The 57,671-nt window shown below is 61.9% G+C and carries 48 protein-coding genes, 2 tRNA genes and 1 pseudogene (2 of these 51 running past the window's edge); 29 read left to right on the forward strand and 22 right to left on the reverse strand.

From position 1 onward, the window contains the following. From CRD59_RS01035 to CRD59_RS01050, 4 genes are all read right to left on the reverse strand, one after another. Positions 1-103, reverse strand: partial view of a tyrosine-type recombinase/integrase gene (locus CRD59_RS01035; protein ID WP_113852736.1) — the beginning only. It extends 1,217 nt beyond the left edge of the window; only the first 103 of its 1,320 coding nucleotides appear in the window; it begins with the start codon at positions 101-103; its stop codon lies beyond the left edge, outside the window. Positions 104-335: 232 nt separating this feature from the next. Beyond that, complete coding sequence (locus CRD59_RS01040; RefSeq protein WP_113852737.1) at positions 336-1,025, reverse strand: LexA family protein; 690 nt, start codon at positions 1,023-1,025, stop codon at positions 336-338. A 69-nt stretch (positions 1,026-1,094) separates the two neighbouring features. Then, the gene (locus tag CRD59_RS01045; RefSeq protein ID WP_236632653.1) at positions 1,095-2,111 is read right to left on the reverse strand and encodes a sensor histidine kinase; all 1,017 of its coding nucleotides are present in this window, start codon (positions 2,109-2,111) and stop codon (positions 1,095-1,097) included. A 137-nt stretch (positions 2,112-2,248) separates the two neighbouring features. Beyond that, positions 2,249-2,989, reverse strand: a complete 741-nt coding sequence (locus tag CRD59_RS01050) for a response regulator transcription factor (protein ID WP_113852739.1) — start codon at positions 2,987-2,989, stop codon at positions 2,249-2,251. A 227-nt stretch (positions 2,990-3,216) separates the two neighbouring features. Here CRD59_RS01050 and CRD59_RS01055 point away from each other — a divergent pair, with 227 nt between their 5' ends. Further along, positions 3,217-3,849: a CarD family transcriptional regulator gene (locus CRD59_RS01055; RefSeq protein WP_113852740.1), complete on the forward strand. Its 633-nt coding sequence runs from the start codon at positions 3,217-3,219 to the stop codon at positions 3,847-3,849. A 100-nt stretch (positions 3,850-3,949) separates the two neighbouring features. On the opposite strand, the gene CRD59_RS01060 is transcribed toward CRD59_RS01055, so the two are convergent. Both CRD59_RS01060 and CRD59_RS01065 read right to left on the reverse strand, forming a co-directional pair. Next, the gene (locus CRD59_RS01060) at positions 3,950-4,792 is read right to left on the reverse strand and encodes a metal ABC transporter permease (protein WP_113852741.1); all 843 of its coding nucleotides are present in this window, start codon (positions 4,790-4,792) and stop codon (positions 3,950-3,952) included. After that, complete coding sequence (locus CRD59_RS01065; protein ID WP_113852742.1) at positions 4,789-5,661, reverse strand: metal ABC transporter ATP-binding protein; 873 nt, start codon at positions 5,659-5,661, stop codon at positions 4,789-4,791. The genes CRD59_RS01060 and CRD59_RS01065 overlap by 4 nt, the downstream gene beginning before the upstream one ends. A 190-nt stretch (positions 5,662-5,851) precedes the next feature. Between CRD59_RS01065 and CRD59_RS01070 the strand changes: the two genes are divergently transcribed. The 6 genes from CRD59_RS01070 to pyk all read left to right on the forward strand — a co-directional run bounded on the left by CRD59_RS01070 (position 5,852) and on the right by pyk (position 13,953). Then, a complete protein-coding gene (locus CRD59_RS01070) occupies positions 5,852-6,736 on the forward strand; it encodes a bifunctional methylenetetrahydrofolate dehydrogenase/methenyltetrahydrofolate cyclohydrolase (RefSeq protein WP_113852743.1) in 885 nt (294 codons plus the stop codon). Positions 6,737-6,891: 155 nt separating this feature from the next. Continuing rightward, positions 6,892-8,409, forward strand: coding sequence for a 30S ribosomal protein S1 (rpsA, locus tag CRD59_RS01075; RefSeq protein ID WP_113852744.1), 1,518 nt, complete (start codon positions 6,892-6,894; stop codon positions 8,407-8,409). Between the two features lie 110 nt (positions 8,410-8,519). Beyond that, the gene (gene coaE, locus CRD59_RS01080; RefSeq protein ID WP_236632646.1) at positions 8,520-9,146 is read left to right on the forward strand and encodes a dephospho-CoA kinase; all 627 of its coding nucleotides are present in this window, start codon (positions 8,520-8,522) and stop codon (positions 9,144-9,146) included. Between the two features lie 38 nt (positions 9,147-9,184). Further along, a complete protein-coding gene (gene uvrB, locus CRD59_RS01085; protein ID WP_113852745.1) occupies positions 9,185-11,296 on the forward strand; it encodes an excinuclease ABC subunit UvrB in 2,112 nt (703 codons plus the stop codon). Positions 11,297-11,359: 63 nt separating this feature from the next. Then, positions 11,360-12,361: a TerC family protein gene (locus CRD59_RS01090; protein ID WP_113852811.1), complete on the forward strand. Its 1,002-nt coding sequence runs from the start codon at positions 11,360-11,362 to the stop codon at positions 12,359-12,361. Between the two features lie 149 nt (positions 12,362-12,510). After that, positions 12,511-13,953: a pyruvate kinase gene (gene pyk, locus CRD59_RS01095; protein WP_113852746.1), complete on the forward strand. Its 1,443-nt coding sequence runs from the start codon at positions 12,511-12,513 to the stop codon at positions 13,951-13,953. Positions 13,954-14,052: 99 nt separating this feature from the next. Here the strand turns inward: pyk and CRD59_RS01100 are convergent, their stop codons facing one another. Beyond that, entirely contained in the window at positions 14,053-14,646 is a 594-nt protein-coding gene (locus tag CRD59_RS01100) for an NUDIX domain-containing protein (RefSeq protein ID WP_113852747.1), read from the reverse strand. Positions 14,647-14,780: 134 nt separating this feature from the next. Here CRD59_RS01100 and CRD59_RS01105 point away from each other — a divergent pair. From CRD59_RS01105 to CRD59_RS01125, 5 genes are all read left to right on the forward strand, one after another. Next, positions 14,781-14,854: transfer RNA gene (locus CRD59_RS01105), tRNA-Leu, on the forward strand. Between the two features lie 44 nt (positions 14,855-14,898). Then, positions 14,899-15,543: an ANTAR domain-containing response regulator gene (locus tag CRD59_RS01110; RefSeq protein WP_113852748.1), complete on the forward strand. Its 645-nt coding sequence runs from the start codon at positions 14,899-14,901 to the stop codon at positions 15,541-15,543. Positions 15,544-15,570: 27 nt separating this feature from the next. Then, positions 15,571-18,471 carry a DNA polymerase I gene (gene polA, locus CRD59_RS01115; RefSeq protein WP_113852749.1) on the forward strand — a complete coding sequence of 967 codons (2,901 nt, stop codon included), beginning with the start codon at positions 15,571-15,573 and terminating at the stop codon, positions 18,469-18,471. Between the two features lie 97 nt (positions 18,472-18,568). Then, positions 18,569-19,504, forward strand: coding sequence for a Nif3-like dinuclear metal center hexameric protein (locus CRD59_RS01120; protein ID WP_113852750.1), 936 nt, complete (start codon positions 18,569-18,571; stop codon positions 19,502-19,504). A gap of 120 nt (positions 19,505-19,624) precedes the next feature. After that, positions 19,625-20,260, forward strand: coding sequence for an NUDIX hydrolase (locus CRD59_RS01125; protein ID WP_113852751.1), 636 nt, complete (start codon positions 19,625-19,627; stop codon positions 20,258-20,260). 24 nt (positions 20,261-20,284) lie between these two features. On the opposite strand, the gene CRD59_RS01130 is transcribed toward CRD59_RS01125, so the two are convergent. The 6 genes from CRD59_RS01130 to CRD59_RS01155 form a co-directional block, all read right to left on the reverse strand. Then, positions 20,285-21,451 carry an MFS transporter gene (locus tag CRD59_RS01130; RefSeq protein ID WP_201736509.1) on the reverse strand — a complete coding sequence of 389 codons (1,167 nt, stop codon included), beginning with the start codon at positions 21,449-21,451 and terminating at the stop codon, positions 20,285-20,287. Between the two features lie 130 nt (positions 21,452-21,581). Beyond that, positions 21,582-21,878, reverse strand: a complete 297-nt coding sequence (locus CRD59_RS01135; RefSeq protein ID WP_113852752.1) for an ArsR/SmtB family transcription factor — start codon at positions 21,876-21,878, stop codon at positions 21,582-21,584. Positions 21,879-22,030: 152 nt separating this feature from the next. Further along, positions 22,031-22,288, reverse strand: a complete 258-nt coding sequence (locus CRD59_RS01140) for a hypothetical protein (protein WP_113852753.1) — start codon at positions 22,286-22,288, stop codon at positions 22,031-22,033. 190 nt (positions 22,289-22,478) lie between these two features. Continuing rightward, positions 22,479-23,522 (reverse strand): DUF5692 family protein, encoded by a 1,044-nt coding sequence (locus CRD59_RS01145; protein ID WP_113852754.1) that lies wholly within the window; start codon positions 23,520-23,522, stop codon positions 22,479-22,481. A gap of 5 nt (positions 23,523-23,527) precedes the next feature. After that, entirely contained in the window at positions 23,528-24,238 is a 711-nt protein-coding gene (locus CRD59_RS01150) for a TetR/AcrR family transcriptional regulator (protein WP_113852755.1), read from the reverse strand. Between the two features lie 471 nt (positions 24,239-24,709). Continuing rightward, positions 24,710-24,786 (reverse strand) — tRNA-Pro (locus CRD59_RS01155). A gap of 384 nt (positions 24,787-25,170) precedes the next feature. Between CRD59_RS01155 and CRD59_RS01160 the strand changes: the two genes are divergently transcribed. Continuing rightward, entirely contained in the window at positions 25,171-26,061 is an 891-nt protein-coding gene (locus tag CRD59_RS01160) for a hypothetical protein (protein WP_127920921.1), read from the forward strand. Positions 26,062-26,231: 170 nt separating this feature from the next. Beyond that, entirely contained in the window at positions 26,232-27,590 is a 1,359-nt protein-coding gene (gene aroA / locus CRD59_RS01165; RefSeq protein ID WP_236632647.1) for a 3-phosphoshikimate 1-carboxyvinyltransferase, read from the forward strand. A gap of 104 nt (positions 27,591-27,694) precedes the next feature. Here aroA and CRD59_RS01170 read toward each other — a convergent pair whose 3' ends face one another. From CRD59_RS01170 to CRD59_RS01180, 3 genes are all read right to left on the reverse strand, one after another. Then, positions 27,695-28,921, reverse strand: a complete 1,227-nt coding sequence (locus CRD59_RS01170; protein ID WP_113852758.1) for an acetate/propionate family kinase — start codon at positions 28,919-28,921, stop codon at positions 27,695-27,697. Between the two features lie 154 nt (positions 28,922-29,075). Then, entirely contained in the window at positions 29,076-30,764 is a 1,689-nt protein-coding gene (gene pta / locus CRD59_RS01175; RefSeq protein ID WP_201736512.1) for a phosphate acetyltransferase, read from the reverse strand. A gap of 285 nt (positions 30,765-31,049) precedes the next feature. After that, a complete protein-coding gene (locus tag CRD59_RS01180) occupies positions 31,050-33,524 on the reverse strand; it encodes a phosphoketolase (RefSeq protein ID WP_113852760.1) in 2,475 nt (824 codons plus the stop codon). A 374-nt stretch (positions 33,525-33,898) separates the two neighbouring features. Between CRD59_RS01180 and guaA the strand changes: the two genes are divergently transcribed. The 3 genes from guaA (at position 33,899) to CRD59_RS01195 (ending at position 37,415) form a co-directional block, all read left to right on the forward strand. Then, positions 33,899-35,461, forward strand: coding sequence for a glutamine-hydrolyzing GMP synthase (gene guaA / locus CRD59_RS01185; RefSeq protein WP_113852761.1), 1,563 nt, complete (start codon positions 33,899-33,901; stop codon positions 35,459-35,461). 245 nt (positions 35,462-35,706) lie between these two features. Further along, positions 35,707-36,747, forward strand: coding sequence for a zinc-binding dehydrogenase (locus CRD59_RS01190; RefSeq protein ID WP_113852762.1), 1,041 nt, complete (start codon positions 35,707-35,709; stop codon positions 36,745-36,747). A gap of 62 nt (positions 36,748-36,809) precedes the next feature. Further along, a complete protein-coding gene (locus tag CRD59_RS01195) occupies positions 36,810-37,415 on the forward strand; it encodes an NAD(P)H-binding protein (RefSeq protein WP_113852763.1) in 606 nt (201 codons plus the stop codon). Between the two features lie 407 nt (positions 37,416-37,822). Here CRD59_RS01195 and CRD59_RS01200 read toward each other — a convergent pair whose 3' ends face one another. Next, on the reverse strand, positions 37,823-38,743 hold the full coding sequence (locus CRD59_RS01200) for a N(4)-(beta-N-acetylglucosaminyl)-L-asparaginase (RefSeq protein WP_113852764.1): 921 nt from the start codon (positions 38,741-38,743) through the stop codon (positions 37,823-37,825). Between the two features lie 213 nt (positions 38,744-38,956). Between CRD59_RS01200 and CRD59_RS01205 the strand changes: the two genes are divergently transcribed. From CRD59_RS01205 to CRD59_RS08140, 5 genes and pseudogenes are all read left to right on the forward strand, one after another. After that, positions 38,957-40,189 carry an MFS transporter gene (locus tag CRD59_RS01205; protein ID WP_113852765.1) on the forward strand — a complete coding sequence of 411 codons (1,233 nt, stop codon included), beginning with the start codon at positions 38,957-38,959 and terminating at the stop codon, positions 40,187-40,189. A 53-nt stretch (positions 40,190-40,242) separates the two neighbouring features. Then, positions 40,243-41,283 (forward strand): alpha-L-fucosidase, encoded by a 1,041-nt coding sequence (locus CRD59_RS01210; RefSeq protein ID WP_113852766.1) that lies wholly within the window; start codon positions 40,243-40,245, stop codon positions 41,281-41,283. A 312-nt stretch (positions 41,284-41,595) separates the two neighbouring features. Then, positions 41,596-42,759 (forward strand): aminotransferase class I/II-fold pyridoxal phosphate-dependent enzyme, encoded by a 1,164-nt coding sequence (locus tag CRD59_RS01215; protein ID WP_113852767.1) that lies wholly within the window; start codon positions 41,596-41,598, stop codon positions 42,757-42,759. 66 nt (positions 42,760-42,825) lie between these two features. Beyond that, on the forward strand, positions 42,826-43,818 hold the full coding sequence (locus tag CRD59_RS01220) for a D-2-hydroxyacid dehydrogenase (RefSeq protein ID WP_113852768.1): 993 nt from the start codon (positions 42,826-42,828) through the stop codon (positions 43,816-43,818). 180 nt (positions 43,819-43,998) lie between these two features. Next, positions 43,999-45,015 (forward strand): annotated as a pseudogene (locus tag CRD59_RS08140) (PTS sugar transporter subunit IIC). A gap of 75 nt (positions 45,016-45,090) precedes the next feature. Here CRD59_RS08140 and CRD59_RS01230 read toward each other — a convergent pair. Then, positions 45,091-45,687 (reverse strand): xanthine phosphoribosyltransferase, encoded by a 597-nt coding sequence (locus CRD59_RS01230; RefSeq protein WP_113852769.1) that lies wholly within the window; start codon positions 45,685-45,687, stop codon positions 45,091-45,093. A gap of 238 nt (positions 45,688-45,925) precedes the next feature. Between CRD59_RS01230 and CRD59_RS01235 the strand changes: the two genes are divergently transcribed. After that, positions 45,926-46,153 (forward strand): hypothetical protein, encoded by a 228-nt coding sequence (locus tag CRD59_RS01235; RefSeq protein ID WP_113852770.1) that lies wholly within the window; start codon positions 45,926-45,928, stop codon positions 46,151-46,153. Between the two features lie 169 nt (positions 46,154-46,322). After that, complete coding sequence (locus CRD59_RS01240) at positions 46,323-48,935, forward strand: UvrD-helicase domain-containing protein (protein ID WP_113852813.1); 2,613 nt, start codon at positions 46,323-46,325, stop codon at positions 48,933-48,935. A 96-nt stretch (positions 48,936-49,031) separates the two neighbouring features. On the opposite strand, the gene CRD59_RS01245 is transcribed toward CRD59_RS01240, so the two are convergent. From CRD59_RS01245 to CRD59_RS01260, 4 genes are all read right to left on the reverse strand, one after another. After that, positions 49,032-50,270: a CAP domain-containing protein gene (locus CRD59_RS01245; protein ID WP_113852771.1), complete on the reverse strand. Its 1,239-nt coding sequence runs from the start codon at positions 50,268-50,270 to the stop codon at positions 49,032-49,034. Positions 50,271-50,421: 151 nt separating this feature from the next. Further along, the gene (locus tag CRD59_RS01250) at positions 50,422-51,720 is read right to left on the reverse strand and encodes a nucleobase:cation symporter-2 family protein (RefSeq protein ID WP_236632654.1); all 1,299 of its coding nucleotides are present in this window, start codon (positions 51,718-51,720) and stop codon (positions 50,422-50,424) included. A gap of 624 nt (positions 51,721-52,344) precedes the next feature. Then, positions 52,345-53,667, reverse strand: a complete 1,323-nt coding sequence (locus tag CRD59_RS01255; protein ID WP_113852773.1) for an MFS transporter — start codon at positions 53,665-53,667, stop codon at positions 52,345-52,347. A gap of 177 nt (positions 53,668-53,844) precedes the next feature. Next, positions 53,845-54,669: a TetR/AcrR family transcriptional regulator gene (locus CRD59_RS01260; RefSeq protein ID WP_113852774.1), complete on the reverse strand. Its 825-nt coding sequence runs from the start codon at positions 54,667-54,669 to the stop codon at positions 53,845-53,847. Positions 54,670-55,047: 378 nt separating this feature from the next. On the opposite strand from CRD59_RS01260, the gene rpsD reads away from it, so the two are divergent. The 5 genes from rpsD to alaS form a co-directional block, all read left to right on the forward strand. After that, a complete protein-coding gene (gene rpsD, locus CRD59_RS01265; protein WP_113852775.1) occupies positions 55,048-55,674 on the forward strand; it encodes a 30S ribosomal protein S4 in 627 nt (208 codons plus the stop codon). 88 nt (positions 55,675-55,762) lie between these two features. After that, a complete protein-coding gene (locus CRD59_RS01270; RefSeq protein WP_113852776.1) occupies positions 55,763-56,434 on the forward strand; it encodes a histidine phosphatase family protein in 672 nt (223 codons plus the stop codon). A 77-nt stretch (positions 56,435-56,511) separates the two neighbouring features. Beyond that, entirely contained in the window at positions 56,512-56,913 is a 402-nt protein-coding gene (locus CRD59_RS01275; protein WP_113852777.1) for a DUF948 domain-containing protein, read from the forward strand. Continuing rightward, complete coding sequence (locus tag CRD59_RS01280) at positions 56,913-57,161, forward strand: hypothetical protein (protein ID WP_113852778.1); 249 nt, start codon at positions 56,913-56,915, stop codon at positions 57,159-57,161. The genes CRD59_RS01275 and CRD59_RS01280 overlap by 1 nt, the downstream gene beginning before the upstream one ends. Before the next feature lie 114 nt (positions 57,162-57,275). Next, positions 57,276-57,671, forward strand: partial view of an alanine--tRNA ligase gene (gene alaS / locus CRD59_RS01285; protein ID WP_113852779.1) — the 5' portion only. It continues 2,283 nt past the right edge of the window; 396 of the gene's 2,679 nt are visible here — the first part of the coding sequence; its start codon is at positions 57,276-57,278; its stop codon lies off the right edge, out of view.

The raw sequence follows: 57,671 nt of genomic DNA on the forward strand, positions 1-57,671 counted from the left end.
CCTCGCTGACTCCAAGGTCGATGCTGGCCATCCAGCGTTGTTCGCCGCGGCTGGTGGTGTACCTGTATGGCTCTCTGACTCCGTTGCCTCTTTTGCGTGGCATGGTGCCTCCTTGTGTAAGCCATGTGTAAGCCAAACGACTGCCCGGTTATCGCCGGGTGATCGTTAGCAGACTACCGCAAAAACGTTGCAATTTCAACACTTTGAATGATTCTTTGTTGTCATTTCAACTATCTTGAATGGCCGTAGACGATATGAAGGAGTTGGCGTCGGCCAGCACATACTGGGGAGTCAGGCGCGTATGCCCGCGGCGGTGGCAGGAGCCGGTGATCGGTTCAGGCATGATCCTCCCAGCCGCGGGAGGGATAGGGGGAGCGTCGTTCCTGGTCGGGGTCAGCCGACTGGTGGGTTTTCCTGGTCTCCGGCCGGGTTTGGAGCGGGCGGCGTTTGCCGGTATGGGCACCTGGCTGGGGATAGGTCACCTCCGGTGCGTTCTGACGCCCGGTCTTCGTAGGGCACTCCTCCCGCTGCCGGTGATAGCTGCCGGTCACCACCCCCCAGATGACTAGGACTTCGTCCTCCTGGGGGCGAAAGTCGGGGTAGGCCGGGTTCTCGGCCTGCAACCAGGTCCGTCCGTCCCCACTGCGTAGCCGTTTGACGGTCAGCTCGTCGTTCAGGATGGCGATGACCACATCCCCGTCGCAGGGGTCCAGTGCCCTGTCCACAACCAGGAGGTCGCTGTCGAAGATGCCGGCCCCGGTCATCGAATCGCCGGCGACCTTGACCACGAACGTGGAATCGGGATGGACGAAGACGTGCTCGTCGAAGGAGAAATCACCTGAGAAGTAGTCCTGCGCCACGGAGGGAAAACCCGCATGGACCGCCTCCAGGGCGATCGGGACTTTCCGAGGCCTGGCCGCAGCCGACCGGATGGAGGCCACTGTGGAAACCCCCGCGGGGCCCTCACGTCCCCTCTGCTCCGCTGTTTGCCGTTGCTGGGGCGCCACCCCGGTTCGTCGTCCCATTGTCATCACCTCATCGGCAGATATTCGAACATATGTTCGAATTAGTATGGACCGACGGGCGGACAAGGGTCAGGGTCGCCGACGCGGCTCCTCGTCCTCTTCCTGCTCAATGTGGTACTTGGGAAGGGTGATTTCGAAATCGGCCCCGCGTGTGTCGTCGACGACGTGGATCTGTCCGCCGTGGAGCTGGGCGGCCCAGCGGGCGATGGACAGACCCAGGCCGGTGCCGCCGGACTCGGTGCCGGGCCGGGAGCGCCCCTTGACGAAGCGACGGAAGATGTCGGAACGGGCCTCGGGCGGAATCTGCGAGCCGAAGTTCACCACATTGGTCACGATCGTGCCCTCCGTCTCATCCTCATGGGCTTCGATCAGGACCGTTGATCCGTCGACCGAGTGTTTCAGGGCGTTGGAGATGACATTGGTGAACAGCTGGCGCAGACGGTTCTGGTCGCCCTCCATGGTTATACCGGCGGGCATGTCGATATGGATGTCGTGGGCGTGCCCGGCGTCCGCAATCTCGAGGGGACCGACCGTGTCGTCGATGAAGTCGGCGAAGTTGAACCGCTCGATCTCCAGGCTGGCGGCGCCGGCCTCCATGCGGGAGAGGTCCAGCAGGAAGGCGATCAGGTCGGACAGACGGTGGGTCTGGTCCAGGATTCCTTCCAGGTTGGCGCTCGTAGGTTCGGTCACCCCATCGGCCATATTCTCCACCATGGCTTGCAGTGCCGAGACCGGCGTGCGCAGCTCATGGGAGACGTTGGCCACCATGTCCCGGCGCATCTGGTCGGCGTGCTCAAGCTCTTCCGCCATCTCATTGAAGGAACGCGCCAGGAGTCCGACCTCGTCATGGGACCCTTCGGCGGACTGGACCCGGACCGTGTAATCCCCGTCGGCCATGGCTTCGGCCGCGTCCCGCATCTGACGCAGGGGGGCGGTCAGGCCCCGGGAGAAGTAGTAGGTGATGCCCAGGGCCACAACCAGGGTCAGGGGCATGGCGATCCAGCCCGACCAGCCCATCTTGAGCAGGAACCAGGCCATCACGAAGGCGATGGCGGTTGAGATCGTGATCAGGACGGACAGCTCCATCTTCAGGGAGGAGAATATGCCTATGGGTCGTCCGCCGCTGGCTTGGGAGCCTACGGCGGAGGTGAGCCCACCCACTGCGCCCTTGCCAGCCGCCTTCGGGCGGCGTGCGTTGCGTTCCTTCATTGGGCCGTTCCCGTTCAGGCCTGAACGCCGTCCTGGCCCTCCTCGGGCGGTTCGAAGGCATACCCCACCCCGTGAACGGTGCGGATGAGGTGGGCGCCCAGTTTGTGGCGCAGGGCCTTGACATGGGAGTCGACGGTACGGGTGCCGGAGGCGTCCACCCAGTCCCAGACCTCCTCCAAAAGCTTTTCGCGCGTCAGGACGGACTTGGGCTTGCGGGCCAGTGTGGCCAGCAGGTCGAACTCGGTGGGGGTCAGGTGAATCTGTTCACCCTTCTGGGTCACGATCCGCTGGGCCGGGTCGATGACCAGGGAGCCGAAGTCCAGCAGCTTCTCATTCTCGGAGTTCTTGGCGATGACCTTGGCCCGTTCTACGCGGCGCAGGAGGGCCTTGCAACGGGCGATAAGCTCGCGCATGGAGAAGGGCTTGGTCATGTAGTCGTCGGCTCCGGCTCCAAGGCCGGTCACCTTGTCGGCCTCGTCGTCGCGGGCGGTCAGGATCAGGACCGGCACCGGCCGCTCTGCCACGATGCGCTTGGTGGCCTCCAGGCCGTCCATGACCGGCAGCATGATGTCCATGATTACCAGGTCGGGTCTGAACTGGGAGGCCGCCTGGACCGCGCTGGCACCGTCCGAGGCCACCCTCGCCGACCAACCCTCGGCTGTGATTCGCTGGGCGATGGCCGTGGCCAGTGTCGGCTCGTCCTCGACCACCAGGACTGTGGCCGTCACCGATTGGCGGTTCGTGTTCTTTAACATGCTCGCTTCTGCCTTTACTGCCTGGACTGACGCGTGTGCTGACGCGATAAACGTAAACCCTCCTACCAAGAATAGTCATAGGGCCGAAGAAGTGTGCCGCCGCCCTGTCCGGCGCGATTATCGCAGGGGCGTACGTCCACGGTCAATGCGAGGATACTGGGGTATTGGTATGCGTGCTACGCGCCGGGCTGCATCATCGGTCCTGTCGGCGCGGCGATGGAGGGTACATGGGATATAAGGTCGGCGATATGGTGGTCTATCCGCGGCACGGTGCCGCCCGGGTGGATGCCTTGCGGGAGCGGACCGTTAAAGGGGTCACCCGCCAGTACCTCCAGCTCTCCGTCCTCTCCTCGGATGGTCTGGTCATCGACGTGCCGGTCGAGAACGCCAAGAAGGTCGGTGTACGGGACATCGTCGACGGCAAGGCGGTGGCCAAGGTCTTCCAGATCCTGCGCACCCCCATCGTCGAGGAGAAGGAGATGAACTGGTCCCGGCGCTACAAGCTCAACGTGGAGAAGATAGCGACCGGCGACGTCAACAAGATCGCAGAGGTGGTCAGGGATCTCTCCCAGCGCGACGTGGACGAACACGGTCTGTCGGCGGGGGAGAAGCGGATGCTGGGCAAGGCCCGCTCCATCCTGACTTCCGAGATCGCCTTGTCGGAGAAGATCGCTGAGGACGAAGCCCAGCGGCTGCTGGACGTCAACCTGGGATATCAGGGTCCCCGCCCGGGTGATGAGAAGCACCACAGTAAGGTTCCCAAGGAGCCCGCCGATCAGACCCTGGCCAGGGTGGCCGAGCAGGCCAAGTCCAAGACGGCTAAGCCGAAGGCCAAGCCCAAAGCCAAGGCCAAGAAGTAGGCGCTGGAACGGTTCGACGGTAGTGCGGGACGGATGCGGGCGGATGCCCGGCCGTCCCATTGTCGTACGGGTGGCCCCCACTCGGTCGGTTCCGCCCCGCTCAGCCTCGCGCACGCCTGGCCGACAGCTTGCTGCCGCCCATGGCCAGTCCCCACATCAGTGTGGAAAGGGTCACGATGATGAAGGAGGGCGGAGCGGGGAACATGGCTGACAGGATCAGACCTCCCCAGATCGAGACCAGGCAGTCCAGGCCCGAGACCGCCATGGCCTTGATGGGGGAAGCCACCAGGATGTTGGCGGTGGCTGCAGGGGTCACGATAAGGGCGAAGATCAGCAGGGTGCCCACCGCGGGCACTGCGATTGTGATGACTCCGGCCATCAGCGCCATATAGATCAGGTTCATCACGCCAATCGGCACGCCCTTGGCCTGGGCCACCTGTTCGTCCAGCGACGAGAAGAGCAGGGGGTGGTAGACCAGGGCCAGGGCGGCTACTAGGGCCAGGTCGAAGATAGCGAAACCGACGACCTGCCCGGAGGTGACGGTCAGGATCGATCCGAACAGGATGGCCTGCATCTGCTGGGACGCCGACGAGGACAGGCGGGCGAAGAAGAGGCCCAGACCGGTGGCGAAGGCCAGTACCGTGCCCGTTGCGATCTCCCGCTCGGATGCCTTTTTGCCCAGGGCGCCGATGACCAACGCGCCGCCTAGGGCGAACAGGCCCAGTCCGGCCGAGACCGGCAGTCCCAGCAGGACCGCGCCGGTGGCGCCGGGCAGACCGATATGTGCCAGGGCGTGCGCCGCGAAAGTGGAGTGACGGGCGATGGTGAAGTATCCCATGGCACCGGCGGCGACCGCGATCAGGGCCCCGGCGATCAGGGCTTTGAGCATGAAGGGTGATCCAAGGGTCTCGAGCCAGTGGGAATCGAAGAAAAAGACGTTCATGCCTGTGCTCCCGTCCGCCGTCCATGGCGGTGTTCGTTGACGATTTCCGAGCTGCTGTGGAGGTCGTGCCGCCCCTGGTCGGGCGCGTCTGCACTGGGTTGGATGAACATCTCACCCTGGGGGGTGGTGACCACTTCCACCTGGGTGCCGTACAGGTGGGTCAGCAGTCCCGAGTCCATCACCTCGTGGATGCCGGCGTAGTGGGGGTGTCCGTCCAGCAGGTAGACGGCCCCGTCCAGGATGGGCAGGAGCATGTTCAGGTCATGGGCGACCACTTGGATGGTCATGCCCAGCTCCCGGTTGAGTCGGGCCAGGACATGTACGATCTCCCGTTGGCTGGCCAGGTCCAGGTTGGCCAGGGGCTCGTCCAGCATCAGCAGTCTCGGGCGCCCGGCCAAAGCCTGGGCGATGGCCGCCCGCTGCCGCAGCCCGCCGGAGAGTTCGGAGAGCCGGGCCTCTGATCTGTCCCCTATCCCGGTGAAGGCCATGGCCCGTCGGGCATGGTCCCGTTCTGTCGGGCTTGTGCGTCTCGGTCCGAAGCGGGTGCCGTTGACTCCCAGAAGGACGTACTGTCCGACACTCAGGTCGGCATCGACCTCGCTGGTGTAGGACTGGGGCACGTAGCCGATCAGCCTGGTCGCCGCGCCCGCTGGCCGGTCCAGGACCCGCACGCTCCCGCCGCTCAGGGACAGCAGTCCCAGCTCGGCCTTCATCAGGGTGGTCTTGCCGGCGCCGTTGGTCCCCACGATTGCGGTCACGCTGCCTGTGGGGATGGCGAAGGTTCCCCGGGACCAGATGGTGCGCCCGCCACGCGCAATCGACGCGTCGGTCAGGACGATGGCGTCCTTCCCCCGCTTGTCCGCTGGCATGGGTCAATCCCGCCTTTCCGTGGTCATGGTCTGCAGCCGGTTCCGGAGTCATCGTACGGCTCCTGGCCGCTCCTCTTATTGATTATGATTCTCAATATAGACATATGGCCGGGAGGCTTCCGGTCGGCGGTGCCGGTGGCTAGGCTTGGTGAACATGACAACCGTCGGAATCGAGCGGGAAGGCGGCCGTATGGCTTTGAAACTGGATGGCAATGCGCAGGCCGAACGGATCAAGTGCGAGCTGAAGGCACGGGTCTCGGCGCTCGCCGACCAGGGACTGCGACCAGGTTTGGGAACCCTGCTGGTAGGGGAGGATCCTGGCTCACTCAAGTATGTGGAGGGCAAACACCGGGATTGCGCCCAGGTGGGCATTCGCTCCATCCGGCGGCAGTTGCCTGCGTCGGCGGACACCCGGGAGGTCGTCAATGCGGTGGAGGCGCTGAACGCCGACCCTGCCTGCACTGGCTTCATCGTCCAGCTCCCCCTGCCCAGAGGAGTAAATCAGAACACTGTCATCGAGGCGGTCGATCCGGCCAAGGACGCCGACGGGATGCACCCGGTCAACCTGGGCCAGCTGGTCCTGCGCACCTCGGGCCCCCTGGCGTCCCCGCTGCCCTGCACCCCCCGCGGGGTGCTGGCCCTGTTGGACGCCTACGGGATCGACCTGTCCGGCAAGGATGTCTGCGTCCTGGGCCGGGGGTTGACGGTGGGCCGTACGATCGGTCTCCTGCTCACCAGGCGGGAGGTCAACGCCACGGTCACCCTGTGTCACACAGGCACCCGGAACCTGTCCGACCATTTGCGCCGGGCCGACGTGGTCGTCGCGGCCGCCGGCAGTGCGGGGCTGGTGCGCGCCGAGGACGTCAAGCCGGGTGTGGTCCTGGTCGATGTCGGCGTCAGCCGCGTCTGGGACGGGGGCCAGGGGCGCTGGCGGATCAAGGGCGACATCGATCCGGGGGCTAGACGGTCCGCCGCCGCCTATACGCCCAACCCGGGAGGGGTGGGACCCATGACCCGTGCCATGCTCCTGGCCAATGTGGTCGAGGCCGCGGAGCGGGAGGCCCGGCACCGGTGACGACACGCCCGGAGGCCGTCGGCTGATTTGACCGCCCCGTCCCTTATGATGAAGAGGACTAGTCATATGCGGCAGCGTATGCTGGCCGATAATTCAAGATCCATAACTGAATATGGCCGGAAATCATTCACCAACTATAAGAAAACAACTCATTAATGGCAGAGAATACACAGGAAGTCCCGCAGGTCGCTATCAACGACATCGGCTCCACAGAGGACTTCATCAAGGCAGTCGATTCCACGATCAAGAACTTCGATGACGGCGATTTGGTGCAGGGCACCGTTGTCAAGATCGATCACGATGAGGTGCTGCTGGACATCGGTTATAAGACCGAGGGCGTGATCCCCTCCCGCGAGCTTTCCATCAAGAAGGACGTGGACCCGGACGAGGTTGTCCAGGTTGGCGATGAGGTCGAAGCCCTCGTCGTGACCAAGGAGGACAAGGAAGGCCGTCTGATCCTCTCCAAGAAGCGGGCCCAGTACGAGCGCGCCTGGGGCGACATCGAGAAGATCAAGGATTCCGATGGCGTGGTCGAGGGTACTGTCATCGAGGCTGTCAAGGGCGGCCTGATCGTAGACATCGGCCTGCGCGGCTTCCTGCCGGCTTCCCTGGTCGAGATGCGCCGTGTGCGCGATCTGTCCCCCTACATCGGCCAGAAGATCCAGGCTAAGATCCTGGAGCTTGACAAGAACCGCAACAATGTGGTCATCTCCCGCCGCCAGTACCTGGAGGAGACTCAGTCCGAGGTGCGCGAGACCTTCATGGCCCAGCTCAAGAAGGGCCAGATCCGCGAGGGTACGGTCTCTTCGATCGTCAACTTCGGCGCGTTCGTCGATCTGGGTGGTGTGGACGGCCTGATTCACGTCTCCGAACTCTCCTGGAAGCACATCGACCACCCCTCCGAGGTCGTCAAGGTCGGTCAGAAGGTCACGGTCGAGGTCCTGGATGTCGATATGGACCGCGAGCGTATCTCCCTGTCGCTCAAGGCCACCCAAGAGGATCCATGGCAGCGTTTCGCCCGCACCCACGTGCCCGGGCAGATCGTCAAGGGCAAGGTCACCAAGATCGTGCAGTTCGGCGTCTTCGTCTCCGTCGACGACGGTATCGAGGGTCTTGTCCACATCTCCGAACTGGCCAACCGCCACGTGGAGAACCCCGAGACCGTGGTCAAGCAGGGCGAGGAGATCTTCGTCAAGGTCATCGACGTCGATCTGGATCGTCGCCGCATCTCCCTGTCCCTCAAGCAGGCCGACGATTCGGTCGATCCGGCCTCCGAGGACTTCGATCCGGCGATTTACGGCATGCCCGCCGAATATGATGACGAAGGCAACTACAAGTACCCCGAGGGCTTCGACCCGGAGACCAACGAGTGGATCGCCGGTTACGAGAAGCAGCGCGAGGAATGGGAGGCCCAGTATGCGGCCGCTCACGACCTGTGGGAGCAGCACAAGGCCTTTGTAGTCAAGGAGTTGGAAAACGCCGAGGCCTCCGCGGCCGAGGACGCCAAGAGCGCCGAGGCGTCCACCCCCAGCCCCTCCGCCGGTAAGGGCAACCGTCAGTCCGCCGAGGGCTCCTCGACCAACTACACTTCCGAGGCTTCCTCGGAAGGCACTCTGGCCTCCGATGACCAGCTGGCCGCCCTGCGCGAGCAGCTCCTGAAGGAGAAGCACTGAACCGTCCGCCCGTCTGACGGGTGGTGGTGAGACAGGCGAGGCCCGGTTCCCCGATGGGGGCCGGGCCTCGCCTTGTACGCACTGTCGACAATGCGGATGGAGGTTTTGTTGTGTTGAGGGTCGGACTGACCGGGGGCATAGCCGCCGGCAAAAGTACTGTCTCCGGACACTTGGCCGACCTTGGGGCGCGAATCATCGACTACGATGCGATAGCCCACCGGATCATGGAGCCCGGCGGTGAGGCCGTGGGCCCAGTTCGTGAGGCTTTCGGTCCACGGGCCATAAGGGTTGACGGGTCGGTGGACCGCCCATGGTTGGCCCGCCTGGTCTTTTCGGATGACCGGAATCGCCGCAGGCTCAATGCCCTTACCCACCCTTTGATTGTGGAACTTGCCTGTCGGCAGGATGCGGCCTGGGGCCACCAAGCCGAGGTGGTGGTGCATGACATCCCCCTGTTGGCGGATGTGCGGGGGGCCATTCCTTTCACTTTCGCGCATGTGATCACCGTTGAGGCGCCCGCGGAGGTCAGGATTGCGCGCATGGTGAACGAGCGGCATATGACCCGCGACCAGGCGGTTGCAAGGGTGGAGAGCCAGGCAGTGGCCGAGGACCGGGAGCGCCTGGCTGACATTGTCATCGACTCATCCGTGCCTATCGAACAGATGTTCGAGCGGCTTGATACCATATATGAAGACCTGCGACGGCAGGCGGCGGGGGAGTCGGACCTGGCTCTGTGAACGTCAGCGTCCCGTACCGGCGGAGGAAGAGGAACAGCATGGGGTTCAATATCGAGCGCACTGACAAGCCCTTCGTGGTCAAGTCGCCTTACTGGCCTTCGGGTGATCAGCCCCAGGCCATCGACGAGCTGGCACGTCGTATCGAGAACGGCGAGAACGACGTGGTTCTTATGGGTGCCACAGGCACCGGTAAGACGGCTACGACGGCCTGGCTGATCGAGAAGCTCCAACGTCCGACGCTGATCCTGGAGCCGAACAAAACCCTCGCTGCCCAATTGTGTGCGGAGTTCCGCGAGCTCATGCCCGACAATGCGGTCTCGTATTTCGTCTCCTACTATGACTATTACCAGCCGGAAGCCTATATCCCCCAGACGGACACCTACATCGAGAAGGACTCGAACATCAACGACGACGTGGAGCGACTTCGCCATGCCGCCACAGCCAACCTGCTGACCCGCCGTGACTGTGTGGTCGTGGCCACGGTCTCCTGCATCTACGGCCTCGGCACGCCGGAGGAGTACGCCGGTCGGATGCTTTTCCTGCGCGAGGGCCAGCAGATCTCCCGCGAGGACCTTCTGCACAAGTTCGTCGATATGCAGTACAAGCGCAATGACATAGCCTTCACCAGAGGCACGTTCAGGGTGCGCGGCGATACGGTCGAGATAATACCCGTTTACGAGGAGCTTGCTGTCCGTATCGAGTTCTTCGGGGATGAGATAGACCGCATATCCACGTTGCATCCGTTGACCGGCGATGAGATTGCCCATGAGACGCAGGTGCACATCTTCCCCGCCTCCCACTATGTGGCCGGACCTGAGCGTATGCAACGCGCCCTGAAGACCATCAAGGAGGAACTGGACTGGCGCACCGGCCAGCTGCGCAAGGAAGGCAAGGAGCTGGAGGCCCAGCGCCTGACCATGCGAACCACCTATGACCTGGAGATGCTCACCCAAATCGGCACCTGCTCTGGAGTGGAGAACTACTCGCGGCATTTCGACGGGCGTGAGCCCGGCACCGCCCCCCACACACTCCTGGATTTCTTCCCGGACGACTTCCTCCTGGTCATCGATGAATCACATGTGACCGTGCCCCAGATCGGTGCCATGTACGAAGGTGATGCCTCGCGCAAACGAACCCTGGTCGACCATGGCTTCCGGCTGCCCTCGGCCATGGACAACCGCCCTCTCAAGTGGCCTGAATTTCTGGAGAAAGTCGGTCAGACCGTCTACTTGTCGGCGACCCCGGGCGACTATGAGATGGGCCTGTCTGACGGGGTTGTCGAGCAGATCATCCGCCCCACCGGGCTGCTGGACCCCAAGATCGAGGTCCGCCCGGTCAAAGGCCAGGTGGACGATCTACTGGCCGAAATCAAGGATCGCGTGGCCAGGCATGAACGGGTGCTGGTCACCACCTTGACGAAGAAGATGGCCGAGGACCTTACTGATTACCTGCTTGAGCGGGACATCAAAGTGGAGTATCTGCATTCTGACGTGGACACCCTGCGTAGGGTGGAGCTCCTGCGTGAGCTTCGCGAAGGCAAGATTGACGTGATCGTCGGCATCAACCTCCTGCGCGAGGGCCTGGATCTGCCTGAGGTCTCACTGGTCGCCATACTGGATGCCGACAAGGAAGGCTTCCTGCGTTCCTATCGCTCCCTGATCCAGACGATTGGACGAGCCGCCAGGAACGTCTCCGGGACCGTGATCATGTATGCGGACGAGCGGACGGACTCGATGACGAAGGCCATCGACGAGACGAATCGCCGACGGGCCAAGCAGATCGCCTACAACGAGGAGCATGGACTCGATCCCAAGCCCCTGATTAAAAAGATCTCCGACGTCAACGACATGCTGGCCAAAGAGGATGTGGACACCCAGACCCTGCTGGAGGGCGGATACCGTAATGCCGGCAAGGCCGGCAATTCCCACTTGGGCGTTCCCTCCTTCGACAAGGACGAAGCGGACAAACGACATCAGGAGATTCTGCAGGCGGGTCTGCCGGCCCAGGACCTGGCCGATCTGATCCGTCAGCTGAGCGACCAGATGCATACGGCCGCGGAACAGCTCCAGTTCGAACTGGCAGCCCGCTTGCGTGATGAGATCCGGGATCTGAAGAAAGAGCTGCGGCAGATGGCCGAGGCGAGCAAATGAATGCGCTAAAATCACCGCGGCAGGAGCGCAAACCTGTCGTAAACGGCCGATACAGTGGGCTGCATGTCTGAGACCCCACTTGTTTTCATGGTCGTCACACTGGCTTTCCTGGCGGTGTTCATCGTGGTCGACCTGTTCGTCATCGGACGCAGGCCTCACGTCCCCTCCACCAAGGAGTGCGCCCGGCACATCGCTTTCTTCGTAGGTGCTGCCCTGGTCTTCGGCGGCCTGCTTTGGCTGGTCGCCGGCCCGAAGCCGGCCATCGAGTTCTACTCGGGCTGGCTGACGGAGTACTCCCTGTCCATCGACAACCTCTTCGTGTTCGTGATCATCATGGGGGAGTTCGCGGTCCCCAGGCTCCTGCAAAAGTATGTGCTCAGTGTGGGCATCGCCATCGCCCTGGTCCTGCGCGGTGTGTTCATCCTGGTTGGAGTCAGCCTGATAGACCGGTTCACTTGGATCTTCTTCATCTTCGGTGCCTTTCTGCTCTACACGGCCTGGAAGGTGGCCCGCGGGCAGGACGAGGAGGAGTACAAGGAGAACCGCCTGGTGGCCAGCCTGAGACATGTCATGCGCATCAGCGACGAGTACGACGGGGAGCGCCTGCGGGTCAGCAAGGACGGTGTCTCCTATTTCACGCCGATGCTGATTGTCTTCCTGGCCATAGGCACCACCGATGTGATGTTCGCCTTCGACTCGATCCCGGCCATTTTCGGCCTGACGCGCGACCCCTTCATCGTCTTCACTTCCAATGTGTTCGCCCTCCTGGGTCTCCAGCAGCTCTACTTCCTTCTGGGTGCCATGCTCGATAAGCTTGCTTACTTGCCGGTCGGGCTTTCGATTGTGCTGGCTTTCATAGGCGTCAAGCTGATTCTGGAAGCCCTGCATGGCAACTCGCTGCCGTTCATCAACGGCGGCGAACCGATTGCAGCGGTGCCTGAAATACCCACATGGCTCTCCCTGGCGGTCATCGTGGTGGCCATCGGTGGTGCCGCCGTGGCCTCTCTGGTCAAAGCCCGCAGGCAGGGGCTCAAACTCTCCAGACGCGATCCCGGGGAGGACTGAGGAGGAGATTCCTTGCCGTGCAATGACTGTTAGCGCTAACAGGAATTTTCCCCGTCCGTCGGCTGAGCCGAGTAGACTGGCCATGTGAGCGCCCCGGGACATACCTGGAGGCAAGAACAAGCACCAAGGAAAAGGTAGGCAGGCAGCACATGCGCAAAGCCAAGATCGTAGACACCATCGGACCGGCCTCGGAGTCCCTGGAGGAGATCACGAAGCTGGTCGAGTCCGGCATGGACGTGGCCCGGCTCAACCGCTCCCACGGTACCCCCGAGGATCATCTGAAGGTCTACAACAATCTGCGCCAGGCCGGTAAGACGACCGGCCGCAACGTGGCGGCCCTGGTCGACCTGCAAGGGCCGAAGATTCGGTGTGGCTGGTTCAAGAAGAACGCCGAGGGCGAGGACAAGGTCCAGCTCAAGGAGGGCCAGGAGTTCGTCATCACCACTGATGACATCGAAGGCGACGAGCACATCACCTCCACCACCTTCAAGGGTCTGCCCGGCGACTGCCACAAGGGCGATCCGATTCTGATCGATGACGGCAAGGTCCGCCTGGAGGTCACCGAGGTCGAAGGCAACAACGTCCACACCAAGGTCATCGTGGCCGGTCCCGTCTCCTCGCACAAGGGCATCAACCTGCCCGGCGTGGCCGTGAGCCTGCCCGCTTTGACCGAGAAGGACGAGGCAGACCTGCGCTGGGGCATCCAGACCGGTGCCGACATCATCGCCATGTCCTTCGTCCGCTTCGCCACCGATATCGACCGCGCCCATGAGATCATGGACGAGGAGGGCCGCCGCATCCCGATCGTGGCAAAGATCGAGAAGCCCCAGGCCGTTGAGAATCTGGAGGAAATCGTCAAGGCCTTCGATGGCATCATGGTCGCACGCGGTGACATGGCCGTCGAGATGCCGTTCGAAGAGGTTCCGCTGGTCACGAAGCGGTGCATCGAGTTGGCGCGTCAGTACGCCAAGCCGGTGATTGTGGCCACTGAGGTCCTGGGTTCAATGGTCCATTCTCCGATTCCCACCCGCGCGGAGGCCTCTGACTGCGCCAACGCCGTCCTGGACGGCGCCGACGCGACCATGACTTCGAATGAGACCGCTGTCGGCGACTACCCAGATGTGACCGTCTCCACGATGGCCCGCATCTCAGGCTACGCCACCGCCCATGGTTTCGATCGCATTCCGGTCATGAAGGACCTGGATATGTCCAACTCCGGTGCGGTCTCCTCCGCCGCCGTGGATCTGGCTGACAAGCTCAATGCCAAGGCTATCGTGGCCTTCACCCAGTCCGGTGATACCGTCCACCGTGTCTCCCGCGAGCGTCCGGCAGCTCCGATTTACGCATTGACCAACAGCGAGCACACCTTCCATTGGCTGGCTCTGTCCTGGGGCACTGAGGCCTTCCTGTGCGAGCAGGATTACCATGGGCTGACGCGCGAGGCCCTGATGGCCTACCTCGACAGGATCCTCAAGGGTGCCGGCAAGCTCTCCGACGGCGATAAGGTCGTCGTACTGTCCTGCGGTCAGGGTGAGCATGAGCCCGGTTCCACAGATTCCATCTACGTCCACACCGTCGGCAAGGCCGAATGAGCGGAAGCTGACAGCACCCGCTGACCAGCTGGCAAGGGCCCTTCAACCTCTCCAGGGAGGTTGAAGGGCCCTTGCCCATCCATATCGTGCACAACCGCCTCAGCCCAGGTCGGTCAGTCCGATCCTCATCCTGAGTATGGCGATGACGGTCTTCGCGTCCAGAATCGTGCCTGCGATGACCATCCGGTAGGCTTCGTCCACACTGAACAGGCGCACATCCTGATGGGGCGTCTCCGGGCCCAGACTTCCGCGCTTCACGGGCGTCAGGCTCTGGGCATAGAAGAGGGAGGTGTAGTGGCTGGAGAAGGACGGGGTGTTGATGAAACGGGCGAACTGGCGGAAGGACTTGGCTTCGTAACCGGCCTCCACCCGTAGCTTGCGGGCCGCTACATCCACCGGTCTTTCCTTGTCGCTGACGGGGTGGCCGGCCGGTAATTCCAGGGTCCATCGGTGGGTGGGGAGGCGGTATTGCTCCACCAGCGGAATCCTGTCGTCCTCTGTCATCGCCAGGACCGCTATGGTGTCACCGTTCTTCTCGTGGACGATCGAACGCTTGAACCGCTCCGCGTCGACGGAGACATAGCTGACTTCGTCCACACCGAAATAGTGGCTGTCCATGGTCTCATGACGGTCCACCTCCTGTACGGGGGAAGGCCGCCAGGGATCGAAGCGCCGGTAAGATTGCGTGCTCATAGTGCCCTCCTTAGCCAGATTGGTGGCATCCTTGCCTGCGCTCTCATTCTAGGCCACGCATGTCGTCGGGGCCAAGCAACGCGGGGGTGTGCGTCGTCTCGGACGTGTGCTAGATTCTACCAAGGATGCCATTGGCCCCCGTATCCCAATTGGTAGAGGAAACGGCCTCAAAATCCGTGCAGTGTGAGTTCGAGTCTCACCGGGGGCACGACGCACGCGAGTTCCCGTCCGGCACTTCAGCTGGCAGGCCACATGGCGGGAAGATACAGAAACGAGGTTACATTGGCTTCTGAGAGTAAGACCTATGACGATGAATCCGCCGGACGCACGGTCGTGGTGGCGGAGGATGAGGCCCTGATCAGACTCGACACTGTCGAGGCTCTTGAGGATGCCGGCTATGAGGTGGTCGGGCAGGCCGCCAGCGGTCAGGAGGCCGTCGATCTGACACGTGAGCTCAAGCCCGACGTGGTGGTCATGGATGTGAAGATGCCAGGTAAGGACGGTATCGAGGCAGCCACCGAGATAGGCCAGGAGAATCTGGCGCCGGTGGTCATGCTGACAGCCTTCTCCCAGCAGAGTCTGGTCGAGAAAGCGGCGGATGCGGGCGCCATGGCATACGTGGTCAAGCCGTTCGCTCCAGAAAAGCTTCTGCCGGCAATAGAGGTGGCCATCTCTCGCTATGACCAGATCAACGCCCTCAAGGACGAAGTCTCCGACATGAAGGCCAGGTTCGAGGCCCGAAAGCGGGTTGACCGCGCAAAGGGGCTGCTGATGGAGAACATGGGGCTGACCGAGTCCGAGGCCTTCCGTTGGATTCAGAAGACCTCGATGGACAGGCGGCTGACCATGCAAGAGGTGGCCGACGCCGTCATCGCGCAGATGCAGGGCGACGACTAGGGCGGTTACACGAATGGGGCGGCGAGCATGAGCGAAGCGGACAAACAGAAGAACGGCAAGGGCCCCCTGCTGGTGGTGGACGGTCACTCGCTGGCTTTCAGGGCCTATTATGCCCTCCCGGTCGAGTCGTTCACGACTTCGAAAGGCGAGGCCACCAACGCGGTCTGGGGCTTCGCGATAATGCTTTCGGAAGTGATCGCCGCCGAGCAGCCCACGCGGATGGCTGTGGCGTTCGATATGGCTGGCGGGACCTTCCGCAATGAGATGCTTTCCGGTTATAAGGGCACACGCCAGGCCGCCCCCGAGGAGTTGATCGACCAGCTGCCCAAACTGCAGCACTTCCTGGAGACACTTGGGGTCACTTATATCGAGAAGCAGGGTTATGAGGGTGACGACATCATCGGGACCCTGGCCACGATGGGTGAGGAAGCAGGATACCGGACACTGGTGCTTTCTGGCGACCGGGATGCCTTCCAGCTGGCGGATGAGTCGGTCACGGTCCTGTTCCCCGGCTACCACTTCCGCCAGCTCAAGCGGATGACCCCGGAAGCGATCGAGGAAAAATACCACGTCGGCCCTCGTCTGTATCCCGACCTGGCGGCTCTGAGAGGCGAGCAGTCCGACAACATCCCGGGTGTCCCAGGGGTGGGGGATGCGTACGCCGCGCGCTGGCTCAATGAGTACGGCAGCCTGGAGGGTGTCCTGGCAAGTGCCGATGCCATCAAGGGCAAGAAGGGCCAGGCCTTGCGAGATAGCATCGAACAGGTCAGGCTGAACCGCCGGGTCAACGCGTTGGTGCGTGATCTGGACCTGGGTGTACAGGTCGAGGACCTGACTTTCGGCAAGATTCACACCGATGAGGTCAATGCGCTCTTCAATCAGTTGGAATTCGGTTCCCACACCCGCAACAAGATCCTCAAGGGATTCAACTGCGTGGAGGGTTATGATGATTCGACCGGAACCGGCCAAGATGCCGGTGCCAGTGAGGAGATGGAGTTCGAGCTGCCCTCGTTGGATCCGGTCAAGGATGCCGAGGCGTTCACCGCCTGGTGTGAGAGCCACCTGCCCACCGTGGAGGATTCACGAACGATGGCCGAGGCCATGCCGGATTCCGGTCCGGTCATCACGGCGGCTGGCGATGGCGTGAAAGCCGCTCAAGAGCAGGCTGTGGCTTGCCCCGATCTGGCCGAGAACTCCTGGTATCTCTACGCCGAGGGGGACGACAAGCCCGGTGCCGCGAAGATGGAGCGGCTGGTCATACTGGCTCCTGATTCCCACGCAGTTATGCTGGACGCCCAGGCAGTGGCCGACGACATGCTCCAGGCGGTACAGCAAGCGATAACTGCGCGTATAGCAACCTGCACCGTCCACGGGTACAAGGAGCATGTCCATCTGCTGGGCGCGATTGGCCTGCAGCTGGCTATGCCGTTGTTCGACACCAAGCTGGCCGGTTACCTGGTCGAGCCGGACTTCCATGCCTCCAACCTGGACAAGGCCTTCACCCACTTCCTTAAGATCTCCCTGGACGAGAAGCCCGAAGTGGAGCAGGGGGCCCTCGATTTCGGCGGCGATGGCAAGGACGAACCGCACACCCTGACGAAAGAGGAGACCATCCTGCGAAGGGTGGAATCCGTCAGACTCCTGGCTGCTCATCTGGAATCGTTGATCGAGGAACGCAAACAGTTCAACCTCCTGCGAGTCATCGAAATGCCGACCTCGACGGTCCTGTCCGGCATGGAGGATCAGGGAGCCAAGGTTGACCTGGAACGCCTGCGCACCATGGGGGACCAGTTCGAGGCCGAGGCGCAGCAGGCCGAAGCCATTGCCTGGGACAGAGCGGGGGCAAAGGTCAATCTGCAAAGCCCCAAGCAGCTGCAGAAGATCCTCTTCGAGGACATGGGGCTCAAACCGGTCCAGCGTACCAAGCGCGGGTCCTACTCGACCAATGCGGCTTCGCTCCAGCGGCTGTACGTCAGTTCGGTCGGCAATGAACGGGCCAACGACTTCCTCGGGGCCCTCCTCAAGCACCGGGAAACCAACAAACTCAAGCAGATTGTCAACTCATTGATGGAGTCGGTCAATCCAAATGACGGGCGCATCCATACCACCTTCGAGCAGACCGTGGCGGCGACCGGTCGATTAAGCTCGGTCGATCCGAATCTGCAAAACATACCAAACAAGAACGCGGCCGGCCGCGAGATCCGCTCGGCGTTCGTGCCTGGCGAAGGGTTCGAATCCCTGCTCAGCTGCGACTACTCTCAGGTCGAGCTGCGCATCATGGCCGACCTGTCCGGGGACGAGGCGCTGATCGAGGCCTTCAAGTCCGGTACCGACTTCCACAAATACGTAGCCTCTCTGGTATATGGAATCGGTGTGGATGAGGTTTCCTCCGACCAGCGCTCCCACGTCAAGGCCATGAGCTACGGCCTGGCCTACGGGCTGTCCACATACGGACTCGCCCAGCAGCTCGATGTCAGTCCCGCTGAGGCTGATGTCTTGAAATCCCAGTACTTCTCCACGTTCGGCAAGGTGCACGACTACCTGGAATCCCTGGTCGAAGATGCCCGTGTCAAGGGATACACCGAGACGATCTTCGGACGGCGTCGCTACTTCCCTGGACTGAAGTCCAAGCGGCGGCCCACCCGTGATGCAGCAGAACGTGCCGCGCTGAATGCACCTATCCAGGGGTCCGCCGCCGACATTATGAAGATAGCGATGATAAAGGCCCAACACACCATGAGTGAGGCTGGCTGCCGAAGCCGCATCGTACTGCAGATCCATGATGAACTCGTGGTGGAGATCGCCGCGGGTGAGGAGAAACAGGTGGCCGCCTTGGTCAAGGAAGCCATGGAGCATGCGGTCAGGCTGGCCGTGCCTTTGGACGTCTCCACCGGCATAGGCGGGGATTGGCAACAAGCAGCCCACTGACTCGCCGTGCACCGTGCCGGACCAGGTCGGAACAAGTCCGGAAGCTTATCCAGGGTGCTCGGTGCGGGTTGGACTGTCACAGGGAAGGGAGGTCGGCATGGCACAGTCTTCGCTGCAGTCCCGGGCGTCAACCGTGGTTTTGGCGGATGTGGTCAAGGTCCTGGAAGAGCTGTATCCACTCTCGTATGCCGAGGAATGGGACCACCCCGGATTGATTGTAGGTGGTCTGGGGTGGCCGGTCAGCCGTGTCTTCTGCGCGGTGGACCCGACCGTGGAAGTGGTCGAGGAGGCCATCCGAGCCGGGGCGCAACTGTTGATCTGCCATCATCCTCTGTTCTTCCGTCCGGTTCATGAGGTGGGCGGTCGCGGCTTCCGTGGAGCCATCGTCACCCGGCTGATGGAGGCGCATTGTGGCTTGTGGGTGGGGCACACGAACGCCGATGCCGCTGTGCGGGGTGTCGCCCAGGCAGCGGCCGACCTCCTGGGGCTTACCGGGCAGCGGCCTTTGGAACCAATTCAGGTGGATCCGTCGGATTGGCATGCCATGCACGGTGAGAGCGGGTTCGCGGTCGGATTGGGACGGGTAGGCCGGTTGCCTGCGCCCATTCGTTTCGGTGACTTCGTCGAGCGCGTCGCTGGTCTCCTTCCCCGAACCGAGCTTGGTGTCCAGGCAGCAGGTGAACCGGATGCCGGAATAAGCACCGTGGCCATCCTTCCCGGATCAGGCGACTCCATGTTCGAACAGGTCCGTGCCAGCGGCGTGGATGTCTATGTGACCAGCGATCTGCGCCACCATCCAGCCACAGACGCCTATCAGCAGGCCCGCTATGAGGCGGAACTGCGAGCCCGGGCAGGCGGCGACGGGGCAGTGAGACCCATGCTTGTCAACACACCGCACTCGGCCATCGAAAGTCTGTGGTTCGCTTATGCCGGTCAGGACATCCCCAAGGCCATCGAGGAGGAGACCGGGGTGCATGTGGATTTGCGGGTCATCGATCATTCGACGGACCCTTGGACATTCTCCGTCAAATAGGGCCACAAGGAGCCTGGGCCGGCCTGGATCCATGGTGGGCTGGCGGCTAGCTGGCGCGGAGGGATGCGTAAGCTACCTGTGGGGCTGGATGTATGGGAAGCAGGGGGTAGGACATTGACCATGAATCGAAGCGGAGCAACAGGCAATCAGCGTCGGCTCTTCACGGCAGGCACGGATGGGGTGGATATGGACATACCCGTCGATGAGCTGGGCAGTCGCACCCTCTTCAAAGGGCCGATATTCACCATTGAGGACAAACGGATAGCTCTGGCAAGAATCGACGGGGGCCGTACCGTCATCCGCCGGCAGCTGGTGCATCATGCGCCCTGCGTCGTCATGCTGGCCCACGACACGGCCCGGGACCTGTACCTGGTGGAGCGGGAATACCGGGTAGGCGTCGGTGGTTATACCTTCGGTCTGCCGGCTGGATTCATCGATGCCGGGGAGGATCCGAAGGCCGCGGCTTTGCGCGAGCTGCGCGAAGAGACCGGTGTGGTTCCCGGCGGGCCTCAGGCCTATCGGATCGAGCCTGTGGCCGACTGCTATTCCTCCGAGGGGATGAGTGATGAGCTGGTTCACATCATGGTCGTACGGCTGGATTCCTGGACCCAGGTTCAAACCCGCTTCGATCCCGACGAACATGTCCAGTCCGCCTGGCTGGAATGGTCGGCCCTTCGGACGCTGCCCATCACGGCTTCCAATGCTGTGATTGCCGTACAGTCTGAGGCCCTGCATCGCTTGGCGGGGGTCCACTAGTCCGAGCTGGTGCTACAGGCACAGTCATGCTGGGGTGGCGGCCTTGGCGAACACGCCTGTGCGGGCGTACAGCCCGGTCGATAGCGCGATCATGAGCGCCGCGAAGCATCCGATGCCGGTATAGCCCGTATAGCGATCGATAAGGGGGCCGCCTATGATTCCAGCCAGTGTCTGTCCAAGATACATGGCGGCGTTGGAGAGCGAGGAGATGGTGGATCTGGCTTGGCTGACGCTTGATTGCAGGGTGGTCATGAAGAGCGGGAAGATGAATCCGTTGACCAGATAGATGACGGTCAGCAAGGTTTCCGCCATCCAGAACCCCTTGGCGAATGGTGCCATGGCATAGAGTATGACCAGGGCGGTGAGTTCGCTCAGAAATGTGTGTCCCAGGCCGAATGCCGAAACGATGCGGGATCCGAAGAGCGAGCCCAGCAGATTCCCTGCACCGATGGCGATCATTGCCGTTCCCACGCTTGAGAGGTCGAGGCCGAAACTGCCTGTGAACCAGGTGGATATGAATGTGGTGGCGGCGAAGGAGCCGGTTTGGAAGACGAAATAAGCCGACAATCGGGCCAGGGCCTTCTTGTTGGATAGGATCTGGACGTAGGTTCTGATAAATGATGGGCGCCGGGCGTCGGACTGTTTGGTTCGATTGACGGGGAGTACAAGAGCGATGACCGGCATAAGCATCACCGCGGCCGCGGCTATGGCATAGAAGGGGATGCGCCAGGAGACGACGGCGAGGTAGGAGCCGATGGGGATGCCGACCAGCTGGGAGACGGAGAGGCCTGCCGTGGCATAACCCATGACCTTGATGATGCGGATCTTGTCAACGATGACCGGGATGGTGGCCCAGACCTGTGGCGTCACGAACGAGGCGCTCACCCCGGCGAGGAAGCGGAAGGCCAGCATGAGTCGGAAGCTGAAGGCGAAACCGCACAGAGCCGTTGAGCAGGCGAAGAACGCCAAGCCCCAGAGCATGACCTGTTTACGGTCTCGGCCGTCCGAGATGGGGCCGGATATGAAGGCGGCGAGCACATAGCCGATGGCGTAGGCTGAAACCAACCAGCCGGAGATGGAGGTGGGCGTGCCGTACATCGCGCTCAGGGTGGGCAAAAGGGGTGAGATAAGAAAGGTGTCCGTCCCGATAAGGAACATGGTCAGGAAGAAAGTGAGGGAGTAACGGTACACAGGATTCCATTCGATAGTTTTATGAATATCAAACAACGAATTTCAATCTACTGCAACCTTCTCCGTTATAGGTGACGTTCACTGGTAGAGAAGCCGAATGGTTCAGCGTGTGTCCTGGATCGGTCAGTGGCTACTTGTCCAAGGAATCAAGGAAATGTGGCAAGAGGCTGTCGAACGCGTCCTCATTGAGCGAGACGAACCTGTTCTGCCCCTCCTTGCGGGTGCTCGTGAGCCCGGCTTCCCGCAGGATGCGAAAATGGTAGGAGACTGTGGACTTGTTGAGGTCCAGATGCTCGCCGATTTGTCCGCAATTCATCTCGGAGCCATGCTTATGCAGCATTCGCACCATCTGCAGGCGGCTCTCATCGGCGAGCGCCTTGAGTGCGCCCACCAGCCGTGCGTCCCCATCCCGAAATTCAATGGTCATAAACCCATCGTACCGGTGGATGGTCACATTGGTGCCCTGATCACTAGCGCCAGCCTATCCGGCATGGTGTATCTATGCCGAACCCTGTTCGGGCATCCGTATGATGAAATGGGAGTGCTGCTTCGGAGCCAGGGGTAATACGCAGCGCGTAGTCATGGCTTGTCTGCAAGGAAGGACTGAATGGCGCCCTCCACCAGCCCGGGCTCGAAATCATGCAGGCAATAAGGTGTACCGGCTCCGGGCTGCAACAAGAGCCGGACCTGTTCACTGCCTGCCATCCGTTCGCTGGGATCGTCTCCCGGCGCATGATACCGCCGTTTGCTTGTTGCGCAGATCGACGGCACAGGGAACGGCAATACGACCATTGCCAGGATGACGACCAGGATTACGGTGGTGTTCAGGTGGGCCATAACAGACTGCTCGGGTGAATGCTTTCCCTAAGCCTGTAACTGTATGTACGGGCTATTCTACCAATGGTGCTTGGAGCACCGCCGATGCCGGTAAGCATCGAAATATGCTAAGCGCCCCACGGGTTCTGGTCGATGGGGCGCTTCGCATGGAACTCAGCCGGCGGAAGATGAACCGCAAGACTGGGTGGGGTCAGTCAACGAGATTGGGGTTGACCTTGTTGATACGGGCCTTCGTGGCGGAGGACAGTGCGGGCTTCTCGGCGCGGGCCATGGCCTGCTCGAAGTCTCGTGTGCCCATAAAGACTTCGGAGGTCCATGGGTTGACGTGGTGCTGCCTGGCGCGGTAGAGGATGTAGGCCAGGGCGAGCACATTCGCAGCCAGGGAGATGATGGAGACGATCAGGTTGACATTGGGGTTGTTGACCGACTGGACGGCGAATTTGGAGTGGTTGGAGTCCAGGAAGAGCGGAAAGACCTGGGCGAACATGCACCAGAGGGCCAGGGTGTTGGCGCGGTTCTGGATCCAGCCGCCCTTGTTCCACAGGAAGTTGGCGAAGGTCGGTGCCAGAAGCAGGGCCAGGCCGCAGTACCAGGAGTGGGTGGGCAGGCAGTTGTAGGTGTAGGTGAAGTTCCAGATGTCATAGGCCACGATGAAGACCCAGGTCATGTCAGGCCAGAGCATGTCCTGGCGGTTCTTGGAGGCGTAGATGCCGAACCAGCCGGTCATGCAGAAGATGTTGATCAGGCCGGCGATGCCGTTGAAGACGTTGAACCAGCCGCCCATCAGGGTCACGCCCTCGCTGGAGACGAAGGTGCCGCCCCAGCCGCGGAAGGCGGACTCGAAGTCGGATGCCACGGCGATGAGGATGTTGATGGCCACGATGATGAAGGGGAAGCACTTGAACCAGTTGACCTTGCCCAGCTTGCCCCAGCCATACTTGAGGATCATGAAGCCGATGCAGCCGGCGGTGGCTGCGTAGAGCTTGGCGTAGTGGAACCAGCCGTTCATCTCCGTGTAGGTAGGGTTGTTCAGGGCCCAGCCAGCGCCCGCTGCGGCACCGGCGTAGATGGCGATGAAGTATGCGGTCAGGGCCACGGGAATGGCCACAAAGCAGACGAGACCGCCGGCCTTGGACCGTCGAGCGATCTCGTTCGCGGCTATCAGGCAGCCGAAGACGAGAATCCAGCCCAGCCATTGGTATAAGGCGTTGGGTCCGTAGACTTGGAATAACATGGCACTCACTTTCCTTGCTTCTCTTTCGGGTGTTCTTTTTGCGTCCCTTCCTCTGGAACTGGCCGGTCGGAAGGTGGCGCGAAAGGTTGTACGTATGCCTCCAGATGCAAGGTCTGGACGAAAATATCCTTGATGGTGCGGTCGTCGGTACCGGGATTCTCTCGCAGAAGTGCTATGGCCCCGGCTATGAGCGTCATCAGGGATTCCTTGATATGACTGATGCCTGGCCTGCCATGTATTCGTTCGAAATCCTTGACGGTGGTCCCGCTGATATAGTCGGCCACGCGTTCGGACAAGCGATCGACGAATTGGATGTACAGGCCGCCGTTGCCGGCCTGTACCAGTTTTCTGCTGAAGGGGCCTTCGTCGTTGATGATGACCCGCATCAGCGCGATGAGGTCATCGAGGGATTTGTCGACATTGCCGGGTATTCGGGACTCGTTCCAGGATCTGAGCTCGCCGATGATTGTGTCGGAGATGTCGTCCAGGACCGCCGCGGACACGTCATCCTTGCTGCGGAAGTAGTGGTAGAAGAGGGAGCGGGTCATGCCTGCCCTGCTGGCTATGTCGCTCACCGTGATGTGAGTGAAACCCTTCTCCAGGCTCAACTCGTGGGCGGCACGCACAATCTGTTCGCGTCTGTCCCTGACGTGCGGCCTGCGGGCTTCAGTGCTCCGGGACTGGACGTCGTTGCCCAAGGTAGCGATTCGCGTCATCCTGCTCTTCTTGCCGCTTGTGTCAGTACCTTCGCCGCCCTGGCCGCTGTCGGGGAAGTAAACATATTGACAAGTCGTCAACTTTCTTAGCCATAGTATAGGTACGGTTTTGACAGTATGTCAATTCGCTCCCCACCGCCAGCAGCGAGCCCGGTGCAGTGCGTGCTAGCGGTGCCATGAAGGTACTGCCATCGGGAGTTGCGGATGAAAGGGCCAGATGAATACGGTGGAGCGCCTGGGCAGAAGCGGTGGCCGGACAGATAGAAGTCGCGCAGGGCTCCGGACGGCTTCAGGTTCGGTTTCCAGCAGCACTGTCTGCATGACCGCCATGGTCAGCGTCGACCGATGGAGTATCGTGATCCTCCTGGGTCGGGTCTTTACCCACCGGAGAGGAAACACCCTAGGGGGGTGTGGATGCGCATGACAGGTATGGCCGACGGCTGCCGCTTCGAGTCATATGAAGTGAAGCGCTGGTCGGGCTGGCGGGATTTGAACCCACGACATCCTGCACCCAAAGCAGGCGCGCTACCAAGCTGCGCTACAGCCCGAGGCCCGAAACAATCAGGCACAGTCCAATAGTATAGCGCGGGGTTGGGAGTGGCCGCCGCCTGCTCGCGTGTGGGGTCGGGTCGGCCGGATGGCCGGGGGATAGACTGGTACGGTTAGTATCGCAGCGGGTACAGGCATGCGAGGCGAGGGGAAGCTGACTGTGTGCACGGGCGTTTCGTCACAATCGGGAAATGAGGACCAGTATGAGCGACGAACCATCGGCTTCCCAGGGGAACGAAGAAAGTAGGCCACAAGCTGGAAGTCCCGCGGAGTTGCAGCAGCGGGAGGTCGCGGGGACAACAGGGCGTGAAGAAGTGGAGGCCGGTCAGGGGATGGGGGGTCCGGCGGTACAGACCAATCCTGTGGTACCGGCCGGTCCAGGTATGGTCTACACTCCTGTACAGCCTGCGGCGACGGCATCCGATTATCTGGTGGCCGCCCAACCCGGGGATCCGGACGGCATGGGCAAGACCCAAAGGCGTTCCCTGATCGTGGCAGTGGTCGCCGTGGTTGTGGCCGCCCTGGTCGCCGCCCTCCTGGTATTGCGGCCCTGGGCACCCAGCCCGGCGGATTACCGGATGGCCGCCGACTCCGCCGTGGACATGCATAATCAGAGCAACAAGATATCCGAGCAGCTGGTCTCGGCCTACGATGACGCAGGCCACGGGGGCTTCAGCGCGCACGATGCCGGCGAACTCAAGCGGTCCATCGACAAGTTCGACCGAATGAACAAGGACTTCGCCAGTCAGAAGGCCCTGAAGGACAAGGATGTGGCTGCCAGATACCAGGCATACATGGTCAAGTCCAGGAGCTACGGGAATTTCAGCAGGTACCTGGCGGACTCCGCACCCATCTACTCCAGAGCCTCCCAGTCATGCAAGAAGGTGCCCGACTTCGGCGATGTGTCGGACACCAAGGCCTATATGGGGAAGGTAAACGACTACGTATCCACCTGCAAGACCGATCTGGACCAGCTGGCCAAGGCACCGGATAAGGTCCTGGCCGACTACGCCGGGCAGGCATCCACGGTCCTGGGCAAAATGCAGGACCTCCTCAAACAGGTCAGTGACCTGGTCGACCACCTGAGCGCCGACAACCTGGACCAGAGCATGGACAAGATGAATGACCTGGAGGACCAGGAGAAAGCTCTGGAGGGGGAGACACCGAAGAGCACCGACATCAGCATGAAGTTGCTCGCCGAAGAACGCAAGGCGAACCCCGATCCGGCCTACCTCAGCCTCCACCAGGCTCTGGAGGACAAGGCCAAGCGCTGATACAGCCGGTCCGACGTATGCAGGCGGTCACCCGTAGGGATTGGTATGCGGTTCGCCCTTGGGGTCCTTTGTCCACTTGTCCATCCGGCCGATGTCGGCGCTGCCGGATCATCGGCTTCCGACTGGGCCGGTAGGCGCTTCGCCGTGCCAGCCGGCCTATCATGGAGCATATGAGTATGAGCGCAGATCAGCAGGCATGGCAGGCACCGACGGCCCCTGGGGCCCTGAATGCCCGTGTGAAGGTGCCCGGCAGCAAATCCTTATCCAACCGCTACCTGGTCCTGGCGGCTCTGGGGCAGCGGCAGGTGTGCCTGGAAGGCCTCCTGCGCTCGCGGGACACGGACCTCATGATCGGTGCTCTGACCACCCTAGGCGCACTCTGCCATGTCGACGGCGACGACCCCAGCCGGGTGGAGGTGACGCCCCCCGCGTCGGGGCTCTTCACTGCAGGGGGGTGCGTCGACTGCGGTCTGGCCGGCACTGTCATGCGTTTTGCACCCGCCCTGGCCATGCTGGGAGACGGTCCTACTCGGTTCATCGGAGACCGGCAGGCCGAGGCCCGGCCCATGCGGCCGCTCCTTGATGGACTGGCACAGCTGGGGGCGGTAATCGAATACCAGGGGGAGGAGGGCCATCTGCCCTTCACCCTGTACCCGCCACAGGGCTGCAAGGGAGGACGGGTCGACATCGATTCGTCGGGATCCTCCCAGTTCATCTCCGGGCTTCTTCTCCTGGGATCCAGGCTTCCGCAGGGTCTCATCGTCCATCACGAAGGCGGGCCGGTGCCCAGTCTGCCTCATATACGGATGACAGTCAGCGACCTGCGCCAGGCGGGAATCCGGGTGGAGGCTGATGAGAAGGATGGCTGCTGGAGGGTGCAGGCAGCTGAAGGACGGCCATACCCACAGCTTCCCGAACGTGTGCAGGTGGAACCTGACCTGTCCAATGCGGCACCCTTCCTCGGAGCGGCCATGGTCGCCGGCGGATCGGTCAGTGTAGTGGGCTGGCCGGCCAGCAGCACGCAGCCGGGTGCCCTCCTGCCGGGCATATTGAGCGACATGGGGGCACAGGTGGATTGCACGGATGGCGTCGGTGGTAACAAGGCCTGCACAGTCTGTGGTTCCGGAAAGGTCAGCGGCCTGGGTGATTATGACCTGTCGGCGGCCGGCGAGTTGGCTCCGACCTTGGCCGCCCTCCTGGTCTTCGCGGATGGACCCACCCGCCTGCACGGCATTGGGCATCTGCGCGGACATGAGACCAACCGCCTGGCGGCCCTGACCGCAGAGATCAACCGTGTGGGCGGCCGTGCCCGGGAGTTGGAGGATGGGTTGGAAATCAATCCCGTAGGGCGCGACGCCATGCACCCTGCGGTCCTTGAGAGCTATGGCGACCATCGGATGGCCACCTTCGGCGCCCTGTTGGGCCTGGGCATACTAGGTGTCAGGGTGCGTAACATTGCCACCACCGCAAAGACAATGCCGGACTTCGTGGGGATGTGGGCTGGGATGCTCGAAGACGGCAGGGGTTGACCCGGTCCGAAGAGACGTTGTGGCAGCCGCCGCGGATTCCTGCCGGGATAGGCAAAGCCCCCGACGGTTTCCCCGTCGGGGGCTTTGCCTGCGGCCCGCTCAGATCACTTGCCGAATGTGTTGCCGTAGGAGTCGCCGCCGCGGGCGATGGCCTCGGATTGCCGGGCGATCGAGAGCTCCTCGTTGGTGGGAATCACGCAGACGGTCACGCTGCTGTCGGGGGTGGAGATGACCCTGGGCTCCTTGGACCGCTTCTCGTTCTTGGCCTGATCGATCCTGACGCCGAAGGGTGCCAGCTGGTCGATGACCCTTCCACGCACGATTTCGTCGTTCTCACCGACGCCAGCGGTGAAGGTAAGCACATCCAAACCGCCCATCTGGGCCGTGTAATTGCCGATGTAGCCTACGATCCGGTGGACATAGACATCCAGGGCCAGCTTGGCGTCCTCATTGCCTTCGGCCACCAGCCGGTGGACCTCGCGCATGTCACCGAAGCCCGTCATGCCGGTCATGCCGGACTGCTTGTTGAATAGGGTGTCCAGCTGGTCCACGTCCATGTGGGCGTTGCGGATCAGGTGGAAGACCACGGCCGGGTCAATGTCGCCGGTGCGCCCGCCCATGACCAGGCCCTCAAGGGGGGTTAGGCCCATGGAGGTCTCGACCGGCTTGCCGGATACCTGGGCCGAGGCCGAGGCGCCGTTGCCGATGTGCAGGACTATCTGCTTGCAGCCCTCGGGGTTCTTGCCCGCCACCTTCGGCGCGAGCTGGCCGATGTACTGGTGGCTGGTTCCGTGGGCGCCGTAGCGGCGAATCTTGTATTTGTCGGCCACTTCCTTATTGAGGGCGTAGGTGGAGGCCTTGGCCGGCAGATCGGTGAAGAAGGAGGAGTCGAAGACAAAGACCTGGGGGGTGTCGGGAAGCAGCTGGCGCATGACCTGTGCGCCCTCGGCCTCGGGACCGTTGTGCAGGGGCGCCAGGACAGCCAGATCCTTGACCTGAGCCAGTGTCTTGTCGGTCACGAGGGCCGGCTTGGGGAAGATGGAACCGCCCTGGACCACGCGGTGGCCCACGGCGACGATGCCTGATTCGTTCAGGTGCGGGCCGTACTCCTCGAAGAAGCCCAGGACCCGCTTGAGGCCGGCCTCATGGTTGGGGATAGGTTCTTCAAGCTCGTGCTTGGCGCCTTGGTACTCGTGCTTGTAGTGGCCGTCGATGGGCTCGCCGATCTTTTCCACCAGACCCGAGGCCAGGCCCTCGCCGGTCTCCAGGTCAACCAGCTGGTACTTGATCGAGCTGGAGCCCGAATTGATGACTAGGACGGTTCTCGCCATTGTGGCATCCTCCTGATGCAATACGTTGGGGCCGTAAGGGCCCGTACTACCGATAATGAGATTACGCTGTGGGGCTTACAACGCCCGTGATACGAGGGCTCCGCCGGCAGGGTCATGGGCAAGGTCCGCTCCGGCTGAGCCCCGTCAGTGACGTTCAGTCGGCCTGGGCCTCGACTGCGGTCAGAGCTACTGTGTTGATGATGTCCTGGACCAGGGCGCCGCGCGACAGGTCGTTGACCGGCTTGTTGAGGCCCTGGAGGACCGGTCCGATGGCAAGGGCACCCGAGGAGCGCTGGACGGCCTTGTAGCCGATATTGCCGGCGGAGAGTGAGGGGAAGACGAACACGTTGACGTGTCCGGCAACGGCATTGCCCTTGGCCTTTGCGGCAGCGACCGTCGGCGACCAGGCTGCATCGAATTGGATGGAACCGACGATGGGCAGGTCGGGAGCTTTCTCCTGGGCCAGCCTGGTGGCTTCTTCGACCAGGTCGACATCGGGACCCTTGCCTGAGCCCAGTGTGGAGTATGAGAGCATGCCTACGCGGGGTTCGATGCCGAAGGAACGTGCTGTCTGCGCGGACTGGATGGCGATGTCCGCCAGCTGTTCTGCCGAGGGGTTCAGGTTGATGGCGCAGTCGGCGAAGACGGACACATGGTCCTTGAAACACATGAGGAAGGCGCCGGAGACCAGGGATGCGCCGGGTTTGGTCTTGATGACCTGGAGCGCCGGACGCACAGTGTTGGCCGTGGAGTTGATCGAGCCGGAGACCAGTCCGTCGGCAAGGCCTTGGACGACCAGCATGGTGCCGAAGTAGGAGGGGTCAGCCAGCTGCTTGCGGGCCTGTTCCTCGGTCATGCCTTTCTTGGCGCGCAGTTCGCAGAGCTTGGATACCATGGGGGCCAGGACGGCCTCGTCGTCCATGGCCTGGAAGGAGGCCTGGCCCAGGTGCTTCAGGCCGAGCTCTTCGCCCCGCTTGAGGATGGCGGTCCTGTCGCCCACGATGACCAGGTTGACGATGTCGCGTTCCAAGAGGTAGTCGGCCGCCTTGATGATGCGGTCCTCCTCGCCTTCGGGCAGGACGATGGTCTTGCGGTCGGCCTTGGCCCGTGCCAGCAGGTCGTTCTGGAAGGCGATGGGGGTGGTCACGTCCGGGGCTGCGACATGGGCAGCCTTGACGACTTCGTCGGCTGGCGCGCAGGACTGGAAGACCTGGGCGGCGTGGCTGTGGCTGTCCTCGGCATCGGGGGAGGGATCGAAGTCAACCTTGTCGATCATCCAGGTGGGCTGGTCATACCCGGCGAAACGCTCATTGAGCGCTGGCTTCTGTTCGGGCGTGCAGCCGGTGATGAAGATGCCGGCGACGGTGCTGCCGGCCGCTTCGACGATGTCTCGGCAGGAGGCCACGCTCTGGAAGACCTGCTCGGCCGTGCGCTCGATTGTGCAGACGGCCAGGAAGACCGTGGAACGCAAATCTGCGGCGATGTCGGCGTCCAGGAGGAAGCGGTCGGGGTCGGCTACCGGCGTCTTGTCGGAACCGACAACCAGGACCGTCTCGGGCTTGTGCCGGGCGACCAGTTCGCTGTATGCGGCGACGGCGTCGGCCCTGGCCTGCTCCCGGTCCTTGCGTGCCTTTCCCGGGCAGCTGGCTACGGACAGCTCACGGCCGGCCGGGTCGGAGCAAACCTTGATAAGGGTGTCGGTCAGGGTCTCCTTGCGGCAGGCGATAGGCCTCAGTAGGGCGACCTTTCCGGAGTCCGACAGGGCCTTGGCTACGCCGTAAGCCACGACATTGCGCCCGGTTCCCGCCTCAGGGCTGATGATGCTGATAGTGATAGGACTCACTGAAGTCCCCTCCTGTTCCGTGTTGAACTCATTGGGACCGCCGATCATGACTGCTTCGTTCACGTCGATAACCCTGGTCCAGTATAAGGCAGGAGCTCAACAAGAGGCCCTGGTGGCATATGGCAATGCCCTTCCGAGTCTTCTGAACCACCGTGAATTACATGCCATATATGTGTACGCATATACGGCAGGCGCCTCCCCTGCCTGGAAGGCAAAGGAGGCGCCTGCGGCACTCAAAGGCTTGGGGGTTCAGAGGACCCTCAAGACCAGATGAATGTGGTTCTCTTACTCGTTGTCGCCGGCCGTGGCAGCGGTAGCCGAGATGTTCTTCTGACCGGCGCGGTTGGCATCGGGCCAGACCCAGTCGGTGTAGGCGGGGTGGTCAAAGCCCTTGTCCACAGCGAATTGGAAGGCCTCGGTGCGGAACTTGGTCCATTCGTCGATCTTGCCGGCGAACTTCTGGGCGTCCACCATCTGCAGGGCGGAGGCTGCCAGGCACCAACGATCCATGTCGTTGACACGCACCATGTCGAACGGCGTGGTGGTGGAGCCTTGCTCCTTGTATCCGTGGACCGAGAAGTTGTCGTGGTTCGGACGGCCGTGGATCAGGCGGTAGATGGAGCCCGGGTATGCGTGGAAGGCAAACAGGACCGGCTTGTCCTTGCCGAAGAGCTTGACGAACTCCTCATCGGACATGGCTTCGTCATTCTCTTCGGTGTCCTGGATCTTCAACAGGTCAACGACGTTGACGAACTGGACCTTCACGCCCATCTGCTGCAGCATGTCGTTCGCGGCCAGGGCCTCCTGTGTCGGGATGTCACCGGCCGTGGCGATGATCACGTCCGCATCCTCGGCGTCACTGGCGTTCGAGGCCCAGTCCCAACGGGCGGCACCCTTATCCAGCTCTGCCTTGGCCTCGTCCACCGACAGATAGGTGGCAGCGGGCTGCTTGCCAGCGAAGATGGCGTTGATGCAGTTGGTGGACTTGTAGGCACGCTCGCCTACAGCCAGCAGCATGTTCGCATCGGCCGGGAAGTAGATGTTGGTCACGTGGTCGTTGTTGAACGACTTGTTCAGCAGGATGTCCACGAAGCCCGGATCCTGGTGGGAGAAGCCGTTGTGGTCCTGGCGCCACACATGGGAGGTGACCAGGATGTTCAGTCCGGCGATGGGCTTGCGCCACGGAATCTCGCGGACCGTGGCCTCCAGCCACTTGGCGTGCTGGTTGACCATGGAGTCGATCACGTGCACGAAGGATTCATAGGTGGACCAGATGCCGTGGCGCCCGGTGAGCAGGTAACCCTCCAGGAAACCTTCCATCTGGTTCTCCGAGAGCTGCTCGGTGACCTGGCCGGTATGGGCCATATGTTCATCGGTCTGCTCCGACAGGTACTCGGCGTCCCACTGCTTGTTGGTCACCTCATAGGCGGCGGCCAGACGGTTGGAGGCCGTCTCGTCGGGGCCGAAGATGCGGAAGTCGGTTGGGTTCTTCGCGAGCACGTCGCGGGTGTAGTAGCCCAGGACGCGGGTGGCCTCGGTGGCGCCCCAGCCGTGACCATGGCTATTGACATCTATCTCGTAGTCGTGGATGTCGGGCAGGTCCAGCGGCTTCAGCAGACGACCGCCGTTGGCGTTCGGGTTTTCGCCGATGCGCAGGTCGCCCTTGGGCATGAACGAGGTGACCTCGGGGCGGATGGCACCCTTGTCGTCGAAGAGCTCCGCAGGCTTGTAGGATTCGAGCCAGCCCTTGAGCACCTGGAAGTGGGCCTCGGTGTCGCGGGCGGATGCCAGCGGCACCTGATGGGCGCGCCAGGAACCCTCGGTCTTCTTGCCGTCGATGAACTTCGGGCAGGTCCAACCCTTGGGCGTGCGGAAGATGATCATCGGGTAGAAGGGGCGGGTCATGTCGTCGGTCTGGGCCAGCGCCTTGATCTCGCAGATGTCGTCGAAGACGGACTCAAGCAGGTCGGCGAAACGACGGTGGATGGACATATGGTCCTCGTTGTCGAAGCCGGCGACGAACTCGTGGGGTTCGTAACCCATGCCGTGGAAGAACTCGTGCAGCTCCTCATCCGAGATGCGCGCGAGGATGGTCGGGTTGGCGATCTTGTAGCCGTTCAGGTGCAGGATCGGCAGCACGATGCCGTCGGTACGGGGATTGACCAGCTTGTTGGACTGCCAGGAGGTGGCCAGTGCACCGGTCTCGGCTTCACCGTCGCCCACGACCGCGGGAACGAAGAGGGAGGGGTTGTTCATGACAGCGCCGTATGCATGGGACAGGGCGTAGCCCAACTCGCCGCCCTCATGGATGGACCCGGGGGTCTCAGGCGCGAAGTGGGAGGGAATGCCACCGGGGTAGGAGAACTGACGGAAGAACTTCTGCAGGCCCTCCTCGTCCTTGGTGATCTTCGGGAAGTACTCGGTGTAGGTGCCGTCGATGTAGGACTGCGAGGTGCCGGCGGGGCCGCCGTGTCCGGGGCCCATGATGAAGACCGTGTTCTGCTGGTGGTCGGCGATCAGCCGGTTGATGTGGCCCAGCAGGAAGTTCAGGCCGGGCGTGGTGCCCCAGTGGCCGACCAGGCGGTGCTTGACGTCCTCGCGCGTGAACGGCTCCTTCATCAGCGGGTTGCTGCGAAGGTAGATTTGGCCGATGGAAAGGTAGTTGGCTGCGCGCCAGTACTTATCGACCGCTTCCAGGGTCTCCTCGGAGACAGGAGCGTCGAGCTTCTTCCAAGGGGTGCCGATAACAGGATTCGTCATGTGTACTCCTGCACTTTAGTGCGATTGATTGTTTACATTCGGTAGTAAGGCTGCCGACGGACCTGGAGGCCGGACGGTTCCCTATTTCCCTATCGCCCTTATGGTACGAGGAAGAGACGACTTTCAGGGTGTTTTTTGACCGGGCGTGTTCGCATCTGTGCATATGGCGATGCCTTTGTGTTCGCTTGTGTACAAGCGGTCGCGCTTGTTTTTCCCTCAAGCGAGCGAGCCGCGCGTTCTCCTCAGGCGTAACAGTGCCTATGGGCCCGCCGGTGTCAACCCTTCCGCTTCGGGCTTGGTGGGCCGCTGGTTGTCGGAAAGTGCGGACATAATCAATGTATCGGCTTATATATATATGGAATAAGAGGAGCGTCATGGCAACAGGACCTGTTCTGGTCGTTGATTTCGGGGCTCAATACGCCCAGCTGATCGCGAGGCGGGTGCGCGAGGCGGGTGTCTACTCCGAGCTGGTGCCTCATTCGATGCCGGTGGGGGAGATGCTGTCCAAGGACCCCCAGGCCATCATCCTGTCCGGAGGGCCCGCCTCGGTCTATGTCGAAGGCGCTCCCAGGCTCGATCGGTCGATATTCGAAGCAGGGGTGCCTGTGTTGGGTATATGCTACGGCTTCCAGGTTATGGCGCACGAGCTCGGCGGTGTGGTGGATAAGGCGGCTCTGGGCGAGTACGGCAAGACCGAAGCCGTGATAGACCGCGCCGTGGGCATCCTTGCCGGATCGCCGGACCGGCAGGTCACCTGGATGAGCCATGGGGTGGCCGTCGAGCGCCCGCCCGAGGGTTTCGAGGTCCTGGCCCATACTGAGGGGGCGCCGGTCGCCGCCATGCAGGATCCCTCCCGCAAACTCTACGGTGTCCAATGGCACCCGGAGGTGACGAACACCCCATTGGGCCAGGAACTCATCTCCACCTTCCTGCACGGGTGCGCCGAGCTTGAGCGGAACTGGAACGCAAGCGGCATCATCGAAGACCAGGTCGAAAGGATACGCCGTGCAGTAGGTGACGATCAGGTCATCTGCGGCTTGTCCGGTGGGGTCGATTCCGCTGTGGCTGCGGCTTTGGTGCATCGCGCGATCGGCGACCAGCTCACCTGTGTGTTCGTGGACCATGGGCTCCTGCGCAAGGGGGAGGCCGAGCAGGTCAGGCACGACTTCGTGGCCGCCACCGGCATCAAACTCATAGCGGTGGACGCCTCTGATGACTTCCTGCGGGCGCTCAAGGGTGTCTCGGACCCCGAACGTAAGCGCAAGATCATCGGGGAGAAGTTCATCCGCACATTCGAGAAGGCGCAGCGTCAGGTCATCGAAGAGGCCGGGAGGACCGGCAAGGAGGTCAAATACCTGGTGCAGGGCACCCTCTACCCGGACGTCGTCGAATCCGGGGGCGGCGACGGTGCGGCCAACATCAAATCCCACCATAATGTGGGCGGCCTGCCCAAGGACGTCAAGTTCCAGCTGATCGAACCCCTGCGTACGTTGTTTAAGGACGAGGTGCGGGCCATCGGCACCGAGCTGGGCCTGCCCGATGAGATTGTCTGGCGTCAGCCCTTCCCCGGCCCGGGCCTGGGCATCCGCATCGTCGGCGAGATCACCCGCGAGCGCCTGGACACCCTGCGTGATGCCGATGCCATCGTTCGCGAGGAGCTGTCCAAGGCCGGGTTGGACCGGCAGATCTGGCAGTGTCCGGTGGTGCTCCTGGCCGACGTGCATTCGGTGGGCGTTCAGGGCGACGAGCGTACCTACGGTTCGCCCGTCGTCCTGCGACCCGTGTCCTCGGAGGACGCGATGACCGCAGACTGGTCCCGCTTGCCCTACGAGCTGCTGGCCACGATCTCCACCCGCATCACCAACGAGTGCCGGCAGGTCAACCGTGTGGTCCTGGACTGCACCTCCAAGCCCCCGGCGACCATCGAGTGGGAGTGACCAACTTCCGTTGACGGCCATCCGGCGGCAGGGGCCGCTGGTGCAGGCACCGTAGGGCATTCCGACCTGCGGTGCCTGCATCGTATTGCGGGACTCGCGATGTTACGACTCGGACAATCGTCCGGCCTCATGTTGACTTCAAGCCGCTTGAACTTCGTATGCTGCAAGGGTCGGAACAAAGATCGAAGTGCGCTGACCGCAGGTATGCGGATGCGTGCGAGCAGACATGAAGGGTGACGGGAATCATGAAAGCAGCTATGTTCGTGGAGCCGGGCAGGGTGGAGCTCGCGGATGCGCCGATGCCGGTGATCGAGAAGCCGGGCGATGCGATCATCCGCGTGGTGCGTGCCTGCGTATGCGGTTCGGACCTGTGGTGTTATAGGGGCATCTCCCAGCGCCAGGCGGGGACGTTCGTGGGGCACGAGGCGATAGGTGTCGTCGAGGATGTGGGTCCTGATGTAAGCCATATTCATCCCGGTGATTTCGTAGTGGCGCCCTTCACGCATGGGTGCGGACACTGTGCCGCTTGCAAGGCCGGGTTCGACGGTGATTGCATGAGCAAGGAGCCTGGCGGCAACGGTGGATACCAGGGTGAATACTTGCGTTTTGCCAACGCCGATTGGGCCCTGGTCACAATTCCCGGAGCGCCTGCCGAATACAGCGACGATATGCTCAATTCCCTGCTGACGCTCTCGGACGTCATGGCTACTGGCTACCATTCAGCGGCCACCGCACAGGTCAAGGGCGGGGACACTGTCGTTGTCATGGGTGATGGTGCCGTAGGTCTGTGTGGGGTGATTTCGGCCAAGCTGCGTGGGGCCGAGCGCATCATAGCCATGAGCAGGCATGCTGACCGGCAGGCGCTGGCTCGGGGGTTCGGCGCCACGGATGTCGTCGCGGAGCGCGGCGACGAGGCGGTGGAAAGGGTGAAGTCGTTGACCGCGGGTGCAGGGGCGGATGCGGTCCTGGAATGTGTAGGCACCGCACAGTCGGTGGACACGGCCATCAAGGTGGCCCGGGCAGGGGCTGTGGTGGGGCGCGTCGGCGTGCCCCAGCGCGCGCAGATGAACACCAATGAGCTCTTCTGGCGCAACATCGGTCTGCGCGGCGGTATCGCTGCGGTGACCACTTACGACAAGGGGCTCCTGCTTGACGCTGTCTTGAATGGTGACATCCATCCGGGCAAGGTCTTCACCCAGCGTTTCTCCCTGGACAGGATCCAGGAAGCTTACGAGGCCATGGACCAACGTACCGCTATCAAGTCCCTGCTGCTGGTCAGTGAATAAGGAGCGGGATGTCACCGGCGGTCTGCTGTGGGTTGACGCCGACTGGATCAAAGGAGTTTGACATGGCACGGGTGTTGATCATCGGAGCCACCGGCACAGTGGGAAGCGCCACCCGCGAGTACCTGCTGGACCACACGAACGACGAACTCACCCTGATGGCCCGCCGCACCGATGGCCTGCAACCACTGCGGGAGGATCGCGAGCGGATCGTCACCGGTTCGGTCACTGACCCCTTGGCGCTAAGCGAAGCGTTGGGGGAGCAGGATGCGGTCTTCGCGGCTTTGACCGGCAACCTGACCGGCATGGCCCGCGACCTGGTGGAGGGTATGGGGAAAGCCTCAGTCAACCGGCTCATCTTCATCACCTCCATGGGCATCTACGACGAGATCCCCGCCTCAGTCGGCGCTGAGGGCAACCTGTCGCGCAACCCCATGCTCAAGGACTACCGGGGGGCGGCCGATGAGGTAGAGGAGTCGGGTCTGGAGTACACGGTCATCCGGCCCGGCTGGTTCATGGACGGCGAGGACCCGGACTATCAGGTCACCCGCAAGGGCGAGCCCTTCGGTGGTCACGACGTCTGCGTGTCAAGCATCGCCGACCTGGTCATGCGACTCATCCATACCCCGGGCATGGGGATAGGGGAGAGTCTGGGTATCAACCACAGGTGAAATTGGACGCTGGCCTTTTCCGGGTCAGGAAACTGGGGCGTCTCCCGAACCACTGAGGGGCATACGCGGGAAAGCACACGCTGACGCACGTTCACGGGTCCGTGGCGTGTGCCCTCAATATGCCCTAATATGTCTCAGGCATGAGTGGGTAAGATGGCATGCAGGGCCACCAGGGGTTTGGCTCCGAGGCTGATGATGCGGTGGGGGTCAGGGCGGTTCACCGTGGCGGCCTGACTGCGATGCTGTACAGCTCTTTCAAGCGTCCGATCAGTCGTCCGGCGGCGTAGACCCGGTAGCCCGGCTTTGCCGGCATGCTTGCCGTCCCCGAGCCGATTCCACTGGTTGGCCCGGCGACCAGCACCACCCGCCTGCCCGTTCCGGCCGTATCGTGTCCTTGCCGGAATGAGTCAAAGGGCCGCGGGATCGTCGTCGGTCTCGATCGATGTCGTCCCGCGTGGACCTGGGGTGGCGACAAGGACCTGGGGGGCTTGCGAGCTCGTGGCCAGGCAGAAAGTGAATTCCACGTTCGTAGCTGCACCCCAGCGGCCGTTCCTGTCCAGGGCGATGAGGGAGAAGGCGCCTGCCTTGCCATAGCGGTGAAGCAGCTTGTCGATGAACGGATATACGGCCCGGTCGCAGGCCTCCTGCGGCTCCAAACCCTGGCCCATCATACGGACGATCTCGTAGGAGACGCAGCCTTTCATGATGTCTTCACCAAGTCCGGTGGCGGTCGCGCCTCCGATTTCCGAGTCCACGTAGTAGCCCGAGCCGGGCAGGGCGGAGTCTCCGATCCGCCCCGCCTTTTTCATGAACAGGCCGGATGTCGAGGTGGCCGCCGCCATTGAGCCTGATGAGGACAAGGTGATCGCGCCTACGGTATCGTGGCCGTCGTACGGGGCGATCTCGCCGGCCTCCACCTGTTTTTTCCGCTCCCGCCAGCTGGCCGCGGCCTGCTGACTCAGCATCGAAGGGACGGACATTCCCTGCTCGCGCGCGAAACGGCTGGCCCCTTCACCCACTCGGAAGGAGTTGAGGTGTTGCGCGCTCAAGGCGCGTGCCACCGAGACCGAGTGCTTGACATCATGGATGCCGGCGACGGCTCCCTGGGCCAACGTGTCCCCATCCATGAAGGCCGCATCGGTTTCCACCACGCCCTCCTCGTTCGGCAGGCCTCCGTAGCCCACCGACGTGTACCGAGGGTCGGCTTCCACCACTTTGATGAGCTCCTCGACCGCGTCCGCCGCCGTACCGTCCCGATCCAGGATTCCGGCGGCCGTGGCCACCCCGTCGTACGCCATCCGCCATGTCGCGATCGTCGCCCAGGCCATCGGTCTTCCCCTTGTCTTCCGCGCTTCGGAGGGTCGCGTTCACCCACCGCTATATGATGGAAACACTTATACGACGAATAGTAGAACAGCGGTCCGTCAACGTCGATGTGTGGGCCCGTTCAGGTGTGCCGGTGACCGGGGCCCCCACTCTCAGCCGCGGCTACGCAAGCGGATTCCTTCTAGGCGCCGCGTCGTGTGAAAGGAGCTGCAACCATGGACAATCCCAAGCCCACACGGGCCGGCGTCACCGGTCCCCGAGGGGTCTTCACTCTGACGAATTCGCCCTTGCTGGCCCTGGGCATCCTATCCATCTCCTTCCTGATGTCCGTCTCGAACGCCGTCTCGGGTACCATTCCCCTGATGAAGCGGTACTTCTCCAACATCTCCGAGGCGAATGTGGAGCTTCTGATCGTCATTCCGACCGGTGGCGTCCTGCTCGGCACCGTCATTTCAGGATTCGTGTCGAATCTGCTGGGCAAGAAGTACACGGTCATCGCCGGACTGGCCCTCTCGATGGTCTTTGGTGTCATTCCTGCCTTCTTCTATTCCTACCCGGCCATTCTGGTTTCACGCGCCATGTTCGGTGTCGGCATGGGTGTCTTCACGCCCTTGAGCGTTTCCTACATTACCGACCTGTTCCCGGAGGATACACGCAACCGGCTTCTTGGCTGGCGGAACTCGGTGGGGGCCATCGGCGATTCGATCATGCTCTTCATCGCCGGCTTCCTGATCTCAATATCCTGGCACACCACGTACCTGGTCTTCCTCTTCCTGATAGTGCCGATCGTCCTGGTCTCCCTGTTCGTGCCCAAGCGTCTGGACAATGTGGTCGTCGAGGGTGACAGGGAGGTCGAGGAGGTCTCCACGACCAAGCCATCGACCAATGCCGGTGTCATCCAGCTGGCCGTGGTGTTTCTGCTGGTCAACCTCTTCTACGCCGCCATATCCCTTAAACTCGCTTCGCACATCGTCGAGACCGGCATCGGTGATTCGGCGACCGCCACGCGCATCTTCGGCTTCCTGGTCCTGTGTTCGATCGTGTCGGGGGTGGCCTTCGAGAAACTGGCCAAGTGGTGCGGCAGATACACGGTATTCATCTTCGATGCACTGACCGCGGTGGTCATGGCCGCCATGCCTTTCACCCGCTCGATTCCCGTGCTGCTGGTGCTGGTGCTCGTGGCCGGCTTCTGCAATGGCATCATCAACCCTGCGCTGACGGCGCGAATGGTCGCATATTCACCGAAAGGATCCATGAATCTGACCACGTCGATCATCATCATCGGCATCAATATCGGTTCCCTGGCAGCCCCCTACTTCTTCCAAGGACTGGGGCGCCTGATCGGAAACGCCGCCCCCGGAACGATGATTTTGTGGGCGGGAGTGTTCTTCCTGGCGCTGGCCCTATACGACGTATTCATCGTCCACAAGGACGGTCTTCCCATCTGACGTCCACGAACAGCCGCGGACTTGCACCGTACGCGGGGAAAGGAAACGCGATTATGAGCGACAATGTCGAGTGGTTCAGGCGGGCCGGGTACGGCATGATGATCCACTGGGGTCTTTATTCCCTCCTGGCAGGCGAATACCGGGGAAGGTCCTCCTCGGCTTACGCGGAGTGGATCCAGTCCAGGTTCCGCATCCCGAACGAGGAGTATGGGCGCCTGGCGCAGGCCTTCAATCCGATCTGCTTCGACGCGGACCGGATCGTGGATCTCGCCAAGCGTTGTGGTATGCAATATCTGGTGGTGACAGCGAAGCATCACGACGGTTTCGCACTCTATCGTTCCAGGACGGATGCCTACAACGTCTACGATGCGACCCCCTTCCACCGGGATGTGATCGGCGAGCTTGCCCAGGCCTGCCGCAAGGCCGGGCTCAGGTTCGGTCTCTACTACTCACAGGACCTGGACTGGCATGACCCGGACGGCGGCGGCTATATGTCCAACGACATCGAGACCGCGGGCAGTACCTGGGACAACAGCTGGGACTTCACGGGCCCCAAGGATTACTCCCGGGCCTTCGAGCGCAAGATCATGCCGCAGATCCGCGAGATCATGAGCGGGTATGGTGACATCTCCATAGCCTGGTTCGATGTTCCGATGACCCTGACCGACGAACAGAGCCGGGTCATCTACGAGACCGTCAAGGAACTTCAGCCCGGTTGCCTGATCAACTCACGGCTGGGCAATGGCCGATACGACTATGTATCCCTTGGCGACAACGAAATACCGGCAAGCTTGGAGGCGAAGGAGCAAGCCGAGCGCAAGATCGACAGCGTGGACTACAACTCGATCACCGGCTTCAAGCCCTCCAGGCTGGGCCTGTACGAGTCCGCCGGGACCATCAACGACTCCTGGGGCTTTTCCTACCATGACCACAATTGGAAGTCCCCTCGGACCATCCATGACTACAAGAGCCGCCTCAACTCCATGGGCATCAACTATCTGCTCAATATCGGCCTGGACCCCCTGGGGCGGGTGCCGATGGCCGCCGAGCAAACCCTCCTCGCTGTGCGGGAGATGGACGGTCAGGCCGCCTGAACGGCTGGTGGCGTGCGCATCCGCTGACCCTGCCGGATTGACAGATTTCGCTGCCAGGGTAAACTGATGAATACGTTCACTTTCGAGGAGGTTTCGCTATGTTGCACACGCTCCGGCGAGACACCCGTCGATTTAGCTATTGGTGGCGCAGACTGGATCTGTAGCCCCAGGCTTTCAGCGGAAGGGCGCGCAGATCAGCGGCGAATCTGACTGTGTGGCCTCGCTCCAGACGCTGGTAAGCGGATGCTCGAACCCCGCAGCCGGAGAGGCTGCGGGGTTTTCGTATTGGCGACAAGCGGATGGAGAGACGACATGACCATGGCGGATATGACCAACGAGCTGGTGCGGGCGCAGAAACCCAGCGACATCCTGGGTTTCAACGCTGAGATCAGCGCAATCGAAGGCATCGTCAAACTGACGCTGGGGGAGCCCGACTTCCCAACGCCCGACCATGTCAAGCAGGCGGCGATCCGGTCCATCGAAGCCGACCTGTCGCATTACACGCCGAGCCGCGGACTCCGGACCCTGCGCCAAGCAGCCGCAGGCTTCCTCCACGAACGCTATGGTGTCTCCTATGACCCTGACAGTCAGGTGCTGGTGACCGCGGGTGCCACCGGCGGCATCTATTCGGTCCTGACCGCCGTCCTCAACCCTGCAGACACGGTCCTCATCCCAACCCCCATTTTCCCCCTGTACATCCCCATCGCGCGTATGGCGGGAGGGCGTACGGTCCTCATGGACACGTCCGATGACGGCTTCGTCCTGACCCCGGACAAGCTGGAAGCCGCCATTCAGTCGGACCCGGAACATGCCAAGGTCCTGGTCCTGAACTTCCCGACCAATCCTACGGGTGTGACCTACACCCGTGAGCAGCTGGAGGCCCTGGCAGTCGTGGCCCGCAGGCACGACCTAATCGTCCTGTCCGATGAGATTTACTCCGAACTCACCTACGAGGGCGCCCATGTCTCCATGGGCGAGGTGCTGCCTGAGCGGACCATCGTGCTCAACGGTGTGTCCAAATCCCACGCGATGACAGGGTGGAGGATCGGAATTGCTGCCGGACCGGCTGATCTGATAGAGCAGGTCGGCAAGGTCAGTGAATTCTCGATCACCTGCGCGACGGCGAACGCCCAGTATGCGGCCCTTGAGGCTTTCGCCAACGGCCGCGACGATGCCGAGCCCATGCGACGGGCATACCAGCGGAGGCGCGACTTCATGGTCACCGCCCTGCGCGAGGCCGGTCTGGGCGTGATCGATCCACAGGGGGCGTTCTACCTGTTCGTCGAGCTGTCCGAGAGAATGAAGGATTCATGGAAGTTCGCATATTCGTTGGCCCGTGAAGCCAAGGTGGCTCTGATACCGGGGGCCAGTTTCGGCCCTGGCGGTGACGGGTACGTGCGGCTGTCCTACGCGGCCTCGATGGAGGATCTGCGCACGGCTGCCGGGCGAATCAACCACTACATGGGGACCCACTGAAGCTGTGGGCCCCGGTTCCGCGGGGAAATGGAAACCAGAAAACGAAGGAGCGAGGAGGGGACGATCATGACCAAGCTGCTGATGTATTCGGTGAGGCCGGATGAGATGGAGGCCATCCGTGCATGGTCGCGGGACAATGGTGTCCAGGTCGATACGAACGGGCTGGAATTCAACGCATCGACCGCCGACCTGGCCAAGGGATATGACGGGCTGGTCATTCAGCAGCACGGGTCGATTGGCGGTCCGGATGTCTACGCCAAGCTCAAATCCTTCGGCTTGCACCAGATCAGTCTGCGGATCACCGGCTATGACATAGTGGATCTGGATCAAGCCTCGGCAAATGGCCTGGTCGTCACGAACGTTCCGGCCTATTCGCCGCGGTCGGTGGCCGAACTGGTACTGGCCCAGGCCATGCGTCTGGTGCGCCATCTGGGTGAATCCAGTGTCCGGCAGGCCAGTGGTGACTTCTCCTGGAATGGTCTGGAGGCCAGGGAGATCCACGACATGACCGTCGGCATCATCGGCGCTGGCAAGATAGGATCGGCGGTGGCCCGTATCTTCAGAGCCCTGGGGTCCAGGGTCATCGCCAATGATCCGGTCCACCGCCCGGAACTCGCCGACGTGTTGGATTACACGGGTCTGGACGAGCTGCTGGAACAGGCTGATATCGTGACGGTCCACACGCCCCTGGACGGGACGACCCACCATCTGATTAATGGTCGGACCCTGGCTGCGATGAAGCCGACAGCATTCCTGATCAATGCAGCCCGTGGCCCGATTGTGGACACCCAGGCCTTGATCGGCGGCCTTCGTTCCGGGCGCATCGCCGGAGCGGCCTTGGATTCGATTGAGGGGGAGGCGGGCATCTTCGGGGTTGACCGTTCTGTTTCCGGTTATGACAATGCGGCGCTCGATGTACTGGAGGCCATGCCCAATGTGGAGATTTCACCCCATATCGGTTTCTATACCGACGCTGCTGTGTGTAATATGGTCCAAATCGCCCTGGATGATGTCATGACCATCCTATCGGGGGGCGTTAGTCCTCACCAGGTCAACTGACCTGACCTGGGTGCGGAGAGGGTCCGCGCCTACGATCACCATAAACGGCCCCATCGGGGCTCGCCTGAAGGATACCCGACCCTTATGGAAGCGCAAACCGCAACCCCTGATATCCCTGTTGTGAGGACCGGATTTTCGGCTTATGCCGGCACCATCGGCTCCCGCATCGCAAGCATGACGATGAACGTCCTGAACGGCCTGTCCGTGGGGATAATCGTCGCCCTGATCCCCGGGGCCCTGCTCAATGCCATCCTGAAGTACCTGCTGCCGGTCCTGCCCCAGGTCAAAGTGGTGCTGACGATGACGGCGATCGCCCAGGTCCTGCTGCCGGCCGTCTCCGCGGTATGCGTGGGGATGATGGCCAGGTTCACCACGATCCAGACCGCATCACTTGCCCTCGCGGCTGCCATTGGTGCAGGCAACATGCGTATGACCGGAAACGGGCTGACTGTGTCAGGCACCGGGGATGTCATTAATCTTGCGGTCACCATCGCCGTGGGCTGCCTGCTCATCGAGCTGCTGGGCGACGCGCTCAAGGCCTACACGATCTTGCTCATTCCGACGATCGTGGCCCTGGTGGCCGGGGGATTGGGGCTTGTCACGCTCGGACCGGTCTCCTCCATCACCCGCTGGATCGGCATCGGTGTGGAGGGCCTTACATCGGTGTAGCCTCTGCTCATGGGTGTGCTTATGGGCATGGCATTCGCGCTGATCATCGTCAGCCCCATTTCCTCGGTGGGCATCGCCTCGGCCATCTCCCTGACCGGCATCGCGGCGGGCTCATCGAACCTGGGCATCGCGGCATGTGGATTCGTCCTGGCCATCTACGGGCGCAAGGTCAATACTTTCGGAACCAGCCTGGCCCATTTCCTGGGATCACCGAAGATGCAGATGGCCAACCTGCTCTCAAGGCCCAGGCTACTGCTGCCGCTCTCCATCAATGCGGCCATCATGGGCGGGGTAGGGGCCGCATTGGGCGTCACGGCCGGTCCATCCACCTCCGGCTTCGGTTTCACTGGTCTGATCGGCCCCTTGGCCGCAATCGAAGGCATGGGTGGTTTCACTGCAGGCAGTGTGATCGAGATGTTCGTGATTTTCCTGGCCATGCCAATCGCGCTTGGCTACGTGAGCGATTTCGTATTCACCAAGCTTCTGGGGTACCAGAAGCCCGAGTACTATCGGATCGACTATTCCTGATGCCTGATGGAGGATGGCTCCGCCACCTGTTCTTGAAGGTGGGCGCTCGCTGGTCATGCCAGCGGTGTGCGGGGGCTAGTCGGTCGGCTCGGACCGGGCGAAATCCACTGTGCCGGTCCGAGCATCCATGGCGGTCACAATGGCGAGTGAGCGGATGTCATAGCCTGCCTCGCGTATCTTGCGGCCGCCATCCTGGAACCCTTTCTCGATGGCGATCCCGATGCCTTCGATGACGGCCCCTGCATGGTTGCAGATATCAATCAGGCCGTGTAGGGCATTGCCGTTAGCAAGAAAGTCGTCGATGAGCAGGACGTGCTCGCCCGTGGACAGGAATCGCTTGGCCACGATGACTGGATACTCGCGCTGCTTGGTGAAGGAGTATATCGAGGAGACGTACTGGTCGCCGTCAAGGTTGATGGACTGGGTCTTCTTTGCGAAAACGACCGGAACATTACCGAAGTGCCGGGCCGCTATGCAGGCGATGCCGATCCCGGAAGCTTCGATCGTCACGATCTTGTCGACGCGCTTGCCGGCGAACAGACGGGCCCACTCGGCCCCCATCGCGTCGAAGAGGGCCACGTCGCACTGGTGGTTGAGGAAGGCGTCCACTTTCAGCACGTTGCCGGGCTTGACGGTTCCATCGCGACGGATACGGTCCTCTAACAGCTTCATGGCAGTCCTTTGCATTCGCGCTCAAGGGGCGTTCCTCTGGCCGAACCGCCCTTTACGGAGCCGACGGCCCCTTGGGAAACCAGCATAGCTGTCCTGTTTGACCGAATGACTGTTCCCCTATTAGAGGGCATAGGAGGGTGGATACGGCCGAATCGCCGGCATTTCGCCTGCTACAGTGGTAGTTGACTCAATTGGTCATGCGCCGTCGTCGACGCAACAGGATGATAAGGAGAACCAGATGAGCGTACTGGACAATGCCAAGGATGCCATGAAGTCGGCCGGAGAGAAGATCTCCGACGTGGCCGAGGATGCCAAGGACAAGCTCTCTGACGCAGCGGAGACAGCCAAGGACAAGATGAGCGACGCCGCCGACAAGGCCAAGGCGGATGCCAAGGTCGGCAAGGCGAAGGCCGAGCAGGGCGCCACCGAGGCAAAGAACAAGGCCAAGGACAAGATGGGCAAGTAAGCCTGGACGGGCTGCTTTTCGACGCCCCGGACGGACCCGTGTCCGCCGGGGCGCCGTCATATCCGATGGTATGCCGATGACCGTCGCCTATGCTAGAACTGAAAGCTCGTCCGCCGCCCGGCGGGTGGCTGTCATGCTGAACGGACAAGCGTATATTGAGGGGCTGCAAGTGTTCGACGATGCCGATATGATTCAACGCGCCGCTGACGAGTTGCTGGACGGGCTCAACCCCCAACAGGCCGATGCAGTCCGATACCGGGGGCCGGCCCTGCTGATCGGTGCCGGGGCCGGTTCGGGCAAGACACGCGTCCTCACCCGTCGAATCGCATGGATTCTCAACCAGTTCGGCGCCTGGCCCAGCCAGGTGCTTGCCATCACTTTCACCAACAAGGCCGCCTCGGAGATGCGGGAGCGGTTGGGGCATTTGATCGGGCCTGTGGCCCAGCGCATGTGGGTCTCCACCTTCCATTCCGCGTGTGTGCGAATCCTGCGCCGGGACGGTAAGGAGATCGGACTGAAGTCGGGTTTTTCGATCTACGACACGGCTGACTCCGAACGTCTGATAAAGCTTATAGGTCGTGATCTGAATGTGGACCTGAAACGGTACACGCCCCGTTCCATCCTGAGTCACATATCGGACTACAAGAACAATCTGCAGACCTGGGAGCAACAGTTGCGCGCCTTCGCCCCCGACTACAAGCCGGGCCAGCGTGGACAGTTCTCCGCGAGATTCGGCAATGAGGAGGAGCTTTACTCAGTTTTCTATGCGGAATATGAATACCGGCTGGCCCAAGCCAACGCCGTTGATTTTGATGACCTGATAGGTCGCACCGTCGAGCTCCTGCGAACGGCACCACTGGTCGCCCAATACTACCGGCACAAATTCCGCTACATACTGGTGGACGAGTACCAGGACACCAACCACGCCCAATATGTGTTGTTGCGTGAACTGGCTGGTGCGGATACGGCCCGCGAAGCGGGGAGGGTCGGTCCGACTGTGTCCGGCAGGCCAGTGGCCGCCGGCAAGGATGGGCAGGCTTGGATCACGGTGGTGGGGGATTCCGACCAATCCATCTACGCTTTCCGTGGTGCGGACATCAGCAACATCAGGGATTTCGAAAAGGACTTCCCCGGGGCCAAGACCGTCATGCTTGAGCAGAATTACCGTTCCACACAGACGATCCTGGATGCTGCGAATGCGGTCATCGCCAAGAACACGTCGCGCAAGCCCAAGAAACTGTGGACCGCTCTCGGCCAGGGTGCGCCTATCGTGGGTTATGCGGCTGACAACGCCCAGCAGGAGGCTGCATGGATAGCCACCGAAGTGGCCAGGCTGCGCGCTGAGGAGGGGCTGCCGTATTCGGACATGGCCGTCATGTACCGGGCGAACGCCCAATCCAGGCCACTGGAAGAGGCTCTGATCAACGCCGGTCTGCCATATCAGTTGGTCGGCGGGACCAAGTTCTACGAGCGCAGGGAGATCAAGGATGCCTTGGCCTACCTGCAGGCCATCGCCAATCCGGATGACGATGTGAACATGCGCCGGATCATGAATGTTCCCAAGAGGGGGTTGGGACAGCGTGCCGAGACTTTGGTCTCCATGTACGCACAGTCGCAGGGGATCAGCTTCGGCGCCGCCATCGAGCGTTTCGAGGCGATCGGGGACATGCCCACGCTGACTGTCCGGAAGCTTGGCGCTTTTCGTTCGATCATGAGGGATTTGACGGCCTTCACAGCCGAGCATGATTCCAAGCCATCAGAGATCGTCGCTGAAGTGTTGGACGCATCCGGCATGCTGGCCGAATTGCGCAAGTCCACGGATCCGCAGGACGCCTCCCGGGTGGAGAACCTATCTCAGTTGCAGTCCGTTGCCGCCGAATTCGAGCAGAAGACCCCGGATGCGACCCTGGCCGGTTTCCTGGAGACCACGGCTTTGGTGGCTGATTCCGATCAGCTGCCGGGTGCAGGGGAGGATTCGGGCAAACTTACCCTGATGACCTTGCATACGGCCAAGGGTCTGGAGTATCCGGTCGTTTTCCTGACCGGTATGGAGCAGGGAACGTTCCCGCATTCCCGCTCCTTGGAGGACGAGACCGAATTGGAGGAGGAGCGCAGACTTGCATACGTGGGCATCACCCGAGCCAAGCGCAGGCTCTATCTGACACGCGCTTCAGTGCGCGCCCAGTGGGGGCAGGCGAATGAGATGCTGCCCAGCCAGTTCCTGGATGACATCCCCGAGGATCTGATTGATTGGAAGCGCAGACAGTCGGCTGTGGAGCGCATGCGGGGAGGATGGAGCCAAGGCGGGGATGAGGACGAGTTCGGTGGCTTCGAAGAGGGTTTCTCTGCCTCAGCGACCTTCGGCGGAACGACCGCCGGTTCATCGTACGGTTCTACGGGTGCACGCCGGTCAGGGACCTTTGGGTCCAGGTCAGGTTCGTATGGCTCGTCGTCTTCGGGCTCATACGGTTCCAGGCGTTCGGGCGCACATCGTGCTTCCGGCTCAGCGGCGGCTTCCTTCAAATCCTGGTCCAAGAGCGGGCGAGTGACGACCAGGCGGTCCAAGCCGACGCGTCGGACGTCGGCGCCGGCGCAGCCTTCCGGCTCGCAGCTGTCGATCACTGATTTCCATAGGGGGGATAAGGTGGCGCACGACCAGTATGGTCTGGGGACAGTCGTGGACCTGCAGGACAAGGGCCATAACTCCGTACTGACAGTGGATTTCGGTTCCGACGGGATCAAGCGCCTGATGCTGAGAGTGGCACCAATCGAAAAGCTGTGAGTGGAAGCCACAAGCCCAGGAAGCTGGATATATGATGGGGCCCCTCCTGTGCCAATGCAGGAGGGGCCCCACAGACTCGTGGTTGGTGCTTCGCCTTTACGCCTTATGACGGGCGGTCTGAGATCTAAGTGTCAAAGCGCCGCCAGCCGCCATGCATAGGCCGACACCTATGGCGGCCACACCGAATACATTGGCACCTGTGCGAGCCAAACCAAGACGACCTGTGGCTGACGGGACGTGGCCCGGAAGGGATTGTCCTGCCATTGGGTCGGCGACGTTCCTGTAGTTCGGCGTTGCATGCGATGCGGCGGTTGATGAGGGAAGTGCGCCATGTGAGGCCTGTTGCGGGGGGCGTCCCGCCTGGCTGGTGTGGTTGGGTTGAGGTTGCTGGGAAGCCAACGCTTGGATCCTGGCCAGGATGCCGTTATACGACCTCTGGGCTGTTTCCACGGCCTGCTGGGCCACTGACAGGTTTGCCGTCGGGGCTGCCAGGAAAGCCTGATACGACCGGATGTCTGCGACGTAGTCGTCAATCGATCTTGTCCTTGAGCCTGTCATGTCCGGATTGATGCCTGATCGGGTCAGACCACCTTGGTTCCCGAAGGAGAAGGTCTGGCCGTAAGTGTTGCCACCGTACCTGTTCTGGGAGTTGCGATGGATGGCGAAACCGGTGATCGCGTAGGATCCGTTGATGATATTCAGATAGTGCCCATCCTGCATGTGGGGCTGGTCGGGGTGTGCGTTGTTGAATTCGTGGTTGGCCTTTTCTTGTGTGTACCAGCCCTGGAAGGGGTCAGCCGCGTTCCAGGAGAGGTTTTCGCCGACACTGAAGAGGAGGGCGTGTTCGGTGTGGGTCGATGACCAGTCTGTGTCGGCTTGGGCGACGGCCATCAACGTGTCGGAGACCTGGAGTTCACTCTTGCCCTCTGCTCTGCGTAGGTCGTTGCATTTTTTCATGTATTGTATCGTGGCATCCATATTGGCAAGGTTTGTGGCATCGTCTGGAGAGCCAAGGCTGATGGCTGCGCTGAGTTTGCCGCTGACAGCCGGGTCGGTCAGGATCTTGTATGCGCCCGTGGCTCCGACATATTTGAAAAAGCCCGCAGTGCCTTCGTTCTTTAGGGTATTGACCTGGCCGACGGCGTCCTGCTTGGCTTTCAGGTCGGCCTTGGCCTGGTCCAGGGTCTGCGACGCGGTTTTCAGTTGTTCCTTGAGTGCAGCAAGTTCGGCGCTCTGGTCCGCCCTGGCCGGAGCTGTCGCGCCTAGGGCGATCACGCCGGTTATGGCAAAGGCCAATCCCAATCTGATCAGCCTCCGGGCATTAGTTGACCCCATGTGTTCTTCCTTATCTCTTCCTGATACGCAAAGCAATCGGGCCAACGCGGTTTCACCTCTTGGCCTGCTTATCCTTATCCCCTGACCTGTATCTTAGCTGAATACGAAACCATATGTCATGGGTCACGGATTGGACGGAAGGTGCACCGTATCAGTCCTCATCAGAGGCGGATGCCAGGAAATGCTCCTCCCCAGGTAGGACAAGGTTGGCGATGACCGCAACCACGAAGGCCACGGCTATGCAGTTGGTGGAGAAGATGGACTGGAACAGGGGTGGGAAGGCGGCGAAGATCTCATGCACCTGGGTGAAGCCGATGCCGACGGTCAGTGCCAGGGCTGCGATCGTGATGTTGCGCTGGCTGAATCCGGCTTCGGCAATCATCTGGAAGCCGGAGAGGATGATGTTGCCGAACATCATGATCGTGCAGCCCCCGAGGACAGCCTGGGGGAGCGAATTGAACAGCGCGGCGAAGCCGGGCATGAACGAGGCCAGTACGAGGATCAGCCCGCCGGAGAGGATGACCTTGCGGTTGACGACCTTGGTCATGGCAATAAGACCGATGTTCTGCGCGAACGAGGTCAGAGGCAAGCTCCCGAAGGCGCCGGAGACGATGGAGATCGCTCCGTCTCCGGCTATGGCGCCACTCGTCTCCGCTGCCGTGGGCCTTCGGTTCAAACCGACCCTGCACAGGGCTGTCGTGTCGCCGATGACCTCCACGGAGGACACGAGGTAGAGCAGCGCGAAGGAGATGATCGCTCCGGGATCGAAGACTGGTTTGAATGGCATGAAGTGAGGTATGGAGAGTACCTGCAGGTTCCGAAAACCGGAGAGGTCGACCTTTCCCATGGCCAGAGCCAGCAGATAGCCCACGACCAGACCGAAGAGGACAGAAAGCTGCTTCGCGGTGCCTCGGGCCAGGAGTTGGAAGGCCAGACACGCGACCAGGGACACCGTGGCGAGGATCAGGTTGCTCCATGAGCCGAAGTCCTTGGCTCCGGCACCCCCGCCGAAGGATTGTGCGCCAACCGACAGCAGGGAGAATCCTATCGAGGTGACGACGACGGCCGATACGATTGGTGGTACGAAGCGGTGCCAGTGGTCCGCTGTCAGACCCAGGATCAATTCCACGAATCCGGCTGCCAGGACCGCCCCGACCACCGCCCCATAGCCCTGATGTGCGACGATAGTGACGGCGGCGGCCACATAGGTGAAGGAGATGCCGGTGACCATCGGCAGACGGCCCCCGATCCGCCAAAGCGGGTAAAGCTGGAGGCATGTTCCCAGGCCGGCCACCAGCAAGCCGTTCTGGATGACGGTGGCCGACTGCTCCGGGCTCAATCGGGCCGCAGCGGCGACCAGGAAAACAGGAGCCAGATTGGCTACGAACATGGCCATCACATGCTGCAGGCCGAAGGGCAGTCCGCGCCAGAAGGAGATCTGCCCGTCCATCTCCCGTAGGGCATGTGCCGCGGATTGACCGCCGGTGGGTGTATGCCCCTCCATCCGTGTCCCTTCCTTCTTCGAAGCCGGTCTTGTAATGCGCAATCTGCTCATTGCATCTGCTCTCTTATCGTCCATCCGTTATATGCAGTGATTTCTCTGTCCGCGTCGCTTGTTCGAAGGGCCGCATTCGGTCCTGAGGTCATGTCGCGATGCCGCATTTCGCCGGTCTCCAACCGAGGTGCCGGGAGGCGGCCGCGCTTCCGCTACGTAAGGGAAGGGTGGGGGAGAATACCAGCTGCCACTGTGATGCGTAACCTTCTGTGATCCCTGGTTGGTCGGCAGGGAGTCCTGCTGCGGGATGTGGACCGTAACGGCAAAAGGGGCAGCTGCATCCCGATCCGTGGGATAGTCCGCGTAGGCATGGCAGATGTGGAATCCGTAACAGCGCCGCCGAACACGTATACCTGTCAGCATATTGTTCTCACCGTTCCAATCCGTGCGGTGGTGTGGTGGATGAGGACTGGACGTTTAAGGATGGTCGGGCTGGGGAGTGTGGTGCCTGAGAGGGCGTAACAGTTCCCGATAGGCTGAGAGTCTACACTGACCTCTTCCCAGGGGTGCCATACGCTTTCAACGGTTCCTGGCCGCTCCGGACTGACGGACTCCGGCATCCCCGTTCGCCAGCGGACCGTGGGTGTAGATTGCCGTCAGGCACATAAGGCCCGTAACTACTGCCATAATGGCCGGCATGGGCAGATAGTCGATCAGAAGTCCATAGGCTGCCTGGCCGAGCGGCATGGCGGCCATGGCCAGGCACATCGTCAGACCGATCACTTTGCCGACCAACCCACTGGGCGTGCGCGTCTGCTCGTAGGAGATGACGGTGACGGATATGCATTGGATGAGTCCCATGGCACAGGCCGTGGCGGCGACCAGAACCAGATAGGAGGCGGGCGCTGGTGCGCCCAGGGCCAGGGTCAACGCCGTGGGAGGAAGGCACAGGCTGCAAGCGAGCAGGAGGGCTGGTGTGTGGGCAATCGAGAACCAGGCCGGCCGAGCGGAGACCACGACCGCACCGGCCAGGCCACCCGCGGCAATCGCGCCCTCGGCCAGCCCTTGCATCTGGTTGCTCAGGCCCAGCAGGTGGGTCACCACATAGGGCAGGGCTACGTTCAGGAAGGCGCAGAAGACGAAGTTGGCGACGGTGATCAGGATGTTGACGGAGATCAGGGGCCGCCGGCCGCGCAGGAAGCGTGCGACCTGGATGAAATCCGACAAGAGGGTCTTCAGGGGGGTTCGGGGGGCTTCCAGCGTCGCGACCTGTTTCTCTGCAAGGGCATGGGGGATCCGCAGTGCCAGGAGGATCCAGAGTGAGGAGAGCGCGCAGGTGCTCATGGCCATGCCGGCCACCGCCCCGATGCCTTCAAAGCCCAGGAGCATGCCAGCGAACACCGGGCCGATCATGGTGGTCAGGGAGTTGACCTGGGTGATCAAGGCGGTGGCCGTGGTCAGGCGTTCGCTCTCCCCGTCCTGTTTGGTGTCCATTATGAAGGGAACCGTGGCCTGGACGGTGGGGCTGTAGAGGGCGTGGAGGCCATAGACGACCATCATGGTCGCTATGGTGAGCGCGACCGGGTCCAGGTGGCGGGCCAGTCCCAGGTAGGCGGCGGCCGTCGCTGCGGTGAGGAAGTCAAGCAGGGCCATGGCCCGACGCTTGTCGAACCGGTCCGCCATGGCGCCGCCGATCGGGGTGAGCAGCACCGAGGGGACCATGGCCAGGGCGGTGACCAGGCCGTAGAGGGAAGCCGAGCCGGTGACGTTGAGCAGACGGAGGGGGAGGGCGAAGGTGAGTGTCGCCTGACCGAGGGAGGATAGGGCTTCGGTGACCAGCAGGCAGATGAACGGGGCGGTGAAGACGCCACCGGTGCGGGCGGTGGGTGATTTGGCGTTCATGACAGGCTCCTGGACGGTGTGAGTGACCGGGATTGGGTGGTAACGGGGGACGGGGGAAGAGATCCGTTCAATATATATACCGACGGTCGGTATGTAAATAACGACATGCGAATTCCTTTCTGCTATGCGCTGGTTGCTCCGAGCCGGAATGTGAGGACCCGGAAGTATGGGTTGCCTTCAGTGCGCTGTTCGCTGATGGCCGGGATGGCGGCCCCGATCGGTGGTCGATGGAGAGGGGACTGACATGTTCCGTCCGCTGGAGGAGGATGCGGTCGGTGGCCGGGTCTCGGTCCGGGGCCCTCGTTTCGTCCGCCGTGCTGGGGCATCGTTGCCATAGGAGGCCAGGAGATCGCTCAGCCCCCGGTCAACCACTGGTGCGCCGAGGGCTTCCAGAATGGTCAGATAGACATCGGTCCGGGCCCGCAGCTCTTCCGCAGAGCCGTCCTCGAAGAGGGGATAGAGCCACATGTTGGCCAGGAGCATCTGCACTTCTGCGACCTGCAGGGGGTGCTTGACCTGCATGGAACCGTCCTTGGCGCCCTGGATGAAGACCTGGCTCATGGTGGTCCGGGCTGATTCGAGCAGGTCCAGGAACTGCATGCCGATGAGTTTCGGGTTGCGTTCGGGTTTGATGGAGCGCATGATCGGTGCGATCGCCTCCATCTGGGGGGCGACCACGTCCACGTCGTGTTCGCGCTGGAGTAGTTCCAACCCTGTCGGGCCTTCCTTCCCTTCGTGGGGGAGGTCCTCGTCCTGCCCTCCGTAGCTTTGCCAGCGGCTCGCCTTGTCCGGGCTGACGCGGGCGAAGATGCGGTTGACGACAGCGTCGAACAGGTCCTCCTTGGAGGAGAAATGATGGTAGATCGCCCCCTTGCTCAGACCACCCAGGTGCTCGATGATGTCCTGCATGCTCGTATCGTCGTATCCCTGGTCCAGGAAAAGCCCGGTGGCTACATCGAGTATTTTCTCAACGGTCTCCTCGGGGTGTGCGTTCCGTGCCATGGGGGCCTCGTTTCGCAATGGCTACTATGCGGTATTGCCGCTTCGCTTTATACATACTGTTGGTATGTATAGTAGCGTTTTCGCGGATCCATGACAACTCGGCTCGATGAAAGCCTCTTCCGGCCGGCTACCGGTGCGCTGTCGAATGGAGGGAAGGGTCTGTCCCACCAAGGCGGCATTCGGAAGGTCCGTGGCATGTGCAATGATTATTCATCGGTACCTGCATGTTCGCAGGTGCCTATCTGGAGTCTCAGCCCGTCAATGGGTCGGCGGCCGCAAGGTCGTTCGTGCACAGCACGGCCAAGCATTGGAGAGGCCTGACTCGGCGGCGCAAGCCGTCTGCGTTCAGATAACGACAGAATAGATGAAGGAATGAGTATGACGAACATTCAGCGCTCACGCCGGCAGGTCCGCCTGTCGCGCGCCCTGGGCATCCCGCTGACCCCGAAGGCCCAGCGCCTGTTCGAGAAGCGGCCTTACGCACCCGGTGAGCATGGCCGTACCCGCCGCCGCACCGAGTCCGATTATGCGGTCCGCCTGCGTGAAAAGCAGCGTTTGCGGGCCCAGTATGGCGTGTCCGAGAAGCAGCTGCGTGCCGCCTATGAACGCGGCACCAAGGAGTCGGGCCAGACCGGCGACGCTATGATGCGTGACCTGGAGTCCCGTCTGGACGCCCTGGTCCTTCGGGCTGGCATCGCCCGCACAACAGCGCAGGCCCGTCAGTACGTGGTTCACCGTCACATCATGGTCGACGGCAATATCGTCGATCGCCCCTCCTACCGTGTCAAGCCCGGCCAGACCATCCAGGTCAAGCCGAAGAGTCAGACCACAGTGCCCTTCCAGATTGCAGCCGAGGGTGTCCACCGCGATGTGCTTCCCGCGGTCCCCGGATATCTGGACGTGGACCTGGCCTCCCTCAAGGCCACACTGACCCGCGAGCCCAAGATCGACGAGATTCCGGTTCAGGTCAACATCCAGTACGTGGTCGAGTTCTACGCTCGCTGAGCGCGGCGGTTCCACCTTCGTACCGAGCCCCGCAGCCTTGTGCTGCGGGGCTTTTCCATGTCGGGAAACCAGTGCGATAATAGGGGGCATGGTGCTCCATATCTATGCGGTCCGCCATGGGCAGACCTATTTCAACCGTTACAACCGCCTTCAGGGTTGGTCTAATTCGCCGCTCACCGAGCGCGGGCTGGCCGACGCCGAGCGGGCTGGGCGAAAGCTGGAGGGGGTCGCTTTCCAAGCCGCCTACAGCTCGGACACCACCCGCGCCAGGGCGACCGCAGAACGCATCCTGGACCTCAACCAAGCGTCTGCCCCAAGGCCGACACTGCGCACCGCCATGAATTTCCGTGAGCAGTTCTACGGCTACTACGAGGGTCAGGATATGGGGCTGGCCTGGTGGGCGGCAGGCGCACCGCATGGGGCTCCCAGCTACCAGGGGATTGTGGATGAATTCGGTCTTGGCGCGACCCGAGACTTCCTCAAGCAGGCCGATCCCTTCCATGACGCGGAGGATGACCAGGAATACTGGAGGCGGGTCGAGGGTGGCTTCCGTCTGCTGGCGCAGGACGGTACGCTCCGGGATGGGGACCGTGTACTCCTGGTATGGCACGGCAATTCCCTGCTGAGCATGATGCACCGATTCGCAGGTGACGGCTACGATCTGAGCGAGCGCCCGACCAACGGATCGGTCACTGTGTTCGATTACGATACCGCAGCGCCCTTCGAGCGGTCCATTGAGGTGGTCTCCTACAATCAGTGAGTGGGGTGGACGCACTGTATACGGCCCGCGTGCTAGCCTTGGCGAATGTATGAGTCAGCTGGGAAAGAGGTTACAAGATGGATGTGGGCCAGATTGCAGGTCTGATAGCGGCGATCGCTTTTGCGATTCTCGCGGGGTTCCTCATATACCCGCTGATCCGTCTGGGCAAGCTCTTCGACCAGATCGCCGATACAGTGCGGCAGACCGGTGTCCATGCGATGCCTGCCATCGATGAGTCAGCCACGACGGTGCGCCAGGTCAACCAGTCGCTCAAGGACGTCAACCGAATTTCCGCTGCCGCTTCGACGACCGCTGACAATGTAGGCGCCCTATCGGACCTGTACGGTTCGATGCTCGGTAAGCCCCTGATCAAGCTGGCTGCGGGCATCTACGCCTTGCGCGTCACTCTTCGTTCCTTCTTCTCCGGCGGCAGGCACGCGGTCCAAGGGCAGGGCGACACGGAAAACTGGGGGGTGTGATGTTCAAAAGAGTCATATGGATAGGTGGCGGTGTCGTCATCGGTGTCGTGATCGCCGCCAAGGCCGAGGCCTATGTCCGTGCGAACACCCCGAAATCCGCTCGTGAGTTCGTACTCGGGACCGACCAGGATCATGTGGCAGAGCGGACCCTTTCCAGTCTCTGGGGCCAGTTCCGCACCATCATGGACAGCCGTGAGGAAGAACTGAACCGTCGGTACATTGACCGGGCCAGGAGTGCACGGCATTGACGGGTTTCCGGGTACCACGGCCCGGCCCGGCAGCGGTCATCGAAGACAGCCATTGAAGACTTTGCCAATCCAGCAATGAGCAGGGCCGACCCTGCAAGGAGCACTATAAAACCCATGCGAACATCCGAAATAGCGTCACGCTTCCTCAACTACTTCGAGGGCCAGGGGCATCTGGTCCAGCCCTCCGCCTCCCTGATCTCCTCCGACCCGACGATTCTGTTCACCATCGCGGGCATGGTGCCCTTCATCCCCTATCTGATGGGGGAGCAGACCCCTCCGGCCACCCGCATGACCTCCAACCAGAAGTGTGTGCGCACGCTGGATATCGACGAAGTGGGCAAGACCACCCGGCATGGCACCTTCTTCCAGATGCTGGGCAACTTCTCCTTCGGAGATTATTTCAAGGAGGAGGCCATCCACTTTGCCTGGACCCTGCTGACCGCCCCACAGAGCCAAGGAGGCTATGGCTTCGATCCGGAGAAGCTGTGGGTCACCACCTACACCGACGAC

This window comes from Bifidobacterium xylocopae (assembly GCF_003315615.1).
Taxonomy (GTDB): Bacteria; Actinomycetota; Actinomycetes; order Actinomycetales; family Bifidobacteriaceae; genus Bombiscardovia; species Bombiscardovia xylocopae.

Bases quoted from the DNA above. Each gene is read 5' to 3' on its own strand.
- CRD59_RS01040 (WP_113852737.1), bottom strand. From the start codon at position 1,025: ATGGGACGACGAACCGGGGTGGCGCCCCAGCAACGGCAAACAGCGGAG.
- CRD59_RS01045 (WP_236632653.1), bottom strand. From the start codon at position 2,111: ATGGAGCTGTCCGTCCTGATCACGATCTCAACCGCCATCGCCTTCGTG.
- CRD59_RS01050 (WP_113852739.1), bottom strand. From the start codon at position 2,989: ATGTTAAAGAACACGAACCGCCAATCGGTGACGGCCACAGTCCTGGTG.
- CRD59_RS01055 (WP_113852740.1), top strand. From the start codon at position 3,217: ATGGGATATAAGGTCGGCGATATGGTGGTCTATCCGCGGCACGGTGCC.
- CRD59_RS01060 (WP_113852741.1), bottom strand. From the start codon at position 4,792: ATGAACGTCTTTTTCTTCGATTCCCACTGGCTCGAGACCCTTGGATCA.
- CRD59_RS01065 (WP_113852742.1), bottom strand. From the start codon at position 5,661: ATGCCAGCGGACAAGCGGGGGAAGGACGCCATCGTCCTGACCGACGCG.
- CRD59_RS01070 (WP_113852743.1), top strand. From the start codon at position 5,852: ATGGCTTTGAAACTGGATGGCAATGCGCAGGCCGAACGGATCAAGTGC.
- rpsA (WP_113852744.1), top strand. From the start codon at position 6,892: ATGGCAGAGAATACACAGGAAGTCCCGCAGGTCGCTATCAACGACATC.
- uvrB (WP_113852745.1), top strand. From the start codon at position 9,185: ATGGGGTTCAATATCGAGCGCACTGACAAGCCCTTCGTGGTCAAGTCG.
- CRD59_RS01090 (WP_113852811.1), top strand. From the start codon at position 11,360: ATGTCTGAGACCCCACTTGTTTTCATGGTCGTCACACTGGCTTTCCTG.
- pyk (WP_113852746.1), top strand. From the start codon at position 12,511: ATGCGCAAAGCCAAGATCGTAGACACCATCGGACCGGCCTCGGAGTCC.
- CRD59_RS01100 (WP_113852747.1), bottom strand. From the start codon at position 14,646: ATGAGCACGCAATCTTACCGGCGCTTCGATCCCTGGCGGCCTTCCCCC.
- CRD59_RS01110 (WP_113852748.1), top strand. From the start codon at position 14,899: ATGGCGGGAAGATACAGAAACGAGGTTACATTGGCTTCTGAGAGTAAG.
- polA (WP_113852749.1), top strand. From the start codon at position 15,571: ATGAGCGAAGCGGACAAACAGAAGAACGGCAAGGGCCCCCTGCTGGTG.
- CRD59_RS01120 (WP_113852750.1), top strand. From the start codon at position 18,569: ATGGCACAGTCTTCGCTGCAGTCCCGGGCGTCAACCGTGGTTTTGGCG.
- CRD59_RS01125 (WP_113852751.1), top strand. From the start codon at position 19,625: ATGAATCGAAGCGGAGCAACAGGCAATCAGCGTCGGCTCTTCACGGCA.
- CRD59_RS01135 (WP_113852752.1), bottom strand. From the start codon at position 21,878: ATGACCATTGAATTTCGGGATGGGGACGCACGGCTGGTGGGCGCACTC.
- CRD59_RS01140 (WP_113852753.1), bottom strand. From the start codon at position 22,288: ATGGCCCACCTGAACACCACCGTAATCCTGGTCGTCATCCTGGCAATG.
- CRD59_RS01145 (WP_113852754.1), bottom strand. From the start codon at position 23,522: ATGTTATTCCAAGTCTACGGACCCAACGCCTTATACCAATGGCTGGGC.
- CRD59_RS01150 (WP_113852755.1), bottom strand. From the start codon at position 24,238: ATGACGCGAATCGCTACCTTGGGCAACGACGTCCAGTCCCGGAGCACT.
- CRD59_RS01160 (WP_127920921.1), top strand. From the start codon at position 25,171: ATGGTCTACACTCCTGTACAGCCTGCGGCGACGGCATCCGATTATCTG.
- aroA (WP_236632647.1), top strand. From the start codon at position 26,232: ATGAGTATGAGCGCAGATCAGCAGGCATGGCAGGCACCGACGGCCCCT.
- CRD59_RS01170 (WP_113852758.1), bottom strand. From the start codon at position 28,921: ATGGCGAGAACCGTCCTAGTCATCAATTCGGGCTCCAGCTCGATCAAG.
- CRD59_RS01180 (WP_113852760.1), bottom strand. From the start codon at position 33,524: ATGACGAATCCTGTTATCGGCACCCCTTGGAAGAAGCTCGACGCTCCT.
- guaA (WP_113852761.1), top strand. From the start codon at position 33,899: ATGGCAACAGGACCTGTTCTGGTCGTTGATTTCGGGGCTCAATACGCC.
- CRD59_RS01190 (WP_113852762.1), top strand. From the start codon at position 35,707: ATGAAAGCAGCTATGTTCGTGGAGCCGGGCAGGGTGGAGCTCGCGGAT.
- CRD59_RS01195 (WP_113852763.1), top strand. From the start codon at position 36,810: ATGGCACGGGTGTTGATCATCGGAGCCACCGGCACAGTGGGAAGCGCC.
- CRD59_RS01200 (WP_113852764.1), bottom strand. From the start codon at position 38,743: ATGGCCTGGGCGACGATCGCGACATGGCGGATGGCGTACGACGGGGTG.
- CRD59_RS01205 (WP_113852765.1), top strand. From the start codon at position 38,957: ATGGACAATCCCAAGCCCACACGGGCCGGCGTCACCGGTCCCCGAGGG.
- CRD59_RS01210 (WP_113852766.1), top strand. From the start codon at position 40,243: ATGAGCGACAATGTCGAGTGGTTCAGGCGGGCCGGGTACGGCATGATG.
- CRD59_RS01215 (WP_113852767.1), top strand. From the start codon at position 41,596: ATGACCATGGCGGATATGACCAACGAGCTGGTGCGGGCGCAGAAACCC.
- CRD59_RS01220 (WP_113852768.1), top strand. From the start codon at position 42,826: ATGACCAAGCTGCTGATGTATTCGGTGAGGCCGGATGAGATGGAGGCC.
- CRD59_RS01230 (WP_113852769.1), bottom strand. From the start codon at position 45,687: ATGAAGCTGTTAGAGGACCGTATCCGTCGCGATGGAACCGTCAAGCCC.
- CRD59_RS01235 (WP_113852770.1), top strand. From the start codon at position 45,926: ATGAGCGTACTGGACAATGCCAAGGATGCCATGAAGTCGGCCGGAGAG.
- CRD59_RS01245 (WP_113852771.1), bottom strand. From the start codon at position 50,270: ATGGGGTCAACTAATGCCCGGAGGCTGATCAGATTGGGATTGGCCTTT.
- CRD59_RS01250 (WP_236632654.1), bottom strand. From the start codon at position 51,720: ATGGACGGGCAGATCTCCTTCTGGCGCGGACTGCCCTTCGGCCTGCAG.
- CRD59_RS01255 (WP_113852773.1), bottom strand. From the start codon at position 53,667: ATGAACGCCAAATCACCCACCGCCCGCACCGGTGGCGTCTTCACCGCC.
- CRD59_RS01260 (WP_113852774.1), bottom strand. From the start codon at position 54,669: ATGGCACGGAACGCACACCCCGAGGAGACCGTTGAGAAAATACTCGAT.
- rpsD (WP_113852775.1), top strand. From the start codon at position 55,048: ATGACGAACATTCAGCGCTCACGCCGGCAGGTCCGCCTGTCGCGCGCC.
- CRD59_RS01270 (WP_113852776.1), top strand. From the start codon at position 55,763: ATGGTGCTCCATATCTATGCGGTCCGCCATGGGCAGACCTATTTCAAC.
- CRD59_RS01275 (WP_113852777.1), top strand. From the start codon at position 56,512: ATGGATGTGGGCCAGATTGCAGGTCTGATAGCGGCGATCGCTTTTGCG.
- CRD59_RS01280 (WP_113852778.1), top strand. From the start codon at position 56,913: ATGTTCAAAAGAGTCATATGGATAGGTGGCGGTGTCGTCATCGGTGTC.